The organism is Acinetobacter sp. P1(2025), from assembly GCF_051390655.1.
GTDB lineage: Bacteria > Pseudomonadota > Gammaproteobacteria > Pseudomonadales > Moraxellaceae > Acinetobacter > Acinetobacter junii.
Genome location: NZ_JBPKBJ010000010.1, coordinates 1 through 57,671, shown reverse-complemented (window position 1 = coordinate 57,671; position 57,671 = coordinate 1). Strand labels below are relative to the sequence as shown.

General features: G+C 38.9%; 56 protein-coding genes and 5 pseudogenes. 27 read left to right on the top strand and 34 right to left on the bottom strand.

Going from position 1 to position 57,671, the window contains the following annotated elements:
• Positions 1-5: 5 nt before the first annotated feature.
• The 3 genes and pseudogenes from ACSC97_RS04510 to msrA all read left to right on the top strand — a co-directional run bounded on the left by ACSC97_RS04510 (position 6) and on the right by msrA (position 2,232).
• Positions 6-1,061 (top strand): Lnb N-terminal periplasmic domain-containing protein, encoded by a 1,056-nt coding sequence (locus ACSC97_RS04510; RefSeq protein ID WP_270900408.1) that lies wholly within the window; start codon positions 6-8, stop codon positions 1,059-1,061.
• Between the two features lie 189 nt (positions 1,062-1,250).
• Positions 1,251-1,598, top strand: a pseudogene (locus ACSC97_RS04505) (META domain-containing protein); the annotation flags it as partial.
• A gap of 109 nt (positions 1,599-1,707) precedes the next feature.
• The gene (gene msrA, locus ACSC97_RS04500) at positions 1,708-2,232 is read left to right on the top strand and encodes a peptide-methionine (S)-S-oxide reductase MsrA (RefSeq protein ID WP_004916488.1); all 525 of its coding nucleotides are present in this window, start codon (positions 1,708-1,710) and stop codon (positions 2,230-2,232) included.
• A gap of 48 nt (positions 2,233-2,280) precedes the next feature.
• Here the strand turns inward: msrA and ACSC97_RS04495 are convergent, their stop codons facing one another.
• From ACSC97_RS04495 to ACSC97_RS04475, 5 genes are all read right to left on the bottom strand, one after another.
• Complete coding sequence (locus ACSC97_RS04495; RefSeq protein WP_004916491.1) at positions 2,281-2,685, bottom strand: ExbD/TolR family protein; 405 nt, start codon at positions 2,683-2,685, stop codon at positions 2,281-2,283.
• 1 nt (position 2,686) lies between these two features.
• A complete protein-coding gene (locus ACSC97_RS04490) occupies positions 2,687-3,307 on the bottom strand; it encodes a MotA/TolQ/ExbB proton channel family protein (protein WP_436659508.1) in 621 nt (206 codons plus the stop codon).
• 42 nt (positions 3,308-3,349) lie between these two features.
• A complete protein-coding gene (locus ACSC97_RS04485; RefSeq protein WP_436659506.1) occupies positions 3,350-4,108 on the bottom strand; it encodes an energy transducer TonB in 759 nt (252 codons plus the stop codon).
• Between the two features lie 233 nt (positions 4,109-4,341).
• Positions 4,342-5,208, bottom strand: coding sequence for a formyltetrahydrofolate deformylase (purU, locus tag ACSC97_RS04480; protein ID WP_004916496.1), 867 nt, complete (start codon positions 5,206-5,208; stop codon positions 4,342-4,344).
• Positions 5,209-5,289: 81 nt separating this feature from the next.
• Entirely contained in the window at positions 5,290-5,991 is a 702-nt protein-coding gene (locus ACSC97_RS04475; RefSeq protein WP_129264075.1) for a TetR/AcrR family transcriptional regulator, read from the bottom strand.
• A gap of 121 nt (positions 5,992-6,112) precedes the next feature.
• Here ACSC97_RS04475 and ACSC97_RS04470 point away from each other — a divergent pair, with 121 nt between their 5' ends.
• The 4 genes from ACSC97_RS04470 to ACSC97_RS04455 all read left to right on the top strand — a co-directional run bounded on the left by ACSC97_RS04470 (position 6,113) and on the right by ACSC97_RS04455 (position 10,118).
• Positions 6,113-7,567, top strand: coding sequence for a coniferyl aldehyde dehydrogenase (locus ACSC97_RS04470; protein ID WP_436659503.1), 1,455 nt, complete (start codon positions 6,113-6,115; stop codon positions 7,565-7,567).
• 168 nt (positions 7,568-7,735) lie between these two features.
• Positions 7,736-7,972, top strand: a complete 237-nt coding sequence (gene rpmB / locus ACSC97_RS04465) for a 50S ribosomal protein L28 (protein ID WP_004649871.1) — start codon at positions 7,736-7,738, stop codon at positions 7,970-7,972.
• Positions 7,973-7,984: 12 nt separating this feature from the next.
• Entirely contained in the window at positions 7,985-8,140 is a 156-nt protein-coding gene (gene rpmG, locus ACSC97_RS04460; protein WP_003654787.1) for a 50S ribosomal protein L33, read from the top strand.
• 262 nt (positions 8,141-8,402) lie between these two features.
• Positions 8,403-10,118, top strand: coding sequence for a cation:proton antiporter (locus ACSC97_RS04455; RefSeq protein WP_004916503.1), 1,716 nt, complete (start codon positions 8,403-8,405; stop codon positions 10,116-10,118).
• Between the two features lie 47 nt (positions 10,119-10,165).
• Here ACSC97_RS04455 and ACSC97_RS04450 read toward each other — a convergent pair whose 3' ends face one another.
• The 10 genes and pseudogenes from ACSC97_RS04450 to ACSC97_RS04405 all read right to left on the bottom strand — a co-directional run bounded on the left by ACSC97_RS04450 (position 10,166) and on the right by ACSC97_RS04405 (position 19,124).
• Positions 10,166-10,444, bottom strand: a complete 279-nt coding sequence (locus tag ACSC97_RS04450) for a hypothetical protein (RefSeq protein ID WP_004916505.1) — start codon at positions 10,442-10,444, stop codon at positions 10,166-10,168.
• A gap of 116 nt (positions 10,445-10,560) precedes the next feature.
• Positions 10,561-11,064 (bottom strand): DUF6586 family protein, encoded by a 504-nt coding sequence (locus ACSC97_RS04445; protein WP_005403635.1) that lies wholly within the window; start codon positions 11,062-11,064, stop codon positions 10,561-10,563.
• 69 nt (positions 11,065-11,133) lie between these two features.
• A pseudogene (locus ACSC97_RS04440) lies at positions 11,134-11,491 on the bottom strand (ASCH domain-containing protein).
• Between the two features lie 6 nt (positions 11,492-11,497).
• A complete protein-coding gene (locus tag ACSC97_RS04435; protein ID WP_004916519.1) occupies positions 11,498-11,743 on the bottom strand; it encodes an RNA recognition motif domain-containing protein in 246 nt (81 codons plus the stop codon).
• Positions 11,744-11,800: 57 nt separating this feature from the next.
• A complete protein-coding gene (locus ACSC97_RS04430) occupies positions 11,801-13,780 on the bottom strand; it encodes an ATP-dependent helicase (protein ID WP_436659498.1) in 1,980 nt (659 codons plus the stop codon).
• 122 nt (positions 13,781-13,902) lie between these two features.
• Positions 13,903-14,475, bottom strand: a complete 573-nt coding sequence (locus ACSC97_RS04425) for an HdeD family acid-resistance protein (protein WP_075696810.1) — start codon at positions 14,473-14,475, stop codon at positions 13,903-13,905.
• Between the two features lie 168 nt (positions 14,476-14,643).
• Positions 14,644-15,402 carry a hypothetical protein gene (locus tag ACSC97_RS04420; RefSeq protein ID WP_436659496.1) on the bottom strand — a complete coding sequence of 253 codons (759 nt, stop codon included), beginning with the start codon at positions 15,400-15,402 and terminating at the stop codon, positions 14,644-14,646.
• An 88-nt stretch (positions 15,403-15,490) separates the two neighbouring features.
• Complete coding sequence (gene topA, locus ACSC97_RS04415) at positions 15,491-18,130, bottom strand: type I DNA topoisomerase (RefSeq protein ID WP_436659493.1); 2,640 nt, start codon at positions 18,128-18,130, stop codon at positions 15,491-15,493.
• Positions 18,131-18,163: 33 nt separating this feature from the next.
• Positions 18,164-18,613 (bottom strand): hypothetical protein, encoded by a 450-nt coding sequence (locus ACSC97_RS04410; protein ID WP_004958841.1) that lies wholly within the window; start codon positions 18,611-18,613, stop codon positions 18,164-18,166.
• A 148-nt stretch (positions 18,614-18,761) separates the two neighbouring features.
• Positions 18,762-19,124, bottom strand: coding sequence for a winged helix-turn-helix transcriptional regulator (locus ACSC97_RS04405; protein WP_130575447.1), 363 nt, complete (start codon positions 19,122-19,124; stop codon positions 18,762-18,764).
• Between the two features lie 99 nt (positions 19,125-19,223).
• On the opposite strand from ACSC97_RS04405, the gene ACSC97_RS04400 reads away from it, so the two are divergent.
• Positions 19,224-20,234, top strand: coding sequence for a zinc-binding alcohol dehydrogenase family protein (locus ACSC97_RS04400; protein ID WP_436659516.1), 1,011 nt, complete (start codon positions 19,224-19,226; stop codon positions 20,232-20,234).
• A 45-nt stretch (positions 20,235-20,279) separates the two neighbouring features.
• On the opposite strand, the gene ACSC97_RS04395 is transcribed toward ACSC97_RS04400, so the two are convergent.
• Positions 20,280-20,525: a SlyX family protein gene (locus ACSC97_RS04395; protein WP_004916571.1), complete on the bottom strand. Its 246-nt coding sequence runs from the start codon at positions 20,523-20,525 to the stop codon at positions 20,280-20,282.
• Between the two features lie 32 nt (positions 20,526-20,557).
• Between ACSC97_RS04395 and ACSC97_RS04390 the strand changes: the two genes are divergently transcribed.
• Positions 20,558-22,471 carry an ATP-binding cassette domain-containing protein gene (locus ACSC97_RS04390; RefSeq protein WP_004916574.1) on the top strand — a complete coding sequence of 638 codons (1,914 nt, stop codon included), beginning with the start codon at positions 20,558-20,560 and terminating at the stop codon, positions 22,469-22,471.
• Positions 22,472-22,524: 53 nt separating this feature from the next.
• On the opposite strand, the gene ACSC97_RS04385 is transcribed toward ACSC97_RS04390, so the two are convergent.
• Positions 22,525-23,067, bottom strand: a complete 543-nt coding sequence (locus ACSC97_RS04385) for a DUF4334 domain-containing protein (RefSeq protein ID WP_168154510.1) — start codon at positions 23,065-23,067, stop codon at positions 22,525-22,527.
• 208 nt (positions 23,068-23,275) lie between these two features.
• On the opposite strand from ACSC97_RS04385, the gene ACSC97_RS04380 reads away from it, so the two are divergent.
• On the top strand, positions 23,276-24,211 hold the full coding sequence (locus tag ACSC97_RS04380; RefSeq protein WP_099949236.1) for an LpxL/LpxP family acyltransferase: 936 nt from the start codon (positions 23,276-23,278) through the stop codon (positions 24,209-24,211).
• Positions 24,212-24,253: 42 nt separating this feature from the next.
• Here the strand turns inward: ACSC97_RS04380 and ACSC97_RS04375 are convergent, their stop codons facing one another.
• Positions 24,254-25,900 carry a PT dipeptide repeat lipoprotein gene (locus tag ACSC97_RS04375; protein ID WP_436659488.1) on the bottom strand — a complete coding sequence of 549 codons (1,647 nt, stop codon included), beginning with the start codon at positions 25,898-25,900 and terminating at the stop codon, positions 24,254-24,256.
• A gap of 133 nt (positions 25,901-26,033) precedes the next feature.
• On the opposite strand from ACSC97_RS04375, the gene ACSC97_RS04370 reads away from it, so the two are divergent.
• From ACSC97_RS04370 to ACSC97_RS04360, 3 genes are read left to right on the top strand one after another with little or no spacing between them, the layout of a single operon-like run.
• Positions 26,034-27,278 carry a cupin-like domain-containing protein gene (locus ACSC97_RS04370; protein ID WP_436659486.1) on the top strand — a complete coding sequence of 415 codons (1,245 nt, stop codon included), beginning with the start codon at positions 26,034-26,036 and terminating at the stop codon, positions 27,276-27,278.
• A 43-nt stretch (positions 27,279-27,321) separates the two neighbouring features.
• Positions 27,322-28,206: a DUF6502 family protein gene (locus ACSC97_RS04365; RefSeq protein WP_125298806.1), complete on the top strand. Its 885-nt coding sequence runs from the start codon at positions 27,322-27,324 to the stop codon at positions 28,204-28,206.
• Positions 28,207-28,208: 2 nt separating this feature from the next.
• Entirely contained in the window at positions 28,209-28,907 is a 699-nt protein-coding gene (locus ACSC97_RS04360; protein ID WP_416689718.1) for a hypothetical protein, read from the top strand.
• A gap of 287 nt (positions 28,908-29,194) precedes the next feature.
• On the opposite strand, the gene ACSC97_RS04355 is transcribed toward ACSC97_RS04360, so the two are convergent.
• Positions 29,195-30,340 carry an endonuclease/exonuclease/phosphatase family protein gene (locus tag ACSC97_RS04355; RefSeq protein ID WP_436659483.1) on the bottom strand — a complete coding sequence of 382 codons (1,146 nt, stop codon included), beginning with the start codon at positions 30,338-30,340 and terminating at the stop codon, positions 29,195-29,197.
• A gap of 189 nt (positions 30,341-30,529) precedes the next feature.
• Between ACSC97_RS04355 and asd the strand changes: the two genes are divergently transcribed.
• From asd to truA, 5 genes are all read left to right on the top strand, one after another.
• Positions 30,530-31,648, top strand: a complete 1,119-nt coding sequence (asd, locus tag ACSC97_RS04350) for an aspartate-semialdehyde dehydrogenase (RefSeq protein WP_004916583.1) — start codon at positions 30,530-30,532, stop codon at positions 31,646-31,648.
• A 140-nt stretch (positions 31,649-31,788) separates the two neighbouring features.
• Positions 31,789-33,219 carry a type IV pilus assembly protein FimV gene (locus ACSC97_RS04345; protein ID WP_436659481.1) on the top strand — a complete coding sequence of 477 codons (1,431 nt, stop codon included), beginning with the start codon at positions 31,789-31,791 and terminating at the stop codon, positions 33,217-33,219.
• 63 nt (positions 33,220-33,282) lie between these two features.
• Positions 33,283-34,590, top strand: coding sequence for a FimV domain-containing protein (locus tag ACSC97_RS04340; RefSeq protein WP_336949516.1), 1,308 nt, complete (start codon positions 33,283-33,285; stop codon positions 34,588-34,590).
• Positions 34,591-34,634: 44 nt separating this feature from the next.
• Positions 34,635-35,603, top strand: coding sequence for an asparaginase (locus tag ACSC97_RS04335; protein ID WP_404488863.1), 969 nt, complete (start codon positions 34,635-34,637; stop codon positions 35,601-35,603).
• 15 nt (positions 35,604-35,618) lie between these two features.
• Positions 35,619-36,416, top strand: coding sequence for a tRNA pseudouridine(38-40) synthase TruA (gene truA / locus ACSC97_RS04330; RefSeq protein ID WP_436659478.1), 798 nt, complete (start codon positions 35,619-35,621; stop codon positions 36,414-36,416).
• A 40-nt stretch (positions 36,417-36,456) separates the two neighbouring features.
• On the opposite strand, the gene ACSC97_RS04325 is transcribed toward truA, so the two are convergent.
• On the bottom strand, positions 36,457-37,464 hold the full coding sequence (locus ACSC97_RS04325) for an AraC family transcriptional regulator (protein ID WP_004916600.1): 1,008 nt from the start codon (positions 37,462-37,464) through the stop codon (positions 36,457-36,459).
• Between the two features lie 230 nt (positions 37,465-37,694).
• Here ACSC97_RS04325 and infA point away from each other — a divergent pair, with 230 nt between their 5' ends.
• Positions 37,695-37,916, top strand: a complete 222-nt coding sequence (gene infA, locus ACSC97_RS04320) for a translation initiation factor IF-1 (protein ID WP_001284370.1) — start codon at positions 37,695-37,697, stop codon at positions 37,914-37,916.
• A 59-nt stretch (positions 37,917-37,975) separates the two neighbouring features.
• Here infA and ACSC97_RS04315 read toward each other — a convergent pair whose 3' ends face one another.
• Positions 37,976-38,296, bottom strand: coding sequence for a lysozyme inhibitor LprI family protein (locus tag ACSC97_RS04315; RefSeq protein WP_004916603.1), 321 nt, complete (start codon positions 38,294-38,296; stop codon positions 37,976-37,978).
• 208 nt (positions 38,297-38,504) lie between these two features.
• Here ACSC97_RS04315 and ACSC97_RS04310 point away from each other — a divergent pair, with 208 nt between their 5' ends.
• Positions 38,505-38,912, top strand: a complete 408-nt coding sequence (locus ACSC97_RS04310) for a hypothetical protein (protein ID WP_404488860.1) — start codon at positions 38,505-38,507, stop codon at positions 38,910-38,912.
• A 62-nt stretch (positions 38,913-38,974) separates the two neighbouring features.
• Here the strand turns inward: ACSC97_RS04310 and leuB are convergent, their stop codons facing one another.
• The 6 genes from leuB to ACSC97_RS04280 form a co-directional block, all read right to left on the bottom strand.
• Positions 38,975-40,054 carry a 3-isopropylmalate dehydrogenase gene (leuB, locus tag ACSC97_RS04305; protein ID WP_004916609.1) on the bottom strand — a complete coding sequence of 360 codons (1,080 nt, stop codon included), beginning with the start codon at positions 40,052-40,054 and terminating at the stop codon, positions 38,975-38,977.
• A gap of 45 nt (positions 40,055-40,099) precedes the next feature.
• Positions 40,100-40,675, bottom strand: coding sequence for a hypothetical protein (locus ACSC97_RS04300; protein ID WP_157937973.1), 576 nt, complete (start codon positions 40,673-40,675; stop codon positions 40,100-40,102).
• 147 nt (positions 40,676-40,822) lie between these two features.
• Positions 40,823-41,473 (bottom strand): 3-isopropylmalate dehydratase small subunit, encoded by a 651-nt coding sequence (leuD, locus tag ACSC97_RS04295; RefSeq protein WP_004958794.1) that lies wholly within the window; start codon positions 41,471-41,473, stop codon positions 40,823-40,825.
• Positions 41,474-41,485: 12 nt separating this feature from the next.
• A complete protein-coding gene (leuC, locus tag ACSC97_RS04290; RefSeq protein ID WP_004957685.1) occupies positions 41,486-42,904 on the bottom strand; it encodes a 3-isopropylmalate dehydratase large subunit in 1,419 nt (472 codons plus the stop codon).
• A 277-nt stretch (positions 42,905-43,181) separates the two neighbouring features.
• Entirely contained in the window at positions 43,182-43,850 is a 669-nt protein-coding gene (locus ACSC97_RS04285; protein ID WP_436659473.1) for a hypothetical protein, read from the bottom strand.
• 26 nt (positions 43,851-43,876) lie between these two features.
• Complete coding sequence (locus tag ACSC97_RS04280) at positions 43,877-44,266, bottom strand: hypothetical protein (RefSeq protein ID WP_436659471.1); 390 nt, start codon at positions 44,264-44,266, stop codon at positions 43,877-43,879.
• A 244-nt stretch (positions 44,267-44,510) separates the two neighbouring features.
• Here ACSC97_RS04280 and ACSC97_RS04275 point away from each other — a divergent pair, with 244 nt between their 5' ends.
• A complete protein-coding gene (locus tag ACSC97_RS04275; protein WP_017397277.1) occupies positions 44,511-44,717 on the top strand; it encodes a DUF2061 domain-containing protein in 207 nt (68 codons plus the stop codon).
• A 51-nt stretch (positions 44,718-44,768) separates the two neighbouring features.
• The gene (locus ACSC97_RS04270; protein ID WP_243483377.1) at positions 44,769-45,632 is read left to right on the top strand and encodes a LysR family transcriptional regulator; all 864 of its coding nucleotides are present in this window, start codon (positions 44,769-44,771) and stop codon (positions 45,630-45,632) included.
• A 2-nt stretch (positions 45,633-45,634) separates the two neighbouring features.
• On the opposite strand, the gene ACSC97_RS04265 is transcribed toward ACSC97_RS04270, so the two are convergent.
• The 4 genes from ACSC97_RS04265 to ACSC97_RS04250 all read right to left on the bottom strand — a co-directional run bounded on the left by ACSC97_RS04265 (position 45,635) and on the right by ACSC97_RS04250 (position 49,504).
• Complete coding sequence (locus ACSC97_RS04265) at positions 45,635-46,390, bottom strand: hypothetical protein (protein ID WP_436659469.1); 756 nt, start codon at positions 46,388-46,390, stop codon at positions 45,635-45,637.
• Positions 46,391-46,463: 73 nt separating this feature from the next.
• Entirely contained in the window at positions 46,464-47,210 is a 747-nt protein-coding gene (locus tag ACSC97_RS04260; RefSeq protein WP_004916626.1) for a sporulation protein, read from the bottom strand.
• A gap of 53 nt (positions 47,211-47,263) precedes the next feature.
• Positions 47,264-48,703 (bottom strand): DUF2252 domain-containing protein, encoded by a 1,440-nt coding sequence (locus ACSC97_RS04255; RefSeq protein WP_419371862.1) that lies wholly within the window; start codon positions 48,701-48,703, stop codon positions 47,264-47,266.
• A gap of 150 nt (positions 48,704-48,853) precedes the next feature.
• Complete coding sequence (locus tag ACSC97_RS04250) at positions 48,854-49,504, bottom strand: HAD family hydrolase (RefSeq protein ID WP_004957667.1); 651 nt, start codon at positions 49,502-49,504, stop codon at positions 48,854-48,856.
• Between the two features lie 183 nt (positions 49,505-49,687).
• Between ACSC97_RS04250 and ACSC97_RS04245 the strand changes: the two genes are divergently transcribed.
• The gene (locus ACSC97_RS04245; protein WP_004876647.1) at positions 49,688-50,164 is read left to right on the top strand and encodes an RNA pyrophosphohydrolase; all 477 of its coding nucleotides are present in this window, start codon (positions 49,688-49,690) and stop codon (positions 50,162-50,164) included.
• Positions 50,165-50,256: 92 nt separating this feature from the next.
• Entirely contained in the window at positions 50,257-52,551 is a 2,295-nt protein-coding gene (gene ptsP, locus ACSC97_RS04240) for a phosphoenolpyruvate--protein phosphotransferase (RefSeq protein WP_004957663.1), read from the top strand.
• A gap of 118 nt (positions 52,552-52,669) precedes the next feature.
• Here ptsP and ACSC97_RS04235 read toward each other — a convergent pair.
• Positions 52,670-53,129, bottom strand: a pseudogene (locus ACSC97_RS04235) (hypothetical protein).
• Between the two features lie 534 nt (positions 53,130-53,663).
• Between ACSC97_RS04235 and katG the strand changes: the two are divergent.
• The 3 genes from katG (at position 53,664) to ACSC97_RS04220 (ending at position 56,815) form a co-directional block, all read left to right on the top strand.
• Positions 53,664-55,868: a catalase/peroxidase HPI gene (gene katG, locus ACSC97_RS04230; RefSeq protein ID WP_436659465.1), complete on the top strand. Its 2,205-nt coding sequence runs from the start codon at positions 53,664-53,666 to the stop codon at positions 55,866-55,868.
• Between the two features lie 102 nt (positions 55,869-55,970).
• A complete protein-coding gene (locus ACSC97_RS04225; RefSeq protein ID WP_436659463.1) occupies positions 55,971-56,411 on the top strand; it encodes a thiol-disulfide oxidoreductase DCC family protein in 441 nt (146 codons plus the stop codon).
• The gene (locus ACSC97_RS04220; RefSeq protein ID WP_004957650.1) at positions 56,408-56,815 is read left to right on the top strand and encodes a DoxX-like family protein; all 408 of its coding nucleotides are present in this window, start codon (positions 56,408-56,410) and stop codon (positions 56,813-56,815) included. The genes ACSC97_RS04225 and ACSC97_RS04220 overlap by 4 nt, the downstream gene beginning before the upstream one ends.
• Here ACSC97_RS04220 and ACSC97_RS04215 read toward each other — a convergent pair.
• Both ACSC97_RS04215 and ACSC97_RS04210 read right to left on the bottom strand, forming a co-directional pair.
• A pseudogene (locus tag ACSC97_RS04215) lies at positions 56,802-57,206 on the bottom strand (MBL fold metallo-hydrolase); the annotation flags it as partial. The gene ACSC97_RS04220 and the pseudogene ACSC97_RS04215 overlap by 14 nt on opposite strands.
• Before the next feature lie 53 nt (positions 57,207-57,259).
• Positions 57,260-57,671 (bottom strand): annotated as a pseudogene (locus ACSC97_RS04210) (IS5-like element IS17 family transposase); the annotation flags it as partial.

The window sequence follows — 57,671 nt, the reverse complement described above, 5'->3', positions numbered from 1 at the left end:
GGACTATGCAGAATATTGGATCACGTGAGTTTTTTCTCGCTTTAGGAATAGGTCTGCTCCATAGTCTTTTCACCTTATTTGTGGTCCTGTCTAGCGTGTGGTTATGTCTTGCACTTTGGATCCAACAGCCTCTTGGTTCAGTCTTCAGTCGTATTGTGATTGTGGTCTGGACCATTTTTGCTTTAAGTCTAATTGGTGTATACGTTAGTGGTCATCTTTTCAGCCGTCGCACAGATATCATTATTTACTGCCTTGCATTTGCTTGTTCATTGATCTGGTATTTTTCCATTCAAGCGAAACAAGACCGCGAATGGGATCCTGAAGTTGCACAGCAGCTTTACTATGAAAAAGAAGGTGATCTTGTCCATTTGTATAATATTCGGAACTTTAGCTGGCATACAGATGGAAGCTATGAAATACACTGGGAAGATCGCAAAATAGATTTAAATAAAATCACAGGTGTTAATGTCATTACTTCCTACTGGATGGGTCCACAGATTGCACACACCCTAGTAAGTTTTGATTTTTCAGATCAAAAACCACTGGTCTTTTCAATTGAGATCCGAAAAGAAAAAGGCGAAGAATTCTCTGCTGTTGGAGGTTTTTTTCGAAAATATGAACTTAGCCTAGTTGCATCAGATGAAAAAGATATTGTGTATACACGCAGTAACGTTCGTCATGAGCAAGTGTATTTATTTCCAATCAAAATGCCCGCAGATCAACGTAAGGCATTATTTATAGAGTATTTACATAAGGCAGATGAATTACGAGCAGAAGCAAAATGGTACAATACTTTAACCAGTAACTGTACTACGCTGGTATTTGATATGGCTCAAGCAATCAATCCCCAACAACTACCTAAAGATTACCGATTGCTTGCCTCTGGATACTTACCTAATTATTTATATGATCTCGAAGTGCTCAACCAAAATTACAGCTTAAAAGATTGGTATCGTTTAGCACATATTAATCATCGTGCTGAGCAATTTGATCAACAAATGGATCAAAGTAGTGAAAATTTCTCAAAAATAATCCGTTTAGGTATTCCAACAGCAGATTAGATTACATACCGACACGAAATCCACAGCCATTCTTCATTTTTTTAATTCGCAATTAAAATAAAATATTCACATGAATAAGGAAATAAAATTATGTTAAGACCATTTCTCATCAGCCTAGGTTTAGCAACTACAGCCATCGTGAGCGCATGCGCTACGACAACATAATTAAACTCAGCTCAAACGCTTGATCATAGCACTTGGATTGCAACACAAATTCAAGGCACACAACTTGCTTCAAGTAATAACCCTCGTAGCCCACATATTCAATTTGAAAGCTCAACTCAAAGCTTTAGTGGATCAGATGGTTGCAACCGAATTCGCGGTTCATTTAAAACTGAAAATAATCAATTAAAACTTGGACCTGTCATGTCAACCAAAATGGCTTGTATAGGCGATAATGCTGATGTTTCACGCCAATATTTAGATGCTTTATCGCAAACACAACGTTACAGTTTGAAGGCGAATACTTTGCAACTACTCGATCAATCTGGAAAGGTACTGATTCAATTTAACTCATCAGCACACATACACCATTAAATCTAATTCACCCCATAAAAAGTACAGACTTAACTGACTCTTAGGGCTTTACTTTTTTTTGGGTTCGTTTACTTTAGTAGCATTCTTAAAATAAAAATTGGGGAGTTACATGCAACAAGCTTTATTTGGCGGTGGTTGTTTTTGGTGTGTAGAAGCTGTTTTTCTACAACTTAAAGGTGTTGAAAAAGTCGTTAGTGGCTACGCCGGTGGTCATATTGCAAACCCAAGTTATGAACAAGTATGCCAAGGTGATACTCAACATGCTGAAGTCGTGCAAATTGACTTTGATGAACAGCAAATCAGTTATAGTGATTTATTAAATGTATTCTTTGCCACACATGATCCAACAACATTAAATCGTCAAGGGAATGATATTGGTACGCAATATCGCTCGGTCATCTATTATTTTAATGATGATCAAAAAGCACAAGCACAGCAAATGATTGAAAACCTAATCAGTGAGGGTTTAAATATTGTTACAGAGCTAAGCCCCGTACCAACGTTCTACCCAGCAGAAGATTATCATCAAAATTTTTATGCGCGTAATCCTTCACAAGGTTACTGCAATTTTAGTATTCCCCCAAAGCTCTCTAAACTACGCTGTAAGTTTACTGAGCTTCTTAAAACAGAATAGACATAAAAAAGCAACTCGATGAGTTGCTTTTTTAAATCCTAAATCATTTTAATTTTCACTGACAAAGGCAATATCACTCAAACCTGCTTCACTGGCACGCGACATCACCTGAGCAACCGTATCATATTTCGACTCTTTATCTGCACGCAGTTGAACCGTAGGTTTTTGTTCAGCCTGTCCCGCTTCTTGGAAACGCTTTTCTAGCTCTTCTAAACTAATTATCTGAGCATCCCAAGCAACTTCGCCATTTTGATTAATGCTAATGGTTATGGCTTTCGGCGGTGGATCAATAATTTCAGCCGTGGTTTTTGGTAAGCTTAATGGAATTGATGGGTTAGCAACCGTTGCTGTGACTAAGAAAATAATCATCAATACCAACATAATGTCGATCAGAGGAATGAGATTCATCTCATTCATACCACTGTCGTGGTCTTCACCCAATTGGAAACCCATTTTAAGCTTGACCTCCAACTAAACTTTGTTGAGTCGCTTTAGCTTCGGTTTTCGTCGTGCTTTCTTGTTGCAACATCGTATCGATCAATAAACTATGTGCCTGATCTTGTAAGTCATGTGCTAAACCACGATTGAAACGTACACAGATGTTATAAGCAAGTACCGCAGGAATCGCAACTGCAAGACCAAGACCCGTCATAATCAATGCCTCACCCACTGGTGTTGCTACTTGAGCTAAACCTGCTTGACCGCTCTTACCGACAGCAACAAGCGCGTGGAAGATTCCCCAGACTGTACCAAACAAACCAACGAATGGTGCGATCGAAGCAATGGTACCCAATACAGATACGCCTTTTTCCGCTTGAGACTTTTCAGCAGAAATTTGACGTAACAATGCTTGCTCAGCAACCGCTTTACGTTGTTCAAACGTCAATAGTTGTAGTTTAGATTTGAGCGACGTCAAAGCTTGAGCAAGTTGAGCATAAGCCTGTTGTTTTAATTGGCGAGTTCCCATTAAACGTAGAATAAAAATCGTCCACGTTGCAATCGACATTGCTAAAAGGATGAAATACAGAGTTTTACTTACTGCATCTGCATGTTGCCAATAAACTGAAAAGTTCATATACGAACTCCTGATTTAATCTGTCACAAGGACTCAAATTGATTAAGGATTAAACTCAAACGGTTGCTCTGTTTTAATCGGGTAAGCAACGCCATTTTCCATATACGGTTTAAATTTAGCATTTCGCACTGCACGTAATGCTTTTTCATCTAAATTCGGTAAGCCACTACTACGGGTAATACGTGCCGTAGTCACTCGACCTTTCTCATCAGCTTCAATATACACCGTAATCAAACGAGTCTGATTTTCTAAATCTCTCGGGGTAAATGAAACTTTTGGCGAACGGCTCCATTGAATACCAGCACCTCCAATTGAAACACGTTTTGGTGATGGGTCAGCCGCAGGTTGTGGTTTCACAACTTCTTGAACAGGTTGAGGCTTTTCAACCACTTTTTCTGTTACGACAGTACTGACAACTTTCGTTTCAATCTTAGGTTCGACTTTCGGTTCTGTTTTCTGAATCACTTGTTTTGGTGTTTCAGTTTTGACTTGCTGAACTTTTTCAACTTTTTTAGGCGGTGGAGGTAAAGGTTTATCAACAACCTTGACTTCTTTCACCTCTTTTTTAGGTTCAGGTTTTGTTTGTTCTTTCGGTTTAGGTAATTCAGGCTGTGTGACTTCTTTAATCTTAACAAACTTTACTTTTAAAGGCTCTTTTTCAATTGGTCGCAGTTCAATCGTTTTCATGTGACTCACCGCCCACAAAACGCCAGCGTGTCCAATCACAACTGCAACAAGAGCAGCGATGACTTTCTTTTTCATCGAATAAGGTGCGTTGAATGTAGCAGGAGATTGACTCATAAGAATCTAAGTACCTAATAGATGATGATACTTTCGAAAAAGCGATTTCAATCATCGGATAGAACAATAAAAGTGCCGTAATAATAAATGAGAAGTGTTTTCATTTGCAACTATTTTTTTGTGAATCTGCCGATTAGCTCACAACAAATCACCCACAAAAACCAATGTTATAACATTACAATAAATACATAAAAAAAAGCACGCGTTTATGCATGCTTTATTTTTTAATTTATTTATTGAAAAACAACAGTTTTATTGCCATCAACAATAATACGATCTTCTAAATGCCATTTGACCGCACGGGCCAACACATTACGTTCAACGTCTTCACCAAGCTCACGTAATTGTTCGACGTTATAATCGTGGCTTACACGTTCAACGTCCTGCTCAATGATTGGTCCCTGATCAAGATCAGCTGTTACATAATGCGCAGTTGCTCCAATCAGTTTCACCCCTTTTTCATATGCTTGTTTATATGGGTTTGCGCCCACGAAAGCAGGTAAGAATGAATGGTGAATATTGATGATCTTCATTTCCCATTGAGCAACAAAATCTTCGCTTAAGATCTGCATATAACGGGCTAAGATTAATAAATCGTTGCCCTGCATCATGTCATTGATCTGTGCATAAGCTTCAACTTTATTGTCTTTATTCACTGGCACAACGTGAAATGGGATACCAAAGTTTTCAACAGCATCACGCAAATCAGGATGGTTTGAAATGACTTGAGTAATTTCACATGGCAATGATCCACGTGCATGACGCCATAAAAGCTCTAATAAAGCATGATCAACTTTTGAAACCAAAATACCAACTTTCTTCAATTCATTTACAAAAGTCAGTTTCCACTGCATCTCATAACGTTCAGCAACGTTAGCAGCAAAGGTTTGCATCAAGGCTTCTTTACGAGATTGCAAATGATCAAGTTCAAATTCAACACGCATAAAATAACGTCCGCCCTGAGCTTCTGTCGCGTATTGATCAAGTGCGGTAATGTTTGCTCCCTGATGATACAAAAAGCTCGATACAGCTTGCACGATTCCCGGCTTGTCTTCACAAGTAATCAGTAAACGTGCTGTATTGGCAGTGGTCGTGTTCATGTGGTTAATATCACTTATTCAAATCAAATTAAAATCAAGCCGAGCATTCTAGCTCTTTTTTGCGTCTGACTAAATACCTGATCACGACTCATCGTCATTTTTAAGGTTGGATAAACTTGCAAACAAATCGGATGGACCAAGTGACTGGAGCAACTGTTCATAAGTTTGACGACTTTCACCCATTAAATATGGTCCTTCTAAAAACACCATCTGTCTCAATGCTTGCCAAACCCACTTTTCTTCTAAGTGTGTGTTATCACTAATATACCCAGACATGTACAAGAAGTTAGTCCAGTTGGTAAGAACGATCCACAAGTTAATAATCAATGCCTCAATTTCAGAATCGGTCATCTTCATCAAACCAGCATCCACAAAGGCACGATAAATCTTTTGCCCTTGCTGCATCACTTGCCCTGCAAATCGCGGGTAGATTTTTCTAAAGTCTTCATTATTTTCTACAAGATGATAAACATCACGATGAATAAAGCGATAAGCCCAAAGTTGGTTGCTCAACACCTGAAAATAACTAATTTTATCGTTTGCATTGAGTGGACGATCAACGGGTAAGGCTAACATTTCCAATGTCTCAGCCTGATATTGCTGAGCCAACTCTTTAATAATTTCTTGTTTATTACGAAAGTGATAATACAAGTTGCCAGGGCTAATCCCCAGCTCAGCCGCAATATGGTTGGTTGTAACCGAACGCTCTCCACGCTCATTAAACAACTGCAAACTGATTTGCAAAATTCTATCTTTAGTTTTGTTCGGTTTAGCGTGCGACATCGTTTTTAACCATCTATAACATTATCAATAGGTTATAAAGCAAACTCATAAAGCGACTTGACACTTTAGAGTATTTACTCTAAAAATTAAAAAATAATAAGCTTTATTTTGGTCCACTCCTATGAACAGTCAAACAAAAACAACCGCTATGACACCTCATGTTGATGTAAAACGGCTACATGATTTGCTTGATCAGCAAAAAGCAGCTTACCAACGCCATCCTGTACCAAGTGCCAAAGAACGTATTGAACGTTTGGCTCGACTTAAAAATATCTTGGTAAAATATCAAGATCAATTTGCTAACGCAATTAATCAAGATTATGGCAATCGTGCGGTAATGGAAACCAAAATTGGTGAAGTTCTTACATGTTTGGAACACATCAAATATTACAGCAAGAATTTAACAGAATGGATGAAACCATCTAAGCGTCATATCAGCATGTTACACCAACCAGCAAAAGGTTGGGTAGAATATCAACCATTGGGCGTGATCGGTGTTATTGCGCCATGGAACTACCCGTTATTGCTTTCAGTTGGTCCTTTGATTTGTGCATTGGCAGCGGGTAACCATGCCATGATCAAAATCTCAAGTGCATCATCAAACTTTGGTTATGTTCTTGAAAATGCTTTAGCAGAGGCATTTCCACAAGAGTTAGTTGCTGTTGTAAATGGTGGCGGTGTTATTTCTGATGCTTTCAGCCATCTACCATTTGATAAAATGATTTTCACAGGTTCTACATCTGTTGGTAAAACAGTGATGGCAGCGGCAGCTGAAAATCTAGTTCCTGTGATTTTAGAACTTGGCGGTAAATCACCAGCTCTCGTTCATTCAGCAATGAACATTCGTGATGTAGCTCAACGTATCGCTGTTGGTAAACTTTGGAATGCGGGTCAAACTTGTGTTGCTCCAGACTATATGTTCTTACCTAAGGGCAAGACTGAAGAGTTTACAAAGCACTATAACGACTTTGTGAACACAATGTACCCAACCCTTCGTGATAATAAAGATTACACCTCTATTATCAATGACAAGCAATACAATCGTCTGCAAAGCTACTTAGAAGATGCACGTGACCAAGGCGCAACCATTGTTGAGTTGAACACGAAAAATGAATCTTTAACTGACGTTCGTAAGATTGCTCCAACATTGGTTACTGGTGTAACAACTGAAATGCAAATCATGAAGAATGAAATCTTCGGTCCAATCTTACCTGTTCTAGAATATGAACATATTGAAGATGCGATTCAGTTCATCAATAACCATCCACGTCCATTGGCATTCTATTATTTTGATATTGATAATGCTCGTGCTGAATACGTAGCAAGTCGCACGCACTCTGGGCATTTTGGTATTAACCAAACACTGACCCACGTTGCACAAGATGATCTTCCATTTGGTGGCGTTGGTGCATCAGGTATGGGCAAATATCATGGTAAAGAAGGTTTCTTTAGCTTCTCTCATGAACGTTCAGTCATGTCGAATCCTGTAAGCCCTAAACTTTATAGCTTGAAGTTCATCCTTCCACCGTATAATAAAGCGATGCATAAAGTGCTTTTAAAAACACTATTCCGCTAAGCTGATCAAGGCATGATCTATCACACTAGATCATGCTCTGTTTTTACCAAATTCGCTTGTCTTTTAATCGTATTTTTGGTATAAAACGCCCCTTGAATGATTTCATCCGTTTACTTGAATGGCTAGTTGCACGAAACGGTGCTGTATAAACTAGCAATGGAGTTCACCATGTCTAAGGTTTGCCAAGTTACCGGCAAGCGTCCTATCGTTGGTAACAACGTATCGCACGCAAACAACAAAACCAAACGCCGGTTCGAGCCGAACCTGCACCACCACCGTTTTTGGTTAGAAAGCGAAAAGCGTTTTGTACGTCTTCGTTTAACCACTAAAGGTATGCGTATTATTGATAAATTGGGTATCGAGAAAGTTGTTGCTGATCTCCGTGCTCAAGGTCAAAAGATCTAAGGAGTCTGAACAATGCGTGATAAGATTCGCCTCGTTTCTACAGCTGGTACAGGTTATTTCTATACCACTACTAAAAACAAACGTACTATGCCGGAAAAAATGGAAATCAAAAAATTTGATCCAAAAATCCGTCAACACGTAATTTTCAAAGAAGCTAAAATTAAATAATTTTAGTTCTTTAAAAAAAACGACTTCTCATGAAGTCGTTTTTTTTACTTTAAATTTCCTATCTTTTAAGATTTCTTTCTCTCACTGTATAAATGCGCTAGGCTTTAGAAAGTGTTACAGCAATTTACATAATTTTTTTTGATAAATAAAAAAATTATCATCAACAAATTCGATTTTAATTGCTAAAATTTTAAGCTACTTGCTTTGGCATTTTTTATGCTTATTTTATTTTGACCTTAACCGCAACGATTAAGGAGCTTCGATGCCACATGATGTTGATTTAATTATATTACTTGCTGTTGGCTTTGGTATGGCTCTTATTTTTGGCTATATCGCAGCACGTTTACGCCTACCTCCTTTGATCGGTTATTTAATTGCGGGCATTATCATTAGCCCAAATACACCAGGTATCGTCGGTGACATTCATCTAGCCAACCAGCTTGCAGAGCTAGGTGTTATGTTTTTGATGTTTGGTGTAGGAATGCACTTCTCCCTTAACGATCTATTACAAGTTCGACGTATTGCTTTACCTGGGGCTATTCTTCAAATCGCTGTCGCTACCCTCTTAGGTATGGGAGTTTCAATGCTCTGGGGCTGGGGTTTTGGCTCAGCACTCATTTTTGGTTTAAGTCTTTCCTGTGCCAGTACGGTTGTATTATTAAAAGCCCTAGGGGATCGTGGTTTACTTGATTCTGTTAATGGAAAAATTGCTGTCGGTTGGCTATTGGTTGAAGACCTTGTCATGGTCTTGGCTTTAGTGTTGTTACCTGCAACTGCAGTTTTACTGGGCGGGCATGCATTACCCAACACAGATCCATCTCAAAGTATTTGGGTCACGATTGGTATTACTTTACTAAAAGTCACAGGCTTTATTGCATTTATGTTGATCATCGGCAAACGACTAGTTCCGATGATCATGCAGTTTGTCGCTCGTTTGGGTTCTCGTGAGTTATTTACGCTTACGGTAGTTGCTGCTGCAGTTTCAATTGCATATGGCTCTTATGCTGTATTTGGCGTTTCTATGGCACTCGGTGCGTTCTTTGCAGGAATGGTGGTTAAAGAGTCTGACTTTAGCCATCGTGCTGAAGAAGAAACCCTTCCGCTACGTGAAATTTTTTCAATTTTATTTTTTGTTTCCGTTGGAATGCTCTTTGATCCAAGAATATTGGTCGAAGAACCACTCCATATCTTGGCTGTTGTCGCAATCATCATGGTCGGTAAAACATTAGCTGCCATGGCATTGGTTTTATTCTTCCGTTATCCAATCAATACTGCATTGACTGTCGGTGCAAGTTTGGCACAAATCGGAGAATTCTCTTTCATTTTAGCGACGCTAGGTTTAGCTCTAGGATTACTCACCCCTGAGGCGCAAAACCTCATTCTTGCAGGTGCATTATTTTCAATTACACTTAATTCTTTTGTGTTTTCTGCAATTGAACCTGCGCAGCGTTGGATTCGTGAGCGCTCACATTTAGCCCGTCTACTAGAGCGTAGTGGTGACCCATTAGCAATGTTACCTGACGAAGTTGACCAATCCTATCTTCGTGATCAGGTGGTGATCATTGGCTATGGTGGTGTTGGACGTCGTATCAGTGAAAATCTGATTGAGCAGAACATCAAAGTCGTTATTGCCGAAGAAAATCGTGAGATTGTTGAGAAGTTACGTGCCAGTGGTATTGCAGCCGTGAGTGGTGAAGCCACTGAACCAAATGTATTGATCCAAGCGCATATTCAACATGCACGTTTATTGGTGATTTCACCAATGGATATCCTCGACATTCATCGAATTGTCGATATCTCAAAACAGCTAAATCCTGAGATACAGGTATTAATCTGTGCCGAGAGTAAGGAAGAAGCCGCTGTTATCCGTGAGGAAAATATTGGTGAGGTATTCTACGCAAAAGAAGAAATGGCAAAGAATATGAGCCATCATATTTTGAATCAGATCGAGCTTGCACATCAACCAAATGCTCATTGATTATTTGGTCATATAAAAAAGCGTACTCAAGGTACGCTTTTTTATTATTAGCTTAAATGTTTAGGTTTTTCATCAACGACTTCAGCTTGCCACTGATTCATTTGTTTCTCTAATAAACCAAATAGAGCTGCTTGAATCATATGTTGTGCCACAAGAGGTGTTTGATCACCTAAGATCGCTTTTACTTCTTCACTGAACTGAATTTTTACAAGAGGTTCATTTTCTGAACCTGCATTACGTAAAGCAAGCTCACCACCTTCGAGTTGAACCAATTCAAGAATCGCTTCCTGACTACCAAATAATTCTTTTAACTGTTGCATAGACATCTATTTTCTCCATGATTCAACATGGTGGCAAAGCACCCTTGCACTTTACAATCTCACGTCTTACTTATATAGGTACGGCGTGCTTAGATTTCAAGTCAGTAACGATCTTGCTGGAGTTAGAATTCAACCATTTCATTACGAAAACCATCGATCAAATGACTCAATTCACGATGCCATTCTCGGAGAATCTTTGAATCTGGCAACCACGCTTGAGGACTTTGAGTGACTTTAATAATCAGGTTTGAAGATGTTTCACTTTCTGGCTCAGGAGAAGTTGGTTCAGGCGCGTATTGGCACATGCGATAAGCACGTTTTAACTCAGCAATGAACCCATCTTTGGCCAATTGCTGCAATACAGCAACCTCTGGAGAAACTTGACCTTTATCAGCCATGTGTTCTTCAATTGATTTAAATGTTGGTTGCATATCATTGAGACGATAATAGCGAACCAATTCTTGCAAAAATGCCAAAATTACACCATGCAAATGAAAAACTGCTGCTTCGCGATGTGCCTGTGCTTGTTGGATATTGTCAGTTTGCTCTGCTTGTTGACATGCGAGTCGAGCAAAATAGAGTTTTTGATTGGTACGATCGGCATGATAGCGAGCAACACGAGACATAATAAATCCCTATTTTCATTTAAAACGAAAACTGATTGTAAAGCGTATTGGAGATGAAAAAAATAGCACTTATAGATTCAATTCAAGACGATAAAGTTTTCGTTTCGCAATTGCTTCAATTGGTTGCTTTAAAGGACGTACATTTGAAATAACCCAAGCGAAATATCCATCCGCCCAATCAGTTGCACAAGCTGCATCAATTTCTTGAGCTAACCAAGGATGTACTGACTCGATATCGATTAAAGCCACTACTTTGCCCATCTCTTCATCGCCATCATTATTCAAAAAGTGCGTGTTCTCAACAATCACTAAATCTTTAAGCGGTAATTTCTCAGGTCGCCACGAGCGAACCTCTAAGGTCTTTGCCTTGTACAATTCGCTCAGCATTTTGAGCAACAATCGATAAGACTTGATATTGCTTTGTCATTAAGGATTAAGCTTTATCTTCAGCTATTTTTACACGAATCCCAAGACCTTTGAGTTTTAATGTATTTAGCCCTTTCACGGCTTTAATCGCTTCGCGTGGATTTGGCATTTCAACAAAACCAAAACCTTTGGATTTACCAGTCTCAGCATCTTTGACTACAACACAAGAATCGACTTTGCCATAAGCTTTGAATAAGTCGAGGATTTCTGCGTCTGTCACCAAACGATCTAAATTGCGAACTAAAATTTTCATGTTAAAACCTAGAGATGATTCACCATGAAGTGAATCAAAAGAAAGAATCACTCTAGTTTAATCGAAATCTATGCCAAAACCTAAATTGATTGTGCTTGAGCGAGCACGATTCGTTTGCCCATATGCACGAGGAATGTCACGATGGATTTGAATATCCACTAAATGTTGAGGTAAATCATTTAGAAAGTAGCTTTCTATTTTTCTACCCAATTCATCATATTGATCTTGTGACCATAAATTTAAATTTTGTTTGGTTAAAATCAACTCATTTTCTGCACGCGTCAATGCGACATACAAAACACGTCTCTCCTCTTCGACATCGTCAAAATCACCCTGCGCCCGTGCATGTGGATATTGATTGGGAGATACATGTGGAACATAACAGACTTTTTGTTCAGCTCCTTTTGCAGAGTGAATCGTAATCAAAGTCACTAAGTCTTGATCGGGTGTCTTGTCAATTTCTGATATCGAAATTGGGTCAAGTACATATTCTTCTAAAAATTCACCAAGTGAATGATGCTTACGTGCTAATTGTTTCACCAAATCAAAATCTTTGACTCTGCGTGACCAATCTTTGGTTTTGTAGTTATTTTCTAATTGCTCATTTAAAGCATCCAAAGCTAAGCCGATACAAGCTTCCACATGCTGCTGTAATACATCTAATTGCATCAAGATCAAAATCGCTTGTTGTGGCACTTTGCCATGTCGTTCTAATCGCTGACAACGTGCTTCGATATCAGGCAACTGAATGAGCTCTTGTGCTAATTTACTTGCTCCAACATCACCTACACCATCCCAAAGCGTCAAAAAGCGCATCCAAGCTAAATCATCCTGTGGATTGACACTGACGCGAAGCAAACTTAAAACATCTTTGACATGAGCAGATTCAAGCAACTTGACACCACCGATAAATCGATAAGGAATATTCGCCGCAATCAAAGCCCCTTCCAAATACCGCCCGCTAAAACCTGAACGTAATAAAATCATATGTTCTGCCCAAGCAGCACCCTGCGAATGCCGTTGATTTAGATCTTGAACAATCCAATTGGCTTCTTCAAACTCATTACTCAGGATATGCAATTGTGGTTTTAAACCATTTCCTCGATAGGCTTGTAAATGCTTGTCATAACCAATTTGGCTTTGCTCAAGTAACCAATTGGATAAATCTAAAATACCTTGGGTCGAGCGATAATTCATTTCTAAAGTCAATACTTCAGCATCTGGTACACGCTCTTTAAAGTGATGAATATTTTCAAAATCTGCACCACGAAAACCATAAATAGATTGAGCATCATCCCCAACACAAAATAATTTCACCTTACCTACCAAAGGTTGCAATAAAGCCCATTGCAGTGGATTAGTATCCTGCATTTCATCGACTAACAATGCTGCACAGAAACCCGTCACCCACTTCACCAACTCAGGTGAGTTTTGTAAATGCACCGCCACAATCGAAAGAATGTCGTCATAATCGAGGAAATTACGCTCTTGCTTGCGCTGCTCATAGGCTTTCATCAACTCGGCGATTTGCGACTTATACTCTACAGCTTGCGGTAATTGCTCGAATAAAGCATCAGATAATTTGGTTTTCGTGTTCCGTGCATAAGAATATAAATCACATAATTCAGCAGCTTTTGGCAACACATTACCTTTATCCTTACCACGCAATAAGCGGAACATCAGCAATTGATCATCTCGATCAATGATACTGAATTGGGTCAAACCAAAAGCGCGTGGATTACGGCGTAAAAGATACATACAAAAGGTATGAAATGTTGAGGCACGTAAACCTTTGGATTGTGCCCCCATATGTTGTTCAACTCGCGTAACAATCTCACTGGCAGCTCGCCGGGTAAACGTTAGAATTTGGATCTGCTGTGCAGGTAAACCTTGATCAATTAAATATGCTGCTCTAGCTACAATCGTTTTAGTTTTTCCACAACCCGCCCCTGCTAAAACTAAACAGTTATGCGCAACCGTAGTGGCTGCTTGTTTTTGTTGAGGGTTGAGTTCATCAATTAGCTTGGCGAGCGTCATAAAATTGGTCAATCAGAAATTAAAGGCTATTTTAGCAGACTAAAACTGCATCGCGGTTTTCAACTATAAAACAAAAAGAGCATGTATCAACATGCTCTCAATATTTCAATAATTGTCGAATGTTAAATCACAGTTGAACTGTGTGGGAGCTGTTTGATTGCACTTGCAAAAGTTAAATAATTAATCCCTTGGAAAAGGATATCAATCGCGAGAAACATACCAAGTACCCAAAATGGCGAATCAGGTGACGATAGAATGAGAATACCTGTTAAAAGTGTTAATACACCTGAAAACAACACCCATCCCCAACCTGAGATAGGTCTTAATATAAAGGCATTAACACTGCGTATAATCCCAGCAATAATCAATGCGATTGCCAATAAATTGGTCAAAACCACTGCCGTAATCACGGGCGTAGTAAAAGCAAAATAACCAGCTGCAATATACAAAACGCCGAATAATGCCCACAACCACCGTGTCCCACCCTGAAAGACCATAAATGCAGCGATAAAATGTAAAATACCACCGAGCATCATAAGGACACCAAAAAGAAGGACCGCTGATAATGTTGCAAAAGGCAGTGCAGCTAAAAGAACCAAACCAAAAATAATCAATAAGACACCTAATAACAGATACCATTTACGATCAGCGTGTAGCTGATTGCGAATCAGATCGTTACCCACCGTTTTCATCATTATTTACTCTTTTATCATCAATGTTATAGCTCTATTCTGAGCGTGTTCCATACATGATATTGTATAAAGCATGTTGAGAAATAATGACCGAATGTCAGGAAATCACGCTTTTTATTACATTGATCTTTTTATTTGATTGGTATGGATAAGTCAGAACTTATCCACAGATTATTGAACCCATCCTATTTCTTTTGCTGTGAGCAGACTAATGACTGTTTGTTCTAAATCATTCGGCATTTTACTTTTATGCTCTGATAAAGGGATTCTCCCCCCCATAATTTCGGCTTCAGTTTGAGGATATAAGGGTCTTTTCTCGTATTGAGCATAGCCAATTGGAAAAAGTGGTTCGCCATTGGCTAAATTATATTTATCCGTAGCACCAAAGCCATGAAGCAACTCATGTACGAGCACAACATTATTCTGTCTTTCTTGCTTATGAGCTGCGAATAAATTGACTGAGCCAATACGACCTCGCTCAAGCGCAGTCGAGTGTTTTAACTCTTTTGTATTTTTTGGTTCATAATAATTCAAATACAAAGTTAAACTTGGAGAACCATCTATTGATTCATGTTGTTTCCAAGCATAGAAACGAAACTTTAAACTCCACAATATATTATTGATAACACTTGGTTGTTCAGGTGTCTTAGGTGGTATTTGTTGTAATTCACGTCCTATCTGAACCATAAAATAACTACTTTGCCCACGATATTGTTGACTATTTTTTTCTAAATACCGTTTGACCTCATAGAAATCATCTAGCTGTAATTCATGGATATATTTTTGAGTAGAGGGTAAGCCATCAGCGTTGATGGGATGTAGCAGAATATTGATCGGTTGGTTCCAGTCTTGATTCTGATCACGATATGCATTAATTGCTACAATCAATAAAACAACTAAAAGACATGCAACCCTAATATTTTTCCACATGTGCGCCCCAAAAGTTTTAAGATTTAATTGATTATTTTGTTTATATAAAAAATGCTAGCGAGTGCTAGCATTTTTCGAAATGAATTATTTAAGCTTCAACCCATTTTCCATTCTGGAATACTAGACTCCACTTGGTTTGCTTACCTTCCGCAGTTTCAGAACCAACATACTGCTCTTGATTCTTACGGCTAAATTTAACAACTGTCGGATTACCTTCAGGATCAGTATCAGGAGCTTGCAGTAAGAATTGATATTTTGGATCAAGTTGTTCAGCTACGCTACGCAATTCAGATACTTTTGGTGCACGCGTTTCACGAATTTTCGGGAATTTACTTGCAGCTAAGAATAAACCAGCAGCGCCATCACGCAAAACGAAGAAATCATCATGCTTCGTTGAACGTAGATGCTCCATTTTGATTGGGTCTACACGTGGTGGAGCAGGTTGACCACTCTTGAGTACCTTACGAGTATTGTCACAGCTAGTACATGCGAAATATGGACCAAAACGACCTGTTTTAAGCTGCATCTCACCATCACATTTATCACATGGGATAGTCGGGCCATCATACCCCTTGATCTTGAATTCGCCTTCTTCGACTTCATAACCATCGCAATCAGGGTTGTTACCACAAACATGTAATTTGCGACCACCATCCACGACATAGCTGTCCATCGCAGTACCACATTTTGGACAACGGTGTTTTGACATCAAATCAGCAGTTTCAGCACCATCATCATCCGATAACGCAGCTAATGATTCGACTGGCGTAAGGTTTAAAGTACCTTTACAACGTTCTTTCGGTGGCAGATTGTATCCTGAACAGCCCAAGAATACCCCTGTCGTCCCTGTGCGAATTTGCATTGGACGAGAACATTCAGGACAAGCAACATCAGATACTTCAATAGGCTGATTGCGACGCATACCGTCTTCGCCTTGCGCATTGGTCAGGCGCTTTTTGAAGTCACCGTAGAATGTATCTAGTAGCTCTTTCCAGTTACGCTCACCTGTCGCGACTTTATCGAGCTGACCTTCCAAATCCGCGGTAAAAGCATAGTTCATCAAATTATTAAAACTTTCATCGAGACGATCCGTCACGATTTCGCCCATTTTCTCAGCAAAGAGACGGCGATTTTCAAGTTTCACATAACCACGTTCTTGAATGGTTGAAATGATCGCTGCATAAGTAGAAGGTCGACCAATACCTTTCTTCTCTAATTCTTTAACTAAAGATGCTTCAGTAAAACGTGCAGGTGGCTTAGTAAAGTGTTGACTAGGATCAAGTTTTTCTAATTTGAGTACTTCACCCACTTTTACAGCCGGTAACAATACATCATCATCAGATTTATTCGCACCGCGAACTTTGGTAAAACCATCAAAAACAAGGGTACGACCTTTGGCTTTTAATTCAACATTTGCAGCTTCAACAGTTAAGGTTGAAGACAAATATTCAGCAGGTGTCATTTGGCAAGCCACAAATTGACGCCAAATCAAATCATACAAACGTTGTGCATCACGTTCTACACCAGCAAGTTTATCGCCAGTGAGTGCTACATCGGAAGGACGAATTGCTTCATGGGCTTCTTGTGCCCCTGCTTTATTACCATAACGATTTGGTTGAGCAGGCAAATACTTGTCACCAAAGTTTTGCTGGATATGGTTACGAACCATATTCACTGCATCGTCGCTCAAGAAAGTGGAGTCAGTACGCATATACGTAATAAAACCACCTTCATACAATCGTTGCGCTAACATCATGGTTTTCTTAACAGAGAAACCTAAACGCGTACTTGCTGCTTGCTGTAAAGTTGAAGTGATATAAGGTGCACTTGGATTTACCTTTGTCGGTTTATCTTCACGCAACGCAACTTTATATTCAGCATCTTTCAAAACACTTAATAGTGCATCTGTTTCAGCTTTATTCTTGAGCTTAAGTGTCTTGCCAGCTTGTTTAACAGCTTCTAGACGAATGTCTTCTTTTTTAGACATCGTGTCAGCAAATACTTGCCAATATTCTTCTGGAATAAAGGCTCGAATTTCACGTTCACGTTCAACCACAAGTTTTACAGCAACAGACTGAACACGACCTGCAGATAAGCCACGGGCAATCTTTTCCCAAAGCAAAGGCGATACCATAAAACCAACTACACGGTCGAGGAAACGACGTGCTTGCTGTGCATTCACTCGATTTAAATCAAGACGAGTAGGCTGTTTAAAAGCTTCTTGGATCGCATTTTTAGTAATTTCGTTAAATACCACACGGTGATAGCGACTATCGTCACCACCTATCACTTCTCTTAAATGCCACGCAATTGCTTCTCCTTCTCTATCCAAGTCCGTTGCGAGATAGATTGCATCAGCATCTTTGGCAAGTTTTTTTAGTTCAGCAACAACATGCTCTTTGCCAGGCAACACTTCGTAGTGTGCGACCCAATCATGCTCGGGATCAACGCCCATACGATTAATAAGTGCAGACTGAGCTTTTTCAGCTTTTTGTTCTTCAGTTAATTTAGTACGGGTTGCAGGCTTCTTTTCAGTTGTTTTTGCTCCCCCGCCTGTTGGTAAATCACGTACGTGACCAACAGATGACTTCACAATAAATTGTGAACCTAAATATTTGTTAATGGTTTTCGCTTTTGCAGGCGACTCCACAATCACTAAGGCACGTTTAGTTGCAGCAGAGTTAGAAGCTGCTGTGCTTTTGGAAGCAGAGCGTGGAGTATTCGCCATAATGAATCGTTTTTCCTATGATCAATCAATAAATTAGCGTTGTGCTAGTTCGTGTAAATAAACTTTTATATCTTCAAGCTGAGTGGCTCTGAGATCAGTTTCCTCATCCCAATACAGTCCCACACAGTTTGCCTGCATATCAATAGCATAAACTCCTTTTAATGCAATGGGTAAGTCATTAAATTTCTGATCACCCTGCACAACCTGAAGCTTGCCATCAACAACTCTTGCACGCATAAGTGCCAAGCGAGCATCTGGAATAAGCACACTATAATAAGCAACCATACTGGCGCGTTTTTCTGATGCCATTGGAATTTTCGTCCACTCAGGCGCAACGATGAGTCGTGGGTGTAATCCCATTTTGCGAGCTTGATCGCGCATTAAACCGAGTGCTTTTTCTCTTGGACTCACACGTAAACCAAAAATAGAGCCAAGTACAAATAGTACAATGGCAACAGTTATCCAAATTCCAACATTACTCATTAAAGGTGCCCAAAACTTCCTTTTATTAGCGTTACATAAGTTGAATGAAAAAGGCAAGTTACAACATGCAAATAATACTGAATTCATTTTCCCAGTATTTAATGATCTAGTTATAAAAATGTTCTCAACGTTTAATTCAGTCTAAATCTTATTCAATCAAAGATAATTTACCAAATCGATCTAAATGAGCATCTCCCCAAGTTTTTAGAGCAATTAAGATTTGCTCTAAACCATGACCTAGTTCTGTCAAACTATATTCAACTTTTGGAGGTACTTGAGGATAGACCTCACGATGGATAATGCCATCTTGCTCCAGCTCTCGAAGCTGATTGGTCAACATTCTTTGCGTGATACTTGGGACTCGTTTACGAATTTCATTAAAACGCAAAGTTCCCTCATTAAGTAGATGCCATAAAATCACGGTTTTCCATTTCCCATCAATTAAGCTAATTGCTGCTTCAACTGAACAACCAGGAGAACAATCAAAACTCGAATGTCGAACTTTTGCCATTTTACAGTATCCTTTTTGACACTATGAGCGATATTTGTCTGTAGTCACAAGATTTTATCTTAAGCTATGCTCAAACTCCTATCAAGCGGAAGAAAGATGATGAAAGCTGTAGCATATCAACAAGCAAACGCAATAACTTCAAATCCAACACTGGTCGATATTGAAATCCAACCTCCTATTGCTCAGGGATATGACCTATTGGTTCGAGTTCAGGCAATTTCTGTAAATCCAGTTGACACCAAAATCCGTAAAAATGTAAGTGCTGAACCTGATCAATGGAAAGTCTTAGGTTGGGATGCTGTTGGTATTGTAGAAGCTATCGGAGATAAAGTTTCCAATTTTGAAGTAGGTGATCAGGTTTGGTATGCAGGTGCACTAAATCGACAAGGTAGTAATAGTGAGTTTCAATTGGTCGATGAACGTATTGTAGGACATAAACCTAAATCCTTAAACGCTGAGCAAGCAGCAGCGCTCCCTTTAACAACCATTACAGCATGGGAAATGCTATTTGATCGATTACAGATTCCAAAAGTTGCCGCAGATAATACAACTATTTTAGTGATCGGCGGTGCAGGTGGTGTTGGGTCAATTACAATTCAACTTCTCAAGCAATTGACTAACTTAACTATTATTAGCACTGCTTCTCGTTCCGACACAAAAGCTTGGGTTGAACAACTTGGTGCAGATTATGTATTAGATCATCGTCAATCTTTAGCTGAACAAATCAAGCTATTAGACCTCACTGCTCCAAAGTATGTTTTTTCGACCACTCAAACTGATCAACATCTTGCAGACATCGCTGAATTGATCGCACCTCAAGGACACTTTGGTTTAATTGATGACCCTGAAACACTGGATATCAAAATATTTAAATCAAAATCCGTTTCAGTTTATTGGGAGTTTATGTTTACACGATCAATGTTTGAAACTGAGGATATGATGAAACAAAGCGAACTATTGAATCAGGTAGCTCAACTAATCGATGATGGGCAAATTAAAACCACGGTTAGTCAAGTTTTATCACCGATCAATGCTACGAACTTAATAAAAGCACATCAACAAATTGAAAGTGGTTCAACCAAAGGGAAAATCGTTTTACATGGTTTCTAAACCACTAAAAATTAGTTTCATGGTAAGCCTTCCACTTACCATGAATTAATAATGTGGTGGTTTGTTACTCATTGGATCAAACGGTGCAATCCCTTCTGACAAATCTGAAGACTCAACGCGTTGGTATAAAAGCTGCATTTGTTTCTTCAAAACTGCAATTTCTTGTGTCTGAATTGCGAGCTGTTGATTGAGTTGCTCAACTAAATCGTCTAAAAATGCAATTCGCACTTGCAAATCTTCAATGGGTGCGGACAATGACGCGTGATCATCAAAATTTTGTTGTTTAGTCATTTCAGACCTCATCTGAGCTTTTAGGAAACATTATGGCCTATATTACTTTAAGGGATGTCCATCTCGCATTTGGCGGACCAGCCCTACTCGACGGCGCGAACTTTAACCTAGAACGTGGTGAACGAGTCTGTTTAATCGGTCGTAATGGTGAAGGTAAGTCTACTTTACTTAAACTGATTGAGGGAAGCTTATTACCCGATAGTGGTGAAGTTTCGATTCAAAATGGCTTAACTGTTTCTATGTTAGCCCAAGATGTTCCAATGGATTCAGGCAAAGTTGCCGACATTGTGGCGGATGGTGCGGGTGAAGCCGCAAGTGTCTTAAAAGAATATCATGAGGCAAGTGATGCTTGTGTGCTAGGTGATATGGATGCCTGCGACCGTATGGGTATGCTGCAGCATAAGCTAGATCAGTTAGATGGCTGGGCATTAGAAAATAAAGTAAATACTATTTTGGGTAAAATGGGACTCGACCCAAATGCAGATTTGGCTGACCTATCAGGTGGTCGTAAACGTCGTGTACTATTGGCGCGCGCGCTACTCACTCAACCAGATGTTTTATTACTCGACGAACCGACCAACCATTTGGATGTGGAAAGTATTGAATGGTTAGAAAAATTCCTATTAGATCAAAACAATCTCACGCTTTTATTTATCTCACATGACCGTTCATTTGTAGATAGTATTGCGACCCGTATTGTTGAACTTGATCGTGGTATTCTGCGTGGCTATGAAGGTAACTATTCACGTTACTTAGAACTTAAAGCTCAGCAAATGGAAGCTGAAGAAAAGCAGAATGCTTTATTTGATAAAAAACTTGCTGAAGAAGAAGCTTGGATTCGTCAAGGTATCAAAGCACGTCGTACCCGTAATGAAGGTCGTGTTCGTGCTTTAAAAGCTTTGCGTGAAGAATCTAAAGCTCGTCGCTTCCAACAAGGTAAAGTTAGCATGGCGACACAAGAGGCTAACCGTTCAGGTAAGTTGGTCTTTGAGATAGAGAACTTAAGTGTTAGCTATGATAGTAAACCACTCATTAAAGATTTTTCTGCAATCGTATTACGTGGTGATCGTATCGGTTTAGTCGGTGATAATGGTGTCGGAAAAACCACACTCATCAAAGCGATTCTAGGTGAAATCCAACACGGCGGTTCGGTTAAAACGGGTACACAACTGGAAGTTGCTTATTTCGATCAACTTCGTAATGCACTCGACCTCGAAAAAACCGTTATGGCGAACGTGTCGGAAGGCTCAGACTTTGTCGATGTGAATGGTAACCGTCGTCATATCTATAGTTATTTACAAGACTTTTTATTCTCACCTGAACGTGCACGTACACCTGTGAAAGCTCTTTCTGGTGGTGAGCGTAACCGAATTCTGTTGGCAAAACTTCTACTTAAACCATCAAACTTAATTGTGATGGATGAGCCAACCAATGATTTGGATATGGTGACACTTGAGTTGCTTGAAGAAATGTTGTCTGAATATAAAGGCACTTTGTTACTCATCTCGCATGACCGTGCATTTATGGACAACGTCGTCACCTCAACTTGGGTGTTCGATGGAAAAGGTAATATTGATGAATACATTGGTGGTTACCAAGACTACTTGGAGCAACGACCAGATCAGAAAGTCGTTGATCAAAAGAGTGATGTAAAAAAGGCACAAGCCAAGGCTGAAGCTGCTGCATTGGCTGCCGCAACTCCAACGCCAAAGAAAGTGAAGCTAAGCTATAAAGATCAACGTGAGCTTGAGCAACTTCCTGCTGAAATTGAGAAATTAGAAGCAGAACAAACTGAACTTTCAGAGAAACTAGCGGATGGTTCATGGTTTGTGAGTGATGCCAATGCAGCGACTTTAGCCAGCCAACGCTTAGCTGAAATTGATGAGTTATTGCTTGAAAAATTAGAGCGTTGGGACGTATTAGAAAATCTTAGCAAAGGTTCATAATACATTTCACAAGCCCAATCTTCAGGACATTACATAATAATTTGAAGATTGGGCTATTCCCATAGATGTTTACTTCCCTCTTCTCGTATAAGAATAAAAAAATAAGGCTGAGCTTGATCTTTTAAATCCATCCACCCAAGCACTGTATTTTGATCAATACGCCTAAAAACATCATGAATCGGCTTTTCATCATAAATCATGGTGGCAGATGATTTACCTCTAAACTCAATCATCCTTAATCTTGCTTTACTTTTATCTGTTTTGAGTAATCTCAACCCTCTCACCAGATACTTACTCTTACTTTTTAAAAGGCTTAAATCTAAACCTAATGGCAACCATTTCGGATCAATACTAAATAAGTTGGAACTTTTTGGGTTCAGTAAAACCAGTGGAAATACTGTTTCATCGTCTATAAATTTTTTCCCGTACCAATTTGCTTTATCCAACAGACCATTCATTGGATGACCAGTGATGACTTCTAAACCTTTCCATTGACCATGCATAAACTCGCAATCAATACTCTCTAAATGATCAAAATAATTTATCATTTCCTGAGTATCCATTTTCTTGCCATCAAATATTTCTGAAATATTCATCTGTCTTTTTACCTTAATTATTTTAGCTATCCCTACAATCAATCTATTAAATAACTGATTTTTTTTATACAGCACTTCAATAGAGTAAAAATCAACCACCATTCTATGATTTTTATTGTCAATACAACAAACCTCCTAGAACAATTATTAGAAAAGCAACTTCGTGTTACACTTCGCAAAAATTCAACTTATTTACGCATCTAAGTCTATGAGCCAACAACAGTCTTATATTCCTGGCGAATTTCGATGGGAATTTTTACTTCCAAAATACTGGAAAATTTGGATCGCCATTATTTTCCTTATGCTTTTGGCTATCCTGCCTTGGGCAATTCAATGGCGCTTAGCACATGGACTAGCAGCATTATGTTGGTATCTATTAAAATCGCGTCGTAAAACCACGCTAAAAAATTTAGAAGTTTGTTTTCCTGAATGGTCGCCTGCCGAAGTTGAAGCTCAAGCCAAACAGGTGTTTGTCGACATGATGTTAGGTGTGTTTGAAACTCTAAATGCGTGGTATTGCCCACATTGGTTTAAAGGTCGACATAGCATAGAAGGCTTAGAGCATATCCTTGATGCCAAAGCCCAAGGTAAAGGCATATTGTTACTCGGCACACACAGTACCTTGCTTGATGCGGGTGGTTATATTTGTGCTCAATACTTTGAACCCGATGTTGTTTATCGACCACAGAATAATCCAATGTTGGATATGTTGATTTATCGTTGTCGAGCGACTATTTATCAACAACAAATTGATCACGATGATATGCGAGGCTTAGTACGTCGTTTAAAAGATGGCGGTGCTATTTGGTATAGTCCAGATCAAGATTTTGGTTTAAAACAAGGTGTGATGGCTCCCTTTTTTGGTGTGCCTGCTGCAACCGTGACTGCGCATCGTCGTTTATTAAAAATCTCTAAGTCCGTTGCAATTCCATTATATTTTTACCGTTATGGTGATGTCCGCAATCCACAATATAAAGTACTCATCGAACCAATCGTCGAAAATATGCCAAGTGAAGATGAAGTAGATGATGCGATTCGTGTAAATAAAATTATTGAGGCTCAACTACGTATTGCACCGACACAATGGATGTGGTTTCACCGTAGATTCAAAACTCGAGCAGAAGGTTACGAAAAAATCTATTAGACATAAAAAAATCTGTGTCCGAAGACACAGATTTTTTGCTTATTAAGGTAGTGGTCGATTTACAAAAATTGTTTTAATGTTTGATGAAGATGTGATGCCACCTTCTGCTAATACAGAACGACCATCCAATAAATGCCATCCCAATAAACCTTGATGTGTAATACGCTCATCCATCAAACTAGTTGTGTCACCACTATCTAATACGCTGTTTTCAAATACTTTGTATTGAATAGAAGTAGCTAAGTTTGGTTGAGTACTGTCTTTTTCAAATACAAAACCAACTTGACCATTTGGCAATTCGAGTTCAAAACGATAGGTAAAGCCCTGAGCCTTTTGTGCATCTAGAATCGCTTGAACTTCGCTCGCTTTAGCATTCGATGTTGAGGCAATCCAACGATATTGATAAGTTCCATTATGGACATTGCTATTACTACAAGCAAAAGCAAACTGAGATCCGTAAATATATTCAGCGAAGAAGATTCGACAACCTTGACCACCGAATTGATTTGCAACACCTTCCCACAGAGCTTTATCTCGTACTGATGATTCAGTTACTTCTTTAGTCGTGATTGCGTATACAGCTGTATCCCCAACACGTTTCTCAAAAATATTATTGTAGAGAGATGGATTGCTATCAGCAAGTCGAACGACTGCTTGTTGTTTAAATAAAAAGCCTAATGCTGCTTGTTGAACAATTTGTGTTTTCCATAGTGAATAACGTGCGCTTGCTGTGGCAGCCGCACCATCAAGGACTTTATATTGATATTTTAATGCCGTTGTCGCGTTATCTTTAACATAGAGGTTTCGATCATCACGTGCGTCAATATATAACTCAAATGATGCTGTCGGTGACGTTGTTCGGGTATCAAAATTTGCTAAGTTCAGACGATAGCCCGCATTTGCCTGTGCATCTAATTGTAATTGTAATTTTTGTAAGCTCGGCTGAACATCTGCCAATATGCCTTTAGATGAAGATACGAAAGTCGTTGGTGCTTTTCTTTGGAAACGTTGAATTGATGATTTCTTCCAACAGAGCTGTGTTGTATTTAAGTTTATTGATTGAACAGTACGATCAATTTCACTGCCTACTGGATTCGAAATATTTTCTAACAAGCAGAACGTGTTTGCATCTCTAAAAGCTACAACCCCCTGTTGACCTGATGCGGAGCTACGACTACGTATCGTTGCGATGTGGTATTTGGTTAAATTAGCAGTGATTTGATTCCCCATATTTTCAACCACAATTCCTGTAGCAGGCCCACCATCCAAAGCTAGATCACCCTTCACTGCTCCTGCACATTGAGGTTCTGTGTATTGTTCACTATCCACAACCATATCAAATGAATTTGTCCCAGTTCGATAATTTTCAACAACTAATCGATAAGCCCCAAATGATGAGTTATTACAAAAGGTCGATTCCCATGTTCCTGCTAAAGCTTGCGCAGGGGTTGGAGTCGGTGTAGGTGTCGGAGTTGGCGTCGGTGTCGGAGTTGGCGTCGGCGTTGGTGTTGGTGTCGGCGTTGGCGTCGGCGTTGGTGTTGGTGTTGGTGTCGGCGTTGGCGTCGGCGTTGGTGTTGGTGTTGGTGTTGGTGTTGGTGTTGGTGAATTATTAGATGAAGAGCTTCCGCCACATCCAACTAAAGCTACACAAGTAACGCTTAAGGCAAGTTGAGTCCATATATTTTTCATGATTTCACCCTCTGTGTGAATTTTTCACATATAATACATGTGAAAATTTAACACTTTTCTGCTTGAGTGCAAATATTTTTATGCTTAAATTAATAACAGAAGGTCAAATCTTTGGATTAACAGGTTAAAAAGTATGGATGCACAAATTAATTTAATTAATCAATTCAAAGCATTGCCAAAAAATTGGAATGATTGGTTATTAGAAAATTTAGAACGCGGCTGTAATCCAGATGATTTAGCTAAGATTTTGCTACAAGAAGGTTTAATTGATTTAGATAAGGTTGGTTTTGAAAGCAGTAATCAATATTCACAAAACTACGCTTGGCTCGAACAACTTATTGCTAAAAAACATGATTACATCTCAAACAATTTAAATGCTCATCAAAAAAAATGGATTGCTGAAGCTGTGCTAGAAGAAAAATCCAAAGTCGAGATCTACCAGACACTTAAAGCACAAGGCTTAAATGAAATTGATATTGCAGCAGAGATCGTTGAGTTAAATCAGAATCCCTATTTTCAAATCGCTCAACAACAGCATTTTTTAGTCAAAAAACGAGATTGGTTATTGGATACTCTTGATCGTTATGCACGACTCCATACTGATTACTTACAAGTAAAACGAATTTCCACACCAAATTTTGAACAGTTTATTCAAGATTATTACAGCAGAAATCTACCTGTAATTTTTAACAATGCGATTGATCATTGGAGTGCTCTAAAGCAATGGTCTCCACAATATTTTAGAGACAAAATCGGTCATCAAAAAATTGAGGTTCAATTTAATCGAGAGCAAGATCCATTATTTGAGCGGAACTCTATTCAGCATAAAACCCAAATGAGCATGAATGATTATGTTGATTTGATTGAACAAAATCCATATTCAAATAATTTTTATATGACTGCAAATAATGCAAAAGCCAGTCAATCTAGTTTGTCTGAACTCTTTAAAGATATTGGCGACTTTCACAATTACACTGATCACAGCCAAGTTTTTGAACGAAGTTTTATTTGGTTTGGTCCTAAAGGTGCTTTCACGCCATTACATCATGATTTAACTAATAACTTTCTGGTTCAAATCTATGGTAGAAAGAAAGTCACTTTGATACCCGCAATGCAAGTGCCTCATTTATACAATGATGTTGCGGTGTTTAGTCAGATCGCAGATCCTCATCAACCTCATATCACAGAACAATTTCCTGATCTAAAACATTGTTCAAAAATTGAATGTATCTTAAATCAAGGTGATTCTTTGTTTATTCCAATAGGCTGGTGGCATTGTGTAGAAAGTCTAGATGTCTCCATAAGTGTATCTTTTACTCATTTTAATCTTGATAATGGCGGGGCTAAGAAATTCCCCCAATCCACTCATCATGATTGAGTTTAAGAAATAACTAAAGCATATCGATTTTTAAGGTATCTCTATGGCAAAACCAACCGACCAAATGATCAACCACACTGAGCAATCGCAGCAAAATGTTCAAGGGGTTATTCCTCAAGATGCTGAAACCACGTTGGAGAGTATCTTTCCAATGATGCAGCATATTGCCCGTTGGTTAATTCATTCTGGAGTTGGATATACCGATTTTGTCGCTGCCTTAAAGCCTATTTTTTATGAACAAGCTTTGGCTGAATTAGAGCGCATTCAACAAAATAAGACCGATTCAGCAGTCAGTTTATTATCTGGATTGCATCGGAAAGATGTCAGTGCTTTTAGACAACAAGCAAATCAAGCCATGACCGATGTGCAACCTAATTTTGCTATTAGTGTCCCTGCTCGTGTAATTGCAAGATGGATTGCTTTGGATCTTCCACATCAAATTCCTGTATCTGGCGATGAAAATAGCTTTGAAGGATTGGTCAGACATATTTCTACCGAGAAGCATCCTCGTTCAATTTTATTTGAGTTACAACGATTAGGCGTCGTTGAACAAAAAGGAGCTGATGTTGTTTTACAACAACAAAGCTTTACGCCTGATAATCAAAAGCAAGAAAGTAAAGCATTATTCTCTGCAAACCTAACAGATCATCTTGCCGCTGGAATAGACAACTTCATTAGCGAAAAAACATTTACGCATCTTGAACAAGCTGTACATGCAGAAAAATTGACGCTCAAATCTATTGAATCATTGCGACAACTCAGTATTGAGCTATGGCAAAACATGGCTAAACAACTGTTAAATGCCGCGATTGAATGCTGTGAACAAGATCAGAATCAAAATGATGCTAAGTACGAGTTCCGCTTAGGAATTTATCAATATGATAAGGAAATAAGATTTCAAATACCTTATCAATATAAAGGTAAATAACAATGAAAAAATTATCGTTATCGGTATTGCTGTGCAGCATTACACTATCTTTGGTAGCTTGTGGTGACAACTTTCTAGCTGCAAATGTTAGCTTAGGAGGTAGTGGTTCAGGTACACAAAAACCTGTACCTGGTGGTAACGATAATTCATCTAATCCATCTACTGGCGATGGTGATGAACGCTATGAATATGTCGCAAGAATTCCCGCTGAAACCCTCAGTACCTGTTCAGGCGTAGAGCGTCGTATGAGATTCATTGATACTGAAAGTAAACAGCCACTTCCAGTGGATACAATCCGTTCCATTTCAATTTCTCCATTACAAATTGAAATACGCAATACGACACCAAACTATATTTATGAAATGACACCTTTATGCCGTCATATTGATTTCAAGATCGGCACGATGGATATAGAAGCCAGTCAATCTTTTAAATGCAGTAGAGATCAAGATAGTATTCAGGTATTAAAACCATTTGAGACTAGAACTTACGAAGTTGATTTAAAATTCGCAGAAACACAAGAACCAATTACCGTAAATTATTATGCATTTTACAGCGCTGAACTCCCTTCAACTGATACCATCTGGGATAAATGCGATGTGGCTCAAGCAACTGTATTAATGCATAAACGCTTGATTCCTAAAACAGAAGATGATGATCCATCTATCGAATTTCCAACAGAAGCAGAACCAGCTCAGTAGGATGTTTAATAAAAACAAACAATGATCGAATTCAATGATATAAATTAAAAAAATTAAAACCCGAGTTTCGCATCCTGCAAAACTCGGGCAAATGAGGTTGTGCTTTCACATCTTTGTTATTATCTTGCTTCCGTAGCAGGCATCATATCCATAATGCATTTTCCATCTCAGCGTCGCTATCCTTAAACGGAAATCCATTCCTGCGTCCATGTGCTGATGTATTTAGAATAAATCTTTTAAGTAGATTAGACCATTCGTTATGGACCTAAATCCCTGTACGTTATGGCTTACAATACTCCTTGTCTACTTTCCTTTTCCATCGCTTGTTTATGAGGTTGTGCTAACTCATCCACAACAATTTTTTCTTCTTTTTCAGCCTTTTCTATACCGTCTTGAATCGCCTCTTTCGCCTCTTGCTCATCATCAGCCGTTTGCTCCAACTCTTGTTGCTGTTGTTCAAAAATACGACCCGTTTGTAAAACCACATAAATTGGAAAATGATCTGAACCAATATGTGCCAATCTTTTCATATCAACCAAAGCAAAATCTGTACTGTGGAAAATGTGATCGAGTGACCATCTTAATAGTGGATAATCGGCATGAAAGGTATTCATGAAATAACGACCAACACGAGGATCTAATAAACCGCTGATTCTCTGAAAAAGACGCGTTGTTCGTGACCATGCCACATCATTTAAATCCCCCATCACGATGCAACTCTGATCGAGGTCTTTAATTTGGTCACCTACAATTAATAATTCTGCATCTCTTAAAGTCGAGTCTTTAGCTTCCGTTGGACTCGGAGGCTTAGGATGCAAGCAATATAGCTGCACTCTCAGGCCAGAAGACAAGGTTAAAGTCGTATGAATGGAAGGGATCTCATCACTTAAGATAAATTTCACTTCTGTATCGTGCAATGGCAAGCGGCTATATAGATGCATACCATATAAGTTATCTAAAGGTACGGGCACGCGATAAGGATAATCTTGTTCAATGTTAACTAATGCATTTTGCCAACTTGAATCTGACTCTAATGTCAGCACAACATCAGGTTTTAATGAGTTTATATGCTCAAGCAATAAATGATATTTATCATTTGGCGTCAACACATTGGCAACCAGCAATGAGATTTGCTGGTTTTCATTGATTTGCTCAGGCTTAACTTTTTGAACTTGTTTTTTCCAAATCGGGGTATATGGAAGAATCATTTTCAACTGATAAGCGATTGCTGCGACCAATCCAACAAACAGCAACTCGGTAGTCAAGGTCCATTCGGGAATGGCAAATAACATGGCAAAAAAGGCGAAGAGACCAAGTGCCAGAATCTGTAAACGCGGAAAGTCCGCACCTCTAAACCACCACTCATCTCTGGGGATTAATGACCAAAACGAAAGCCATATAACCAATACTGCACAAATCTGAATCCATATCATGTTCATTTTTCTCGTGGGGATGTCTTAGATTCTCAATAAAGTTATGGCTTTATCAATTTTCTATCTAATACAAACAAATTATTTCACTCAATTAAATTATCGTTTTATTTACGTAAAGCTTGCAGTTGTGGTCGCTTTTGATACACTCAAACCCCTTAAAAGTTTTTTGAAATACCGAGGCACAATGACATGAAAGTAGGTCTGGTCGGTTGGCGTGGGATGGTGGGTTCTGTCCTTATGCAACGTATGGTTGAAGAGAATGATTTTGCTCATATTGAGCCATTCTATTTTTCTACCAGTAATGCAGGTGGCGAAGCACCTTCATTTGGTGGTAAGACTGCCCCAGCACTTATGGATGCTTCAGACATTAAGAGTCTGAAACAAATGGATGTCATTTTAACCTGCCAAGGTGGTGACTATACCTCTGATGTATTCCCAAAACTTAAAGCAGAAGGTTGGGATGGTTATTGGATTGATGCTGCGTCTACCCTTCGCATGGCGGATGATGCAATCATCGTACTTGATCCAGTAAACTTAAATGTGATTAAAGATGGTTTAGTCAACGGAACTAAAACTTTCGTTGGTGGTAACTGTACAGTTTCACTTATGTTGATGGGTTTAGGTTCACTTTTCCAAAATAATTTGGTTGAGTGGGCTACCTCAATGACTTACCAAGCAGCTTCTGGTGCTGGTGCGCAAAACATGCGTGAACTCATCACAGGTATGGGCTATTTGTACAACAATACTAAAGAATTACTAGATGATCCAAAATCTGCGATTCTTGATATTGATCGTCAAATTGCTGATTTACAACGTGGTGAAGGCTTCCCTAAAGCAAACTTTGGCGTACCACTCGCTGGTTCATTGATTCCATACATCGACAAACAACTCGAAAGTGGTCAATCAAAAGAAGAATGGAAAGGTCAAGTTGAAACCAATAAAATCTTGGGTAATCAACAAATCGTTCCAATTGATGGTCACTGTGTTCGTATCGGTGCAATGCGTTGCCACTCACAAGCAATCACTTTAAAGTTGAAAAAAGATGTTGCGCTTGATGAAATTGAAGACATGATTCGTAACTCTAGCCAATGGGCTAAAGTGGTTCCAAATACTCGTGAAGCCTCAATGACTGACCTGACGCCTGTTGCAGTAACAGGTACTTTAACTGTTCCTGTAGGTCGTTTACGCAAGCTAAATATGGGTAAAGAATATTTAGGTGCATTTACAGTAGGCGATCAGCTACTTTGGGGTGCTGCTGAACCTTTACGACGTATGCTTCGTATTTTAGTTGAATACAAGAACGCTTAAGCAAAAACACCTAAAAATCAAAAGCCGATCACACTTGATCGGCTTTTTTATGTTTTCACTTTTGAAGAATTTACAATTCATTTACATCACGTTAATGTATACTTTTACACGACTATAACATCACTTTTTCATGGATCGAGATGACTGTTTATAACAAATTAAAAATTGCCATTTTAGCCATATTTTCTTCGCAACATCTTTACGCAATTACACTCGATCCGTTGCAAGTTCAATCTGCGCCTGGGGAATTACTTTACGCTGAGATGAGTTTTCATCAAGCAGACACGAACTCAAAACTAGAAGTGAGTTTAGCTACGCCTGAAGATTTAATGATGATTGGCGCAGCACACCAACCACCGTCTGGTTTAATTTTTTTTACAAGACGCAATAGCCAAGGCGAAGGAACGATTGTTATTACTTCCACACGCCCAATGACTGAAGCTGAATTAAATATTATTTTAAAAATTCAGGAAGGCAGTGCATCACATTTAAAGCATATTCGACAGCCTATTCGTAGATCTGTTGATCCTGTTTTAGCTAAATCAATTGCCGAAAAACCGCTTACACCTAAGTTTATTGTGAGTGAAAAAGATATCGCTTTAAACTTACCAGTGAGTACTCGATTTAATGCCAATGCATCTGAGTCAAAAGAGCAAAGTTTAAAACAAGAAACTTTGCTGAATGCACCATATAAACTTCCTCCTGTTTTAAATAATGATGATTCTTCAGTAAATGCTGAAGCTATTTCAATTGCACCACAACCAAGTGCGCAACCAAATACTGTACAACAAACTGCCTCAGCAAATAATAACGTCAATGCTGAACAAGTTGCTCAAGCTCCTGCACCTTCAAAAGTCGTTGAGTCTTCGCAAACACCACAGACGGATCTCAATAGTGAAAAAACGATTGCTCGTCAGGACATAAAAAAGGTGGAAACAACACCAACTCAACAAAAAGTTCAACAACCTAACAAAACTCAGCAGACAAAAGTCAAAGCACCTGAGCAGAAAAAACTAAATTCTGAAAAAACCCAACAACACGTAGTTCAACGCAATGAGTCTCTGTGGAGTATTGCACAGCAAATCGCAAGTCAGACTCAACAACCAGTAACACAAGTCATGTCTCAAATTAAAAAACAAAACGAACATGCATTTATTGGGGGTAATCAAAATAGAATACGCCAAGGTTCACGTTTAAACTTTAATCTAAGCAATATTCCAAGTCGTCCAGCACAAAATACTAATCAGCTTGCAGCACAAACCACAACTGCACCTAATGCACGTACCAAATACCGTTTGCAACAAGCTGAAATGTCTTTAGTTGCCGAGAGTAATCAAGATTCCAGCACAGGAAGTGCGAAGAAGGACACATTACAACAAAAAACCAGTGCTGACTTATCATTAAAAGTTATGACAGCAAGGGAAAAAACCGTTACATTACAACGAAACGTGACTCAGTTAGAGTTGGCATTGCGTCAAAAGGAACAGCGTATCCAGCTATTAAATGCTCGACTGGCTGAATTACAAGAGCAACTAAAAGCTCAACAGGAAACTAAAAAGCCAACACGCTAGGTTACGAGAAGATTCTCATAAATTTACACTAAAAGCTGCTCTAATCTTTAAGGGGTGAAGATCATGTCAACTATCATCATTGTATTGTTAGTTATTGTATTAGTCGTTGCAATCGTTTTAAAAAAACGTGCTGACAATGAAAATACAGCAACTCCTAAAAAAGGAGGTGCAGCCAAACCTCAAAAGAAAGCAGCATCAAAAAAAGTTGCGACCAAATCAACACCTATTGCTGAAGTCGAAACACAACAACAGACAAATAAAGTTCAAGCCAGTACACCTGTACCAACACAACTGAAAGAAAAGATTGAGCAACTTATTCTTGCTAATAACTTCCAAGCTGCTGAAGCTCAAATCAATCAGGCACTTAAAACAGATGATTCTCAGCATGACTTGTATATCTTATTGTTAGATCTTCACATCGCTCAAAAAGATGATTTTGCAATTAATCAGTTGATTAAACATTTACAAGATTTAGAACTAAATTCACTGATCCAAACTGCACTGGACAAGAAAAAAGAATACGAAACCAATAAACCTTCAGATGCTTTAGAATTTCATTCTAGCAAAGGTCATTTCGGTCAAACATCAACTATTACTGAAACTCCTGTACAAGATAATTCAGCAGATTTTGATGCATTGGTTGCTTCACCTAGCCCAGCTCAATCATTTGATCAACTTCAAATGGAAGTTGCACCGTCTCCAGTCGAAGAGCCAAAAATAGAAGCTGAACCTACTCCTGAAGTTAAACCTTTAGATTTTAGTTTTTCTTTTGAACAAAAAGAAACTGCTGAACCGGCTATAGAGATTGAAACCAAATCCTCGCCTGAACCTGAATTAACAGAATCGAAAGATCAAGCCCCTCTTGAATTTTCTTTCAACCTCGAACCTACAACCTCACCTACTGTCACTGAACAGGAAGTCAAAGTTGAAGAAACCAAATCTGGTCTAGATTTTAGTTTTGCTGATCTTGAACTAAAAACACCTGAACCTGAAACAAAAACTGAAGCACCAATTCATTTAGATTTAGACTTCAATCAACCTGAAGTTAAGCTTGAAGAACAGCCAGTCTTTGACAAAACGGCATTTACATTTGAGATTAACGAACCGACAACGGCTGAAGAAACTCAACCTGAACTCATCACACCAGTCTCTCAAACAGCACCTGCTCTTTCAACTAACGATCCTTTAATGCAATCTTTTCCAGATTTGCAAACTATGGACGAAGCTCAACTTAATCTTGATCTAGCAGAACAATATATTGAATTAGGTGCTTATGAATCTGCGCGAGTTATATTGCAGACCAATCAATCACTTTTTAATCAAGATCAACAACAATACGTAGAAAAGTTACTGAATAAAATAGCTTCCTAAATTTGATCAGTCTAATATAAGCAGTCTCTCGGACTGCTTTTTTTATGATGAAAAAAATTGCTTTGATCTACATGGGTGGTACGTTTGGCTGTGTCGGTAATCCGTTAATGCCAATGCCTGAAAATGAGTTTATTCCCTTACTTGAAAAAGTCATTCCACCCCATCTTGACGTTGATTGTTTTGCAGCACCTAGTATAAAAGACAGTAGTGCTTGTACGGCTGTAGATTGGCTGAAGCTTATTCAGCAAATTCAAGACCTTCAACTCAAAAACTATCAACATTTTGTCATCATTCATGGCACTGACACACTCAGTTATGCTGCAGCGACACTTGCACGTTTCTTGGGACAGTCATCTCATATTATGATTACGGGTAGTCAATATCCTTTACTTAATATTGAAGGGAATGACACTCGAGAATTTACTGATGCTCTCGGGAATCTAAATTTAGCACTTGAGCAGGTACTTAGCCTTCCTGTCGGTACATATTTAGCATTTCATCAACATATTTTCCATGCGCAAACTGTTCTCAAAGTACATACGACTGAATTAGATGCTTTTGCAGGCATTGATGCACATCAATCATGCCAAACTTCTATCGAAAATTTTATTGTTCAAGCTGAACATATAGAACGTGCCTCATCATTAACCGTACTGAATTTAATGTTGCAGCCAATCGCAAAAGAACAACTTGCTGCTCAACTCGAAAATTTAATTAAAAACCCACCACACTTCTTGATATTACAAGGGTTTGGAACAGGAAATATTGCAACCAATTCCGAATTATTGAATTTATTCGAAGCATTATATGAACGAGGTTGTGTCGTCATTATTAGTTCACAAGTCGTATTTGGTAAACTTGATCAACGATACGCTGTGAGTTCTTGGATAGAAAATGCCAAAGTATTAATCAATGATTGTCATAGTCATGCGGATTTATATGCAAAAGCATTTCAAATGTATTTAAAATACCCGACTCATGTTCAATGGTTTGAACATTGGAATACAAACTAAGATTGAGGTTTAAGCATGCAACGTTACGCGATCGGTATTGAATTTTGTGGTACTCAATACCGTGGTTGGCAAACTCAACAAGCAGGCGTTGTAAGTGTGCAAGAAACCATCGAAAAGGTACTCAGTAAAATCGCCGACCACCCTGTCATTCTTCATGCTGCTGGACGGACTGATGCTGGCGTTCATGCAACCAATATGGTCGCACATTTCGATACCACGGCCATTCGTCCCGAACGTGGATGGCTTATGGGAGCAAATAGCCAACTCCCAAAAGACATTTCTATTCAGTGGATCAAATGCATGGATGAAAATTTTCATGCACGCTTTAAAGCAATGGCTCGTCGTTATCGTTATGTAGTATATAACGCCCCCACTCGTCCTGCTTTACTCCACAAGCAAGTCACGCATCTATACCAAGAATTAGATGTGCAAAAAATGATTAAAGCTGCTGCGAAATTTGAAGGCACTCACAATTTTGAGTCATTCAGAGCTGCCGCATGCCAATCCAATCAACCTGTTCGACATGTAAAGCATTGTCGTTTATTTGAACATGGTCGCTATTTAGTTTTAGATATTCAAGCCGATGGTTTCTTACACCACATGGTTCGAAATATCATGGGGTGCTTACTTGAGATCGGGCAAGGAATGTATGAGATTGACCATATAGACACGATGTTTGCTGCCGAAGATCGTCGCGCAGCAGGGATTACCGCTCCCGCAGATGGTCTATATTTTATCCAATCTTATTACCCAGATAAGTTTGATTTACCTCAGCTGCCTCTCGGACCTCACTGGTTAAATCTACCCGAATAAAAAAAGCCCTCTTCTTGAGGGTTTTTTCTGATGTAAAAGATTAACGCTGTTTTCTTTTGCGATACTCAACAGGGGTTTCATTCGTCCAGCGTTTGAATGCACGATAGAATGTACTTGGTTCTGAAAAGCCCGTTAAATAAACAATTCTTTCAACACTTTCATTGGTATTTGCCAAAAGTTTTTTCGCCAAACGACAACGATAATCGGAGAGGATTTGCTGAAAACTGGTATTCGCCTCGCTAAGCTGAGTTCTTAAACGACGCGGTGTAATGTTGAGCTGGGCTGCAACGGTTTCTAAAGTTGTCTCACCGCTTTCCAATGTTGAGCCAATTGCACGACGTACTTCACCCACCAGATCATAGCGAGCTAATTCTTGTAACTTCTCAATCGCAAGTTGCTCGTGTAGTTGTAATAATTCTGGTTCGGCCTGCCATAGTGGATAATCAAGCACAGCCATATCAAAATAAAGACGTGTTTCTTTCTGACCTAAACTGACAGGGCAGCCATACACTCTGAAATACTCATCATCATCAGCGCCTTCATTGAAATTGAAATCAATGAAGATCGGCTGAAATTGTCCTTCGGTAATGAACTTGAAGAAGCGCAAAATACCTGACATCGCACATTCAGAAAAATGACGATTGACTAAATTATCAGGCCAATATTGTTCACCATTGCTTAAATAGCAACGACCATCTTCTATGACTAACTTCGCATCAAACGCATCACTTATCAGACGTTGGTAAGCTAACGCACGTTTAAGCCCCTCACCAAACGTTTCACTACTGATAAATAAGTGTTCAATGACTTGACCACGATATAATGGAAGATGCTCACCTAAATGCAGACCAATATCTGGATCATTACTCACTTCCTGTGCTGCGATCCAAAATGCATTTTGAGCACTTAAAGGGGTTCTGGCATTGGTATCAACTTGATTTAGAGCAACACCTGCTTTTGTTAAAATCTCTTCAGTTGGTAATCCTGCTTTACGAATTGCCTGATAACCAAAGCGCAATACAACCGATGCATCTGTTAACTGACCCACGCAGTGCCCTTCCCTGTAGATACTTTATTATGACAATAAGCGATGATTTTAGATTAACGTTGATTGACCAAACTGACAACACTATTCTGCTTCTTTTGTTAAAAAAAAATACAGATTGTTAGACAGTTTTCTCAAAATAAACGTTGCAGCCTTTGCTAAGCCAGCGTCTTGTAAATTTTAAATAAATTGACTATAATTTGCGCCTTTCCAATTTGATCATCAGGTAGGCCATGGCCAATAAAGAGGAACTCATTGAGTTCGAAGGCGTTGTCACCGAAACGCTTCCTAATACGATGTTCCGTGTACGTTTAGAAAACGGTCACGAAGTTATTGCTCACATTTCTGGTAAAATGCGTAAACACTATATCCGTATTTTAACAGGTGACAGTGTTAAAGTTGAAATGACACCTTATGACTTAACTAAGGGTCGTATCACGTACCGTGCACGCTAAGATTAGTGAATGCAAAAAAGCCACATGATTTGTGGCTTTTTTTATATCTATAAATTGCGCTATTCACTCAAACGTGTAGTTTTACAGCCTACTGTCTGACATTCACGTAAACGCTCTAATAGCCAATGATTGCGCTCTTGTGTCGTTGATAAGCGACATTGTACATCTACAGAAACTTGCTGATCATCAGTACATTCAGCATCTCTATAGCGAATCCAAGCAAGTTGTGACTTTTTCAAAATTTTTTGTTGTGTTTCATCTAATTTCAGACGTAATTGCTGGTAGTTCTTATTCAAATCGGCATCAGCACTCGCATAAATTTTATTGGTACAATAAATATCATCATAGGTATTCCGAGCTTTATCACAATTATTTGCCATCGCAAATGTTGATGCCCCCCCCCAAAATTAAACCTAAGATGATCTTATGCATGAGTTCTTTCCAAACAATTTATTATCCAAATATCTAAGCATATTTCGCAAGAATTGAACATTGCCGACCGATAGACGAGTTTGTATATTTTTGTTTAATGGTTTTAAATAGATAGATGATCATTCATTTAAATACTTGCTCAATAAAGGATGACTTATGCAGTATTACAAGCTATGGATATTAGCAGTATTTATTTTATTACAAGCATGTACCACACCAACTTGGAGGTCCGTACAGCTTCAAGATTATTTACAACCCTATATCGGTCAACCAGCAAGCAACATTCAACAAAACTTGAATCTTAGAGAGTTAGGTTTTCAAACATTAAAAGCACCTAAAAAAACCGATGAATATTTAATATTTACGGTGCTACGTCCAATCAATATTCCTGTGCCTATGACACAAAGCATAGGTGGAAAAGGACCAACCATGACTGGTACTCGATTAGGATCAATAACAACAAGTCAGCAATCTTATGATGTTAATTTTTACTGTCATATTATTTTTGAATTAGATCAGCAACAAATTGCTCGTTCAATACGTTATGAAGGTAAAGCGTGCTAGCAAAAATTTGCAATAAAAAAACGTAGTCCAAGCTACGTTTTTTTATTTAATTCGATACCGAATTAGTTGAGCGCCGAAACTACAGCCTCACCCATCGCATCTGTTCCAACTTTTGTCATCCCTTCAGACATAATATCTGCTGTACGCAGACCTTGATCTAGAACTTGACCTACAGCATCTTCAATTGCTTTCGCAGCAGCTTCTTCACGGAATGTATAACGCAACATCATTGCAACTGAGAGCACTGTTGCAAGTGGATTTGCAACATTTTGACCTGCGATATCAGGTGCTGAACCATGACATGGTTCGTACATCCCTTTACCATTTTCATCTAAAGATGCTGATGGCAACATCCCGATCGAACCAGTAAGCATAGCGGCTTCGTCAGACAAGATATCACCGAATAAATTACCAGTCACAATAACATCGAACTGTTTAGGAGCACGTACCAATTGCATTGCAGCATTATCAACATACATATGAGACAGTTGAATATTTGAATACTGCGCTTGCTGTAAATCAGTGACGGTTTGCTTCCACAATTCAGTGACTTCAAGCACATTAGCTTTATCCACTGAACAAACTTTACCACCACGTAATCCAGCTAATTCGAATGCAACTTTAGCAATACGCTTAATTTCGCTTTCTGAATAAACATCGGTGTTATAACCTTGTTTCTCACCGTTTTCTAATTCACGGATACCACGAGGCTGACCAAAATAAATACCACCCGTTAATTCACGTACAATCAGAATATCTAAACCTGCAACGATTTCTGGTTTCAAGCTAGATGCATCTGCCAATTGTGGATACAAAATCGCTGGACGCAAGTTAGCAAATAAATTGAGTTCACTACGGATTTTTAACAAACCACGTTCAGGACGAATCGAACGCTCAATGCTATCCCACTTAGGACCGCCTACCGCACCCAACAAAATAGCATCTGCTTTTTTAGCCTGTTCACTTGTTACAGCTGGATATGGTTCACCATGTGCATCAATTGCAGAACCACCGAGCAATCCATGTTCCCATGTTAAACCCAAGTTAAATTTATCATTGACCTTAGTTAATACTTTTTCAGCTGCACCAACGATTTCAGGACCAATTCCATCACCCGCTAGAATTAAAATATGCTTAGACATCTATTTTTCCAGTTTCATGTAAGCAGTTACGATACTGCACGTCGATTAAATTTTCTTTTCTACAAACTCACCCAATCCCGTACTGACATCAAATGGACGACAGAAACGGCGGATTGTTCGTTGCTCTTGTAGTAAATCCACACATAAAGGTTCAGGCACAGAAACTTTTAACAAGCTACCTGACTGATGTGCTCTATCTCGGTACATTTTGAAGGTATAGCGCTGGTTAGACTTAAACGCATGAATCACATGAAAGGTTTCAGCACGGTCTGGTGAAATAGGATAATAACGAATCACTACTTCATATTGTTTAGCAGGCACGCTGAGATAAACTTGTTGCTTCCGACTAAACACTGGACCATGTAACCGAACAATTCCTTTTTCCATTGCTTGTGAGCTAATACGACGTGATTTGGGATCCATCACGACAATATCACCTAGTCGTTCAAACTCACAGTTATCAACACCTGAACAATATAAAGTTGCATTTTCCGCTTTGTCTTCTAGTGCATTTTGCGCAATACGAACTTGATCAACTACATTTGGTGCATTCTGACACGCAGTTAAAGTCGTACCGACAAATAAACACAGCAAACTACTGCGAGCGAGTTTTCTTTTCATTATTCAAGCCCAGTCCTCATTTCATGCAAACATGCAAGCAAATCGTATTCGCTTGCATGTTAACAAGAGTTCAATCACCGCGCTATGGTTATGTTCAAAATGTCTCCAAGACATCGCTTCATATTTACATTTAAATAATATAAATAGTTAAGCTTGGATCTCTTGAAACACCCATGGGCGTTGTTGTTTTGCCTTTTCTTCGTAACGACGAATATCATCGGCAGCTTGTAATGTTAAGCCAATATCATCCAAACCATTTAATAAGCAGTGCTTACGGAATGGGTCAATTTCAAACTTAAACGCCTCTCCATTCGGAGTACGTACTTCTTGTGCAGCTAAATCAATTGTAAGTTGATAAGCTTCTGTTTCAGCGCACTCTTTAAATAACTGATCAACAATCTCTTCAGACAAGATCACGGGCAACATGCCATTTTTGAAACAGTTATTGAAGAAAATATCTGCAAAACTTGGCGCAATTACAGTACGGAAACCATATTCATTTAATGCCCAAGGTGCGTGTTCACGGCTAGAGCCACAACCGAAATTAGTACGAGCCAATAGAATTGTTGAACCTTGATAGCGCGGTTTATTTAAAACAAAATCTGGATTCTTAGGACGTTTACTAATGTCCTGCCCCAAATAACCTTCGTCCAAATAACGCAACTCATCAAATAAGTTATCGCCAAAACCTGTGCGCTTAATTGACTTCAAAAACTGTTTTGGAATAATCAAATCCGTATCGACATTGGCACGATCTAAAGGTGCAACAATACCTTGTTCTACAGTGTATTTTTCCATGATTTAGCTCCTTTAGAATGAACGAACATCAACAAAATGACCTGCAATTGCTGCCGCTGCTGCCATTGCTGGACTAACCAAATGAGTACGTCCACCATTACCTTGACGACCTTCAAAATTACGATTTGAAGTCGATGCACAATGCTCACCTGGTTGCAATTTATCAGCATTCATCGCTAAGCACATTGAGCAACCTGGTTCACGCCATTCAAAACCTGCTTCCAAGAAAATCTGATCTAAACCTTCTTGTTCTGCTTGTTGTTTGACTAAGCCAGATCCAGGAACAATCATCGCCTGTTTGATGCTAGCAGCAACTTTACGACCTTTGACAACTTCAGCAGCCGCACGAATATCTTCGATACGTGAGTTTGTACAAGAACCAATAAACACTCGATCTAATTGGATATCTGCCAATGCTTGACCTGCATTTAAGCCCATATATTGATATGCACGTGTCCAATCATTACGTTGCACGTCATCTTTAGCTTGCTCTAAAGTCGGTACTGCTTGTGATACAGGAATCACCATTTCTGGTGAAGTTCCCCAAGACACTTGCGGTTCAATTTCTGCACCGTTTAACTCAACAACAGCATCAAACACTGCATCTGCATCAGAATGCAAAGTATTCCAGTATGCAACTGCTTGATCCCATTGCTCTGCTTGAGGTGCGTAGTTACGACCTTTTACATATTCAATGGTTTTATCATCTACAGCAACCATACCCACGCGTGCACCAGCCTCAATCGCCATATTACAAACAGTCATACGACCTTCAATCGACATATCACGGAATACTTGACCACCAAATTCGATTGCGTAACCTGTGCCACCCGCTGTACCGATTTTACCAATAATCGCTAAAACCACGTCTTTTGGAGTTACACCTTTACCTAATACACCGTCAACACGAACAAGCATATTCTTCGATTTTTTCTGTACCAAGCATTGAGTCGCTAAAACATGCTCAACTTCAGATGTTCCAATACCATGTGCTAAACAACCAAATGCACCATGCGTAGCCGTGTGAGAATCACCACACACAACAGTCATACCAGGTAATGTTAAACCTTGTTCTGGACCAACAACATGTGCGATACCTTGACGGATATCATTAATACCAAATTCAACGATATTAAAGGTCTTACAGTTATCATCTAAGGTTTGAACTTGGATACGAGAAGTATCATCTTCAATCCCTGCAATGCCTTGTTCACGCTCTTTTTTAGAGGTCGGTACATTGTGGTCAGGTGTTGCAACATTGGCACTTAAACGCCATGGTTGACGTCCTGCAAGCTGTAAACCCTCAAATGCTTGTGGACTAGTCACTTCATGTAATAAATGACGATCAATGTAAATTAAACACGATCCATCATCACGCTCAGTGACTAAATGATCATCCCATAATTTGTCATATAATGTTTTGCCTGCCATGTCTTCGCTCTCCGTAGTGCTTGCCATAGGACTGGGTATTTGTAATCTTAGCTTGATTATAACAACCGTTTCACATAAATCTAATTTATCATTTTTATAAATTAACAAACTTTTAGGAATAAATAAGTATTATTTATTCCTAATATCCCAATATGCAATTCTTAGAAATACCTCTTAAAGTTTCTTCATAAAAGGGCTTTATATCGTTATATAAAGCCCTATATTAAACCTCTTGCGTTAGTCAAATTTTTATCAAACCTATTTCATTGATATTTTACTAAAAATTAGCAGATTCGGATTTTTCTTGAGCTACACGTTGCCGTGATTGGTAATCTCTTCTTTTTTGTTCAAAATCGTTTGTTAAATATTCAACTTCAACTTTAAAACCTCCCAAATGTGGTGAATTCACCACAACAAACTCGTGGTTTGGCGTTTTAAATGTAGTACTTCGATTCCCAACAAATGGATCTTGTTTATCAATCACTTTGTAACCATTCTCTTGAACATAGTTCACAACTTTTTTATAGGTCGTATGATTCATATGATCAACTTCTTTAATCACCATACTGGCATAAGCTAATTTTTGATCTTGATCAAAACCAAATTGTGTACCCATTAAACCTTCAATATTGAAACCAGAACCATCGTTAGTAAGAATTCCACCACCTGCATAAGACTCTCCACCAATTTGATAATTAGTCAACCTTTTCTTTACAGATTCAAAAGTTGAATCTCTAAGTTTAAATCCCAATACAGACGTTCCTTTCAGATTAGGATCATCTTCTGGTGCAAGTATTTCCTTTTTTGAAGTAAGGTCATCTTGATCAATAACCATGTTTTTTTCTGTTGCTGACAATGCTGTATCATTCTGTGCAGCCGTTTCTTTTGAGCAACCCCACAACATGCTACTGCTCACACAAAGCATAACAAAAGTATTAATATTCATGTTTTTCTCTATTCAACATTTGTGACTCAAGGATACGTTTTAAAACCTAATTTTTTACGTGTTTCATTTAAGGCATCAATATCATGCTGATTTATTGCAGAAGTTGCTTCATTAATTGCCTCCCATATCAATGCTTTTTGTTCTTTCGTCGTTCTTTGAGGGCTTGACCAGATAGAAGATCTATTCATATCCGAAAGCAATGGGAACCGCTTATCCTTTAATTGAATCACTGCTGTTGCAACCACCTCCCGCTCATTGATCATTGAAATCGCCATAATATTAATGCCAGCATTAGCTTGTTTGAGTTGTTGACAAACTCGATCATAATTTGAAAAAATAAAGCTATTTGTATCAATAATATTCTGAATTTTATCATCATAAAACATTGAAATTGAACAATTTTCTGCAAAAGACAAACTACTCAACATACTTAATAAAATATAACCAATTAACGATTTCATTATTAACCTCAAAAAATACAGAACTACCTGAATATATTTTTATGAGTTAATAATAATCAACTATTCAAAACCAGACAATTAATTTCATTTTTAGGAAATACATTTATAAATCCAATAACGACAAGCTAAAAATTCTTTTTTACAATACAAATGATAATGATTATTATTTAAATAATTAAGATTTAAAATGGTGACGCAGATGGCAAATATTCAAAAATTCGTGATAAATAACCAACGAACTTTAAAAAAAACCTTGAGTTACTACATCATGCACATCACTGTTGCTATGATGGTGGCATATCTAGTGACAGGCAATTTGATCATGGCAGCAACGCTCAGTTTGCTTGAGCCAACAGTGCAAGCCTTTGCATTTTTCTTCCATGAAAAAGTATGGAGTCGTTTCTAGAACCTATCCGTTGCATATACAACGAATTTAAACGCCTTATGGAAAGCCAATATGAATCTCGCTGCTTTTGAAGCATTTGTGAAAGTGATGGAAACAGGTTCTATTTCAACCGCTGCAGAATTATTGTTTATCACTCAACCTGCAGTCACTAAACGTATTCATAGTTTAGAAGATTACTTTGGCGTAAAATTATTTGAGTCTGCAGGTCGTGGTATTCAACCAACACATGCTGCACATTCATTACTTCCAAAAGTAAAGACATGGTTAAATGAATTAGGTGAGATTCACCACACACTGAGCCATGAACAGACTCAGGTACAAGGTCGCCTTAAAATTGGCACTAGCCATCATATTGGTCTACATCATCTCGCCGAACCACTTAAGAAATTTGTTCAACTTTTTCCTCAAGTCACTTTAGATGTGCATTTTGTCGACTCTGAACAAGCACATGAACAAGTCCTTGCGGGAGAGTTAGAACTTGCCTTTTTAACGTTACCACCAGCAGGTGATGATCGACTCAGCTACGTGACCATTTGGAATGATCCCTTAGTATTTGTGAGCGCACCTTTTCATCCTTTAGCAAAACAAACTCAACTTAATCTTGAAGATTTGATCGCCTATCCTAGTCTTTTGCCTGCTGCACAAACTTATACGAGTCAAATTACGTTGTCAGAGTTTGAAAAAAATGGTCTAAAACCTAAAATAACCATGAGTAACAATCCCTTAGAATCTATCAGGATGCTTGTTTCAATAGGTTTGGGTTGGTCGGTTTTGCCTAAAACATTTCTAAACGAAGATTTAAAACAACTCGATTTAAATTTAAAAATGAATCGTCAACTCGGTATGGTTTGGCATCCCGCGCGAATTCAATCTAGAGCTGCTGAAGAGCTGATTCAACTGATGAAAAACGATTAAACTTAATCCCCACCACAACTGCTACAACTACTTCCACAACTCGATGATGAGGACGACTGTTCTTGCAAGTATTTTGCATAATCTTTAGTCATTTTATCCAAATCAAAGTGTTGTCCATGCTCCCAATTCAAAGCTTGGTCAATTGCAAATAATCGAGACATTTGCGTCGTGTTTCTAGGATTATATCCATGCAACATACAACTATATTTCCATGCTTCAAATAATTGCTTCGCTTGTTGCTCTGGTTGAGTCTCATCACCATAAGGATGATGATTCAACTCTCGGCCAATAGTCTGAATGCATAATTTTCTGTATTGATCAGGATATTCCAACATCTCATGCCATAAGGCATCGACTGCGTTTGAAGGCATTGCATATGCTTGCTGTTGAATTGCATGCAGGGCTAGATAATCTATAAATCCTGCCTCTATCAGACGACATTGCTTTAAACTAATATGCGGATAGCGTTGTTGTAACGATCGCATAAAAACAGGGTCAAGTTTTATCTCTTGAATCTTTTGTAGTTTTTGTCTTCTGCTTCGACTGATCAGTAAATGGTTAAAGACCAGCAGCATCCATATACTCGGCAAAATCACCCAAGCTGTAAACAGATGTTGTTGCCAACTAAACATTAGTAGAACAATCAAGATGGGCAATATAATCCATCGTATTTTTAAGTGTTGTTGTTGTCGATCTAGTTTCAGTAACGCATCAAGCTTAGGGGAAGTATTTTCTTCCTGATTTATTTTTATTTTCATAGTTTTATCTTAAGAAGAAAAGATGACAGTTATATGACAAAAAAGCCTCCCAAATGGGAGGCTTTTAACTTGATTATGCAATCTGTAATAAACGGCGAATTTGCTGTGTAATTTGATTCACATCAAGGTTTTGATTTGAAATCGTCATCGTCAATAATTGATCTGAACGGAATGTACGATCAATTTCTAACATAATATGGGTTTGCTGTGCTTCTGCGACGAATGAAACTTCTACCTCATTAAAGCCACTAAACATATGTGAGGATACAAACTCTAACTCCTGATAGCAGCCAATTGTCGATCTAAAGTTTCGAGCTGTAAGCTGTCCTTTTTCGACATCAACAGTAGATAAAACAAAACCACACTGTTGCATCGCTTGTAAAAAGCTTTGCATTGCTGCTGTTGGTACTACTTTTAGATAATCACGATCAGTGGCATCTAAGCCCCAATCAACATCCATATGAGTCTGAATCCAAACTCGCGCACCATTTCTACGACACGCAACTTCTGTAATTGGTGTTTCAAAAGGCAATTGAATACTAAATGGGAAAGAATGAGCCTGATGTGCAGGTAATAAGAATCTCGAATTCACTAACCATTCTTGTAAAACCAAAGGTTGATTAAACTCATGATCACCAGATTCTACTTCTGCCATCGTCATCAATTGTAAATAAAGACCATTAATTTCTTTATCAGAAGATCCCCCTTTGAAACTAATTTCCCCATGCAGTGTCTCACCTGCTTGCAAGTTTGGATTCTGTAAACGTGTTTCTACAGTCACGCCTTGAAGACCCAAACCAGACATAATTTTATTAAACATTTTTCTCTAACCTTTCGAATTATTTCATATCATCTGTAGCAGCATACTTATTGTTACAGCGCATCATCTCCAGCGAGCTGAATCTTACCATCAGCAACTTCATTCATAAATTGCTGATAGTCATTTAGATTGCGTTCTGCATAAGCTTCTGCATACGATTGCAATACCTCTACGATCGCACCACCCTCACCGAGATATCCCATCAATACATCAGCATTTCCAGCCTTAGCGTGAGCATGAGCTAAAGCTAAACCACAACTTTCAGCATATTCATAAAAATATTCATCATCCATATCACTCAGATCAACTGAAATTTTCATATCGCGTAATTGGCGTACATGGAAATGTTGATCAAGTGTTGAAGAGAAACCTAGGAAAATATCACTAGCGGCTTGCATGAGTTGCTGACCATGCACTACGCGCTCACCCTCATGTATCACCTTGTCCAAAAATAACGGACTAAGAATAGAAGGATTGGCTTCTTTCATTTGTAAAATTAATGGTTCACGATCCGCATCCTGGAATAATGCGATGGCTGATCGTGTCCCCACACTTCCGACTCCGACTACCTTCAACGCTACATCAGTGCGTTGATAACGATCAAAGAGCACTTGGCGATCATATTTCAAAGATTCACGATATTGTTTGAAGAAGATATCTACATCTTTGCTAAATGGTTCATCTGAATTTGGATGCCATAATAATGGTGCATCATCCACGAAATGGCGGAATCCTGTATCTTCATCTTTTTGCGTGAGCTTAGGCAAAACAGAATATGCATTTCTTTTTTGTGCCGAATCAAGATGCTTCGCACGCTTTTTTCTTAGCTTTCGACATTCAGTATTTTCTAACAAGGTACTGGCATCAACTTTTTCGTACCACACTTGTAATGGTGAAAGTTCCGTATTTTCCAGTAAATGCTGACGGTAGCTGTTCAGCATTATTTTAATTGCTTTTAAACCTACTTTATCTGCAAGATCAATATCACGTGCAGCAATCACAAAGCTGGTAGCTAAACGTTTTAAATCCCATTCAAATGGCGCAACCAAAGTCTCATCAAAATCATTAATACCAAACAATAAGTTACGTTCTGGACTAGCAAAGCCACCAAAATTACTCAAATGACAATCGCCACAAATCTGTTGGAATAGACCAGAGTTCGACTGCTCCCAAGCTTGATCAAATAGCATCAAGGAAGGCATACCACGATAAAAGGTAAATGGTGAAACGCTCATACGTTTTGCACGAATTGGTTTAAGCAATTCTAAACGTCCTTGATTGCTCCAATCATAAATCGTGAGTGCTGTTGTTCCCTTTGGGCGTTCAGATAATTGTGATAGTTGTTCGCGTGGAATTTTTTTCCGTTGAGCTTTACCTAATTTAAAGCCTTCGCTTTTATTGAGTAATTTTCCCTGATAACTATGACGTGTCAAATCAATCGTTTCATCATTCCAAAGTTGTTTTGGTAATTTAATTTGTGGTGTTTTTGGCATTATCCCCTCATCATTTTTTTAAATAAAATTTTATATTCTTATAATCTTGATACCAGCTTAATTCAATGTTTTTATTCAATATCATCTTTATAAAAAATAAAAAATAGACATCATTACAACGTCTATTTTTAAACAACTAAATTCAGAAACTTAAATCGACCAGTCTTGAATGTCCCAATCCTGTTCTTTTGCCAATTTTTCTAAGCGGTCATCAGGATTTACCGCAATTGCATGAGTTGCATACTCAAGTAAGAACCGATCATTAATCGAATCAGAATATGCCCATGACTCAGCTACTGTTCGCCCAGCCAACCACTGATCCAAACGTGCAAGCTTGCCTTTTTGATAACAAGGAATTCCAGTCACTTTACCGGTATATTTCCCGTCTACAACTTCAGCATTTGTCGCAATAATTTCAGTAATACCAAATTCACGAAAAATCGGTGCAGTAATAAAATCACTTGTCGCAGTTATCCCGACAATCGCATGTCCTAAATCTTGATGTTTTTTGATTGCATCAAAACCTTTAGGGCGCATTTTAGGACGAATAACTTTCTGCATAAACAACTGATGTAACTCAGTTAAATAAGTATTGTCATGCTGAGTTAAAAATTGGAATACAAATTCATTGTAGGCAATCGGATCAAGTTGCCCAGCTTTATAATCTTCATAGAATTTGTCATTCATTTGACGATGATGAACTGGATCTACCAAACCTTCATTGACCAAAAATTCACCCCAAGAATGGTCAGAGTCAGTATTTAACAGGGTATGATCTAAATCAAACAAAGCCAATTGCATAGAATTTCTCGTTTAAACTGAAAATTAAGAAAAAAAATGTAAATCTATCTCCGCTAGTCGATAGAAATTCGTTAAGATCATAGCAATTTTAAACATTTTACTTTGACCTTTTTCGAGTTGGACGTGAAGAGTGACTGTCCCCGAGATCAAAGTCAACGATATAGACAAAATTTAGGTAGCCAAATGATCGACTCAGAAGGTTTCCGACCCAACGTCGGGATCATTTTGGCAAACGATGACGGACAAGTCTTATGGGCAAAGCGCATTGGTCACAATGCTTGGCAATTTCCACAAGGAGGTATCCAGTTTGGAGAAACCCCTGAACAGGCACTTTATCGTGAACTGAGAGAAGAAGTCGGCTTATTGCCCGAACACGTCCAGATTATAGCGCAAACTAAAGGTTGGCTGCGTTATCGTTTGCCACATCGGTACATTCGGTCAGATTCAGATCCCGTATGTATTGGACAAAAACAAAAGTGGTTTTTACTGAAGTTAACGGCATCGCCGCATCATATTCAGTTAAACCTATCCGACCCACCCGAATTTGATGAATGGCAATGGGTGAGTTATTGGTATCCATTAGGTCAAGTGGTGAATTTCAAACGTGATGTTTACCGTAAAGCCATGATGGAGTTGTGTTTACAACTACCACAACGCTAAACATCAATAAATCATCACTTTAAGCAATGATTTTTGACTAGAGAGCTGTTATAACTAGGTTCATAACGATTTATAAATTGGAGTAAACATCCATGTCAAACATGCAACTCGACACGCTTAGACGCATTGTGCAAGAAATCAATGCGTCCGTCAGTTTGCATGACTCCTTGGACATTATGGTCAACCATGTGGCTGAGGCGATGCATGTAGATGTTTGCTCGATTTACTTATTGGATGAACGTAATAAACGTTATGTGTTGATGGCTTCAAAAGGTCTTAAACCTGAAGCAGTTGGACATGTCTCATTAAATATTGGTGAGGGTCTGGTCGGCTTAGTTGGACAACGCGAAGAAATCGTTAACCTTGACAATGCTCCCAAGCATGACCGATTTGCTTATTTACCTGAAACAGGTGAAGAGCTATTTAACTCATTCCTTGGTGTACCAGTCATGTATCGCCGTAAGGTTATGGGCGTTTTAGTTGTTCAAAATAAAGAACCACAAGACTTTAGTGAAGCAGCTGAATCATTCCTCGTGACGCTTTGTGCTCAGCTTTCTGGCGTAATTGCACATGCACATGCCGTTGGCAATATTGATGTTTTCCGTAAGCCTACCAGTGGCTCAACATATAAAACGTTCCAAGGTGTTTCAGGTGCAGGCGGTGTCGCGCTAGGTCGTGCAATTGTGCTCTACCCTCCTGCTGATCTTACGGTAATTCCAGATCGAGAAGCAGAAGATATTAGTGAGGAGCTTGAACTCCTAGATCAAGCGATTGCCTCTGTACGTAAGGAAATTCAATCCTTAGATGAAAAAATGCAAGACTCACTCATGTCTGAAGAACGTGCTTTATTTAGTGTGTTCTTGAGAATGTTGGATGAAAATGCATTACCAAGTGAAATTAAAGACCACATTCGAGCAGGAAGTTGGGCACAGGGTGCTGTCCGTAAAGTCATTGATAAACATATTGCGTTGTTTGCGCAAATGGAAGATGACTATCTGCGTGAACGTGTTTCAGATTTAAAAGACCTAGGTCGTCGAATTTTGGCATGTTTGCAAGAAGCCGATTCGAGTCATCGAGAGCTGAGCCCTGATAGCATCCTGATTGGTGAAGAAATAAGTACGGCTGCTCTGGTTGAATTACCTGTTGATAATATTGCGGCAATCGTTACTTCTGAAGGTGCTGCCAATTCACATATGGTGATCGTGGCTCGTGCGCTAGGCATTCCAACAGTTGTTGGTGTCACTGAGTTACCAATCACCACACTTGATGACATTGAAATGATCGTCGATGCTTATCAAGGTCGGGTCTTCGTTAATCCGCCACGTCGATTGCGCCAACGATATAAAGAAGTCCAAAAAGAAGAAGAACAAATTGCGAAAGACTTAAAGCAATATGAAACCAAGGATGCAATTACCCCTGATGGTGTATCAATTCCCCTATTCGTCAACACAGGTTTGATGATTGATGTTGTCCGTGGTGTGCAACGTGGTGCAAAAGGTGTCGGACTATACCGTAGTGAAATTCCTTTTATGCTTCGTGAGCGCTTTCCAGGTGAAGAAGAACAACGTGCTATCTATCGTCAACAGCTAAGCCACTTTGCAAATAAGCCAGTGATTATGCGTACCCTCGATATTGGTGCGGATAAAGACTTGCCTTATTTCAGCATTGAAGAAGAAAACTCGGCTTTAGGTTGGCGTGGTTTGCGTTTTACCTTAGACCATCCTGAGATTTTCTCTGCACAGATTCGCGCGATGTTAAAAGCGAGTATTGGTCTAAATAACTTACATATTTTATTGCCGATGGTGACAAGCGTCAGTGAAGTTGAGGAAGTTCTTTATTTATTGGAACGTGATTGGATTGCGGTTCAAGAAGAAGAACAAGTTAAAATCACTCGACCAAAAATCGGAATTATGGTCGAAGTACCTAGTGTCCTCTTTCAAATCAGTGAGTTTGCCGAGCTAGTTGATTTCTTCTCTGTCGGTTCTAACGATTTGACCCAGTACTTACTTGCAGTCGATCGAAACAACCCTCATGTTGCAAACGTTTATTCGCATTTTCATCCATCAGTTTTGCGTGCATTAAGTCGTTTAGTTGAAGACTGCCACATCCATCAAAAACCCGTCAGTGTGTGCGGTGAAATGGCAGGTGATCCTTTATCTGCGATTTTATTGATGGCGATGGGCTTTAATACGCTTTCAATGAGTTCAAGTAATATCTTGCGTGTTCGAAAAGCAATTTGTCATGTTCCAATGAGCGATGCCAAACAACTTTTGGATGAAGTACTGAAAATGAATAACCCACTGATTGTAAAAAGTTGGTTAGAACATTATTTCAGAACACATGGTTTAGCTGACATGGTGAAATCAAATCGTATGTTGAATGCTTAATTCAATGCACAAAAAACAAAAAGGATGATCTGATTGGATCATCCTTTTTTCTTTGAAAGAATAAAATAGTTAAATGCTTCAAAACATATCCCTATGTTCCTATTCAGAAGATTCACTATTATTGGCGATCACGTAAAAGTACTTGTTGTTTACCTGCACCCAAGCTTACGCGTGGAAACTGTCGATCATAATCAATCATAATTGTATCTTTAGTCACTGGATTAGCTGCGTCAGCTTCCCAAGTAACATAATTAAGTTAGCTCTGCATTGTCCTTCACAGCGGGCTGAATATGCTCACGATGCTTCTGAGGAATAGCAAATTCAACCGTAAACGGAATCTGCGAAACCTGAACCTTTTTTTCTTGAATCAAAGTGGCAGGTGCATCAGCCATACGTTTTTCTAAAGCATACAAACGCACTGTACCTTGTTGTTGTGGGACTTTATATGAACTATTCCCAACGAACTCAACTGAGAGTAAATTTGAATTGCTTGCTTCCCGCTCCTGACTTTGAGGAGATGAAACACATCCCGTTAGAATAGTTATTGTTAAACCAACACCCAACGCAGCTTTCTTCATTTGCTATTCCCAATCATTTCATTTATCCGAAAATAACATAAATTTTTGTCAAATCCTGTTTGCTTACAGACCATCAACAGAGTCTAAGAAACTGGATACACTGAGCACAATTTACAGAACTACTACATGAAAATTGTTATGCATTGACGGATTTAAAACGATTTATAATTATGAACTTTAGATAAACTATATCTACTCTCCCTAAAAAACAGAAATTGTAAATATATATTTTTAAATGATTTTTATAAAAAAATAACAAATATCATCTCTACACTTCGGCATTTCAAGTTTAAGATTTAATCAGCTTCAATCGAATAAAGCATTTAAGACATCAACTTTAATCCATTGGAAAAAAAGGTTTCACAAACCTAGAGTAAAAGTACAAAGAGTGTGAATTGATTCATATGCAATCAAATTTAGGCATCACCCAGATCGATACCCAATTTGTGTAATGAATCATTAAAGCATTCATCATTTTGAACGGTAAATAGTAAAAGTGACTTCGCTCACAGGTCACTTTGCTGGAGAAAGATCATGAGCCAAGACAATAAAGTACAATCAAATACAACGACTTCAGGACAATGTCCTGTCATTCATGGTGGTAATACCGAGGTTCATGGTGGGCCAATGGCATGGTGGCCAAATGCACTAAACCTCGACATTTTGCATCAACATGATAAGAAAACTGATCCCATGGATCCTGATTTCGATTACGCAAAAGCATTTTCTGAACTTGATCTAGAAGCCGTTAAACAAGATTTACGAGAATTAATTAATACCAGTCAAGACTGGTGGCCAGCCGATTGGGGCAGTTATGTTGGCATGATGGTTCGTACCGCTTGGCATCTTGCAGGTAGCTATCGTAAACAGGATGGTCGCGGTGGAGCGAACACAGGTAATCAACGTTTTGCTCCTCTTAATAGCTGGCCAGACAATGTCAACACAGATAAAGGCCGCCGTTTGCTTTGGCCAATTAAACGTAAATATGGCAACAAAATCTCATGGGGCGATTTAATCGTGCTGGCTGGTACAGTAGCCTATGAAGTTGCTGGGTTGAAAACTTTTGGTTTTGCTGGTGGTCGCGTCGATATTTGGGCACCTGAAAAAGACGTGTACTGGGGAAGCGAGAAAAAATGGTTGGATGCAACCAAAAATCGTTATGAAAATGATCAAGATCGTACTTCATTAGAGAATCCACTTGCAGCTGTACAAATGGGTTTAATTTACGTAAACCCTGAAGGTGTTGATGGTGTACCTGATCCACTGAAAACAGCTCAAGATATGCGCACCACATTTGACCGTATGGGGATGGATGATGAAGAAACAGTCGCATTAACAGCTGGTGGTCATACTGTTGGTAAAGCACACGGTAATGGTAAAGCAGAAAATCTAGGTGCTGATGTTGAAGGCGCTGATGTCGAGTTCCAAGGTTTAGGTTGGCACAACTCTGAAGGTACGGGAAATGGTGCAAACACCATGGTCAGTGGAATCGAAGGCGCTTGGACAACACATCCAACCAAATGGGACAATGAATTCTTCTATTTATTATTTACCTATGATTGGGAACTGCGTAAAAGCCCTGCAGGTGCTCATCAATGGGAACCGATTAATATTAAAGAAGAAGATAAACCTGTTGATGCCCACAATCCGAATATTCGCCGAAATCCGATCATGACTGATGCCGATATGGCACTCAAAATTGATCCAGAATATCGTAAAATTTCTGAACGTTTCTATCGCGATCCAGCTTATTTGGCTGAAGTATTCTCTCGTGCATGGTTTAAGTTAACCCACCGTGATATGGGGCCAAAAAGCCGTTATTTAGGACCAGATGTTCCACAAGAGGATTTGATTTGGCAAGATCCTATCCCAACAGTGGATTACACTTTGACAGATGGTGAAATTGCAGAACTTAAAGCGAAGTTACTGGCAAGTGGGCTCTCTGCTTCTGATCTTATTACAACGGCATGGGACAGCGCGCGCACCTATCGTGGTTCGGACTTCCGTGGTGGTGCAAATGGTGCACGTATCCGTTTAGCTCCACAGAAAGATTGGGTAGCTAACGAACCAGAACGTTTACAAAGAGTCCTTTCAGTTTTAGAGTCAATTCAAGCGAGTTTGGCTAAAAAAGTGAGCCTTGCAGATCTGATCATACTTGGTGGTACTGCTGCGGTCGAACAAGCCGCTCATAAAGCAGGTGTCAACATCACTGTACCATTCGCTGCAGGTCGTGGCGATGCAACAGCTGAACAAACTGATGTTTACTCTTTTGAGCCGTTAGAACCATTGCATGATGGTTTCCGTAATTGGCAGAAACAACACTATGATGTAACGCCTGAAGAGTTGTTGTTAGATCAGGCTCAACTCTTAGGTTTAACAGCACCAGAAATGACCGTATTGATCGGTGGTATGCGTGTGTTAGGTGCAAATTATGGCGATAATCCTCAAGGTGTATTGACCGATCGAGTAGGTGTTCTGAGCAATGACTTTTTTGTGAATTTGACAGACATGAAATACAACTGGAAGCCAACTGGTCGAAATAGTTACAACATCGTTGAACGTGACACAGGTACAGTTAAATGGACTGCAAGTCGTGTTGACTTAGTCTTCGGTTCGAACTCGATTTTACGTGCCTATTCTGAAGTCTACGCTCAAGATGACAATAAAGAAAAGTTCGTTAAAGACTTTGTGAAAGTTTGGGTAAAAGTGATGAATGCAGATCGATTTGATCTTGCCTAAATCCCCTTAAAATGAAGAAATGAAGAACCTTTTATGGTTCTTCATTTTTTTATGCTGGATTTTGAACTATGATCACAACAATGAATCAGGAAAATAATAACAATGACTACTTCACTCGATCATATAATCCAAACCAATAGCATCATCTTGTTTGATGCTCATTGTGTATTATGCTCTGCATGGGCAGATTTCATGGTGAAAAATGATCCTCAACTTCAATTCAAGTTAGCATCAGTTCAGTCACCAATAGGTCAACGTATTTTAACGATATATCAACTTCCTACTGATCATTTTGAAACAATGGTATTAGTAGAGCGTGGAAAACTGTATACAGAATCAACTGCTTTTATCAGAATCATTAAGCACTTATCTTTTCCATATTCAACACTTCAGTACACTCAGTTTATTCCCAAAGTGATCCGAGATTTTGGATACCGACGAATTGCGCTCAACCGTTATCGTGTTTTTGGCAAGACTGAACAATGCTACAGAATGACACCTGAAATCGCGGCGCATTTTTTAACTGATGATATGGTCTCATGAATAAATTAATCCAAACCCATCAACGCATTTTGAAATTCAGTCAATGGATGATTGCCTTACTATGGATTTATCAGGGTTTATTTCCAAAATTGATTTTTAAAGTAGAAGATGAACAATACATTTGGCAATACATGGGCTTAGCTTCAGAGTATATCTTCTGGATCATTTCACTTTCAGGGATCGCTGAAATTATCTTCGGTTTTATGTTTTTATTGTTTACGCAGCGATATTTACACTGGCTAAATATTATCAGTTTGATTGGGTTATTTTTTTTCGTTTTATTGATCTACCCAAACCGAATTTACCAAGCATTTAATCCTGTCGTCATGAATCTAGGATTGATTAGCCTTTCAATTATTGCATTGTGGTGTATTGATGCCCTCAAACAGATCAAGCACGAATAAAATGTCCTTCTCTTATACAATAAAATGGATTGACCAATTTTGACGAGGACTTCATTGCTTGTTGCAACTCATGTTCAGGTGCATCACGGTCTTCATCGGTGAGCTGGAAAGTTCGATAGTGAATCGCCAATGATCGGTGGGCATGTAGATCTAAGTGTGCATGAAAAGCATCTTGTGGATTCATATGAACAAAACGCATCAATTGACGTGGTTCATAAGCCCCTATTGGTAATAGCGCTACACGGGCATCGCCATAACGCTCATGAATCTTTTTAAAATGCGGAGAATATCCCGTATCACCAGCAAAGAAACAATGTCCTGTTTTTGCCAATAATGAAAAGCCACCCCATAAGGCCCGATTTTGATCACGCACGCCACGACCAGAGGCATGCGGCTTTGTTGCACAAAGATTTGAAATGCAAAGCGCCCCTAATTGAGCCAAATTTAAGGCGTAACTTGGGTAAGTGGTCGACCTAATTCCGTAAATCTGTTGAGGACTGCTACACGTGCATGAATTTCATTCACCTGACTAGGAAAGCTTCTTGCCATTAATTTATCGCCTAATAATTTGATGCAATGCATCTTGGTTTCCACCAAACTGCGGCGATGATAGCCTGACCATTTTTTCCATAATGTCCTGCCTAAACGTTTAACTGTTCGAAGTAATTCATTTCGCTCTAGCGAGCTACTCTTTGTATCTTTCCATGGTTTCGCATTTTTTCTAGGTGGAATCACCGCATGTGCTTGCCGATCTGCAATGACCTGACGGCATTGCTTGGTGTCATAAGCTCCATCGGTATAAACAGAGTCAATCTGCTCATCTTGTGGAATCTGATTAAGTAAATCACCAAGCACC

Bases quoted from the DNA above. Each gene is read 5' to 3' on its own strand.
- ACSC97_RS04220 (WP_004957650.1), top strand. From the start codon at position 56,408: ATGAATAAATTAATCCAAACCCATCAACGCATTTTGAAATTCAGTCAA.
- ACSC97_RS04400 (WP_436659516.1), top strand. From the start codon at position 19,224: ATGAAAGCTGTAGCATATCAACAAGCAAACGCAATAACTTCAAATCCA.
- ACSC97_RS04225 (WP_436659463.1), top strand. From the start codon at position 55,971: ATGACTACTTCACTCGATCATATAATCCAAACCAATAGCATCATCTTG.
- ACSC97_RS04285 (WP_436659473.1), bottom strand. From the start codon at position 43,850: ATGAATATTAATACTTTTGTTATGCTTTGTGTGAGCAGTAGCATGTTG.
- ACSC97_RS04335 (WP_404488863.1), top strand. From the start codon at position 34,635: ATGATGAAAAAAATTGCTTTGATCTACATGGGTGGTACGTTTGGCTGT.
- ACSC97_RS04255 (WP_419371862.1), bottom strand. From the start codon at position 48,703: ATGCCAAAAACACCACAAATTAAATTACCAAAACAACTTTGGAATGAT.
- ACSC97_RS04435 (WP_004916519.1), bottom strand. From the start codon at position 11,743: ATGAAAATTTTAGTTCGCAATTTAGATCGTTTGGTGACAGACGCAGAA.
- ACSC97_RS04430 (WP_436659498.1), bottom strand. From the start codon at position 13,780: ATGACGCTCGCCAAGCTAATTGATGAACTCAACCCTCAACAAAAACAA.
- ACSC97_RS04420 (WP_436659496.1), bottom strand. From the start codon at position 15,402: ATGTGGAAAAATATTAGGGTTGCATGTCTTTTAGTTGTTTTATTGATT.
- ACSC97_RS04245 (WP_004876647.1), top strand. From the start codon at position 49,688: ATGATCGACTCAGAAGGTTTCCGACCCAACGTCGGGATCATTTTGGCA.
- leuB (WP_004916609.1), bottom strand. From the start codon at position 40,054: ATGTCTAAGCATATTTTAATTCTAGCGGGTGATGGAATTGGTCCTGAA.
- ACSC97_RS04395 (WP_004916571.1), bottom strand. From the start codon at position 20,525: ATGACTAAACAACAAAATTTTGATGATCACGCGTCATTGTCCGCACCC.
- ACSC97_RS04365 (WP_125298806.1), top strand. From the start codon at position 27,322: ATGGCAAAACCAACCGACCAAATGATCAACCACACTGAGCAATCGCAG.
- ACSC97_RS04490 (WP_436659508.1), bottom strand. From the start codon at position 3,307: ATGAACTTTTCAGTTTATTGGCAACATGCAGATGCAGTAAGTAAAACT.
- ACSC97_RS04495 (WP_004916491.1), bottom strand. From the start codon at position 2,685: ATGGGTTTCCAATTGGGTGAAGACCACGACAGTGGTATGAATGAGATG.
- ACSC97_RS04370 (WP_436659486.1), top strand. From the start codon at position 26,034: ATGGATGCACAAATTAATTTAATTAATCAATTCAAAGCATTGCCAAAA.
- ACSC97_RS04380 (WP_099949236.1), top strand. From the start codon at position 23,276: ATGAGCCAACAACAGTCTTATATTCCTGGCGAATTTCGATGGGAATTT.
- katG (WP_436659465.1), top strand. From the start codon at position 53,664: ATGAGCCAAGACAATAAAGTACAATCAAATACAACGACTTCAGGACAA.
- ACSC97_RS04385 (WP_168154510.1), bottom strand. From the start codon at position 23,067: ATGAATATTTCAGAAATATTTGATGGCAAGAAAATGGATACTCAGGAA.
- topA (WP_436659493.1), bottom strand. From the start codon at position 18,130: ATGGCGAATACTCCACGCTCTGCTTCCAAAAGCACAGCAGCTTCTAAC.
- ACSC97_RS04355 (WP_436659483.1), bottom strand. From the start codon at position 30,340: ATGATATGGATTCAGATTTGTGCAGTATTGGTTATATGGCTTTCGTTT.
- ACSC97_RS04360 (WP_416689718.1), top strand. From the start codon at position 28,209: ATGAAAAAATTATCGTTATCGGTATTGCTGTGCAGCATTACACTATCT.
- ACSC97_RS04265 (WP_436659469.1), bottom strand. From the start codon at position 46,390: ATGAAAATAAAAATAAATCAGGAAGAAAATACTTCCCCTAAGCTTGAT.
- ACSC97_RS04260 (WP_004916626.1), bottom strand. From the start codon at position 47,210: ATGTTTAATAAAATTATGTCTGGTTTGGGTCTTCAAGGCGTGACTGTA.
- ACSC97_RS04340 (WP_336949516.1), top strand. From the start codon at position 33,283: ATGTCAACTATCATCATTGTATTGTTAGTTATTGTATTAGTCGTTGCA.
- ACSC97_RS04390 (WP_004916574.1), top strand. From the start codon at position 20,558: ATGGCCTATATTACTTTAAGGGATGTCCATCTCGCATTTGGCGGACCA.
- ACSC97_RS04425 (WP_075696810.1), bottom strand. From the start codon at position 14,475: ATGATGAAAACGGTGGGTAACGATCTGATTCGCAATCAGCTACACGCT.
- ACSC97_RS04485 (WP_436659506.1), bottom strand. From the start codon at position 4,108: ATGAGTCAATCTCCTGCTACATTCAACGCACCTTATTCGATGAAAAAG.
- ACSC97_RS04510 (WP_270900408.1), top strand. From the start codon at position 6: ATGCAGAATATTGGATCACGTGAGTTTTTTCTCGCTTTAGGAATAGGT.
- leuC (WP_004957685.1), bottom strand. From the start codon at position 42,904: ATGGCAGGCAAAACATTATATGACAAATTATGGGATGATCATTTAGTC.
- infA (WP_001284370.1), top strand. From the start codon at position 37,695: ATGGCCAATAAAGAGGAACTCATTGAGTTCGAAGGCGTTGTCACCGAA.
- ACSC97_RS04300 (WP_157937973.1), bottom strand. From the start codon at position 40,675: ATGAAAAGAAAACTCGCTCGCAGTAGTTTGCTGTGTTTATTTGTCGGT.
- ACSC97_RS04345 (WP_436659481.1), top strand. From the start codon at position 31,789: ATGACTGTTTATAACAAATTAAAAATTGCCATTTTAGCCATATTTTCT.
- ACSC97_RS04310 (WP_404488860.1), top strand. From the start codon at position 38,505: ATGCAGTATTACAAGCTATGGATATTAGCAGTATTTATTTTATTACAA.
- ACSC97_RS04270 (WP_243483377.1), top strand. From the start codon at position 44,769: ATGAATCTCGCTGCTTTTGAAGCATTTGTGAAAGTGATGGAAACAGGT.
- ACSC97_RS04375 (WP_436659488.1), bottom strand. From the start codon at position 25,900: ATGAAAAATATATGGACTCAACTTGCCTTAAGCGTTACTTGTGTAGCT.
- asd (WP_004916583.1), top strand. From the start codon at position 30,530: ATGAAAGTAGGTCTGGTCGGTTGGCGTGGGATGGTGGGTTCTGTCCTT.
- ACSC97_RS04410 (WP_004958841.1), bottom strand. From the start codon at position 18,613: ATGAGTAATGTTGGAATTTGGATAACTGTTGCCATTGTACTATTTGTA.
- leuD (WP_004958794.1), bottom strand. From the start codon at position 41,473: ATGGAAAAATACACTGTAGAACAAGGTATTGTTGCACCTTTAGATCGT.
- ptsP (WP_004957663.1), top strand. From the start codon at position 50,257: ATGTCAAACATGCAACTCGACACGCTTAGACGCATTGTGCAAGAAATC.
- rpmG (WP_003654787.1), top strand. From the start codon at position 7,985: ATGCGTGATAAGATTCGCCTCGTTTCTACAGCTGGTACAGGTTATTTC.
- ACSC97_RS04445 (WP_005403635.1), bottom strand. From the start codon at position 11,064: ATGTCTCGTGTTGCTCGCTATCATGCCGATCGTACCAATCAAAAACTC.
- ACSC97_RS04450 (WP_004916505.1), bottom strand. From the start codon at position 10,444: ATGTCTATGCAACAGTTAAAAGAATTATTTGGTAGTCAGGAAGCGATT.
- truA (WP_436659478.1), top strand. From the start codon at position 35,619: ATGCAACGTTACGCGATCGGTATTGAATTTTGTGGTACTCAATACCGT.
- ACSC97_RS04315 (WP_004916603.1), bottom strand. From the start codon at position 38,296: ATGGCAAATAATTGTGATAAAGCTCGGAATACCTATGATGATATTTAT.
- msrA (WP_004916488.1), top strand. From the start codon at position 1,708: ATGCAACAAGCTTTATTTGGCGGTGGTTGTTTTTGGTGTGTAGAAGCT.
- purU (WP_004916496.1), bottom strand. From the start codon at position 5,208: ATGAACACGACCACTGCCAATACAGCACGTTTACTGATTACTTGTGAA.
- ACSC97_RS04475 (WP_129264075.1), bottom strand. From the start codon at position 5,991: ATGTCGCACGCTAAACCGAACAAAACTAAAGATAGAATTTTGCAAATC.
- ACSC97_RS04405 (WP_130575447.1), bottom strand. From the start codon at position 19,124: ATGGCAAAAGTTCGACATTCGAGTTTTGATTGTTCTCCTGGTTGTTCA.
- rpmB (WP_004649871.1), top strand. From the start codon at position 7,736: ATGTCTAAGGTTTGCCAAGTTACCGGCAAGCGTCCTATCGTTGGTAAC.
- ACSC97_RS04275 (WP_017397277.1), top strand. From the start codon at position 44,511: ATGGCAAATATTCAAAAATTCGTGATAAATAACCAACGAACTTTAAAA.
- ACSC97_RS04470 (WP_436659503.1), top strand. From the start codon at position 6,113: ATGAACAGTCAAACAAAAACAACCGCTATGACACCTCATGTTGATGTA.
- ACSC97_RS04250 (WP_004957667.1), bottom strand. From the start codon at position 49,504: ATGCAATTGGCTTTGTTTGATTTAGATCATACCCTGTTAAATACTGAC.
- ACSC97_RS04455 (WP_004916503.1), top strand. From the start codon at position 8,403: ATGCCACATGATGTTGATTTAATTATATTACTTGCTGTTGGCTTTGGT.